The organism is Streptomyces sp. NPDC042371 (assembly GCF_056437465.1).
Genome location: NZ_JBWKAP010000001.1, coordinates 398,777 through 455,222, shown reverse-complemented (window position 1 = coordinate 455,222; position 56,446 = coordinate 398,777). Strand labels below are relative to the sequence as shown.

Here is a 56,446-nt window from a genome sequence, read left to right as displayed (position 1 = left end):
CAGGATGTCGGGCACGTTGTGCGGGACCTGTCCCGCCGCCCCGGTCCCCGCCGCCGCGGCCGCGGTCGCCGACATGATGACGATGACCCCGCTCGGCAGGACGGGCACGAAGACGTCGAACAGGACAGACAGGGCCACGACCGCGTAGATCCACGGACTGCCGGTCAAGGCCCCCACACTCTCAAGCACCGTAACTCCCCGTTACTCCCCGATCGGCAGCGCGTTGCCGCTGTGTCGCGCGGAGAACGGCAGGGGCGGCCTTGGTGACAGCTGTACAGCGTACGCGGCGCGAAGGGCGGGAGATCCACTGGGGGCTTAGATGTTCCCTACATCACGTTCACCCGGCTGCCTCCCCTGATGAGGCGTACGGCCCCGAAGTCCCGTACGAACGAGTCAGTACCCGAGCGGAGTGCGGGCGGAAACGCGCGCGGAAACACGAGCGGGACACGGGCGCGACACGGGCGGTACGAGGGACGGAGCGGGCGATGGTGGCAGGGATGCTGGCCGGTGCGGTGGCGGCGGCGATGCTGGCCACGGGCGGCGGAGTGGCCGAAGCGGCGGTGGGGAGCTCCTGGGCGCGGGCCGAGGCGTGGTTCGCGCCGCCGACGGCCTTCATTCCCTCGCCCGCGGTGACGTACGACGTGGGCCTGGTGCCCGCGGCGTCCTGGATCGAGGTCGAGCAGCGCAGCTTCGAGGGCGGCGACACGACCGTCACGCTGCGGGTCAGAGGCATGAAGCCCGGGCACGCGTACGGCGTGCACGTGCACCAGAAGCCGTGCGGCGCGAACCCGGAGGCGGCGGGCGGCCACTACCAGCACCGCGTCGACCCGGTTCAGCCATCCAAGGACCCGGCCTACGCCAACGCGGAGAACGAGGTGTGGCTGGACTTCACCGCAGGAGCGGACGGCTCCGGAGCGGCGAGCGCACGGCACGACTGGGCGTTCAGGCCGGGCGAGGCCGCTTCCGTGGTGCTGCACGACGAGCCGGGCGGCGCGGGCGACCGGGCCGCCTGCTTCACGGTGCCGTTCGCGGCCCTGCCGGAGGTGCAGCAGTCGGGCGGCGCGTGGGGCGTGTAGAGCCGCCGGGAGGGCCGAACAGGGCCCGGCACGGCGACGGCGCCCTCTTCCCCGTGCGTACGAGGAAGAGGGCGCCGTCGTCAGAACCGGAGCGTGCGCCGCAGGTCAGGCCGCGACCGGCGTGTGCTTCGCGTCCGCGCCCTCCTTGTCGCCGCTCTCGGCCCGCGCGGCGAAGAGCCGGTCGAGGCCGAACGCGCCGGACCCGGTGAAGACGAAGAGCAGCATCGCCCAGCAGAAGATCGCCGCGGCCTCGCCGCCGTTCTCCATGGGCCACAGGGCCTCGGGCTGGTGGACCTTGAAGTAGGCGTAGGCCATCGAGCCGGACGAGATGAACGCGGCGGCGCGGGTGCCGAGGCCCAGCAGGACCAGGGCGCCGCCGACGAGCTGGATGACGGCCGCGTACCAGCCGGGCCAGGTGCCGACGTCGATCGTGCCGCCGCCTGACGCGCCGCCGAGGACGCCGAAGAGCGAGGCGGCGCCGTGGCAGGCGAAGAGCAGGCCGATCACTATGCGGAACACGCCGAGGGCGTAGGGCTGGGCGCTGTTGAGACGTCCAGTCATGGTGGGGACTCCTTCGGTTTGGGGACGGTAACCGAGCGGAGGCCCAAGATTAGGGCAACCTAATTAGTGCTTGCAAGTTCAACATTCGGTCAATCGGAGGTTCCGCTTCGGCTCGGCCCTGGGTTCGGGCGGCGATCCGGCGGTCCCGGCGGCCGTGCGCAGGGCGGCCCGCGCCACCGCGTCGGCGTCCGACAGCGTGACCGAGTCGACGCCGGGCCGCGCACCGGCCGCGGTCACCCAGTGGACCCCTTCCGTGGGCACTCCGAACGTGAACCTGCGGGCGTGGGCCCGGCCTTGACGGTCGATCAGGTGATAGGGGCGCTCAGTCACGTCCAGGCCTCCGGTTTCATAGCCGTCGACCACATGGGCCCGGCACCGGCCCTCCGCCAGGAGCCGTCCGAGCAGCTCGTCGCCGGTGCGGCGCAGGTCCGGCTCCGGCAGCCGGGCCTCGATCAGCGAGGTGACGCGTACGACGGAGTCCGGCACGTCGGGGGAGTGCGCGAGGAAGGAGCCGTCCTCGGCCCGCACGCTCAGGCGGGGCCCGAGCACCTCAAGGACCCCGGCCTCGATCAGCGCCGCCATCTCCTCGATGCGGCGGCGCGGCGGGCCGATGGAGAGGAAGGCGTTGAGCGGCGTGTACCAGCGGTCGAGGTGGTCGCGGCGCGAGACACCGGAGAGGCCGCCGTGGTCGACGACGCCGCGGAGCTCGTTGCGCAGATCGCGGAGCACGTCGAGCGCGGCCTTCAGCGGGCCCGCGACATTGCCGAGCGCGGCCTGCGCGACGTCCTCGCGCAGCCGGTCGAGAAGCCAGGCGCGGTGTGCCTGCGGGGAGACGAAGGGGAGGGGCGGGTGTGGGCGGGAGAGCCGGTCCCAGGACCAGCGGTCGGCCTCCGCGACCCCGAACGCGTCCAGCACCAGCGCCTCTTGAGGGCTCTGGTGCCCGACGGCCAGAAACCGCCCCCGGAAGTCGCACGCCTCCGAGACGCCGCCCCCGCCCTCGCCCCCCAACAGTGCCGCGTAATAGACCGTCTCCACCTCCTTCGCGATCAACGGCCATATCTCGCCGAGGAAGTCGGGCGCGTCGCCGCTGTCCGCGCGCTTGCGGAAGCGGGCCACGACGTCGGCGGTGAGGACGGCGGGCTCGTGCCGTCCGTACGGGCCCTTCGCGTTGTCGCCGCGCGCCTGGTACGGCACGCCGCGCCGCGATCCCGCGTACAGCCGCGGCTCGCGGCCCGAGGGCTCGTACCGCAGCGCCCCGCCTGGCGTTCGCACGTACCGGCCGCCGCGCGCCTCGGTCAGGAGCGCCATGTGGTCGAAGAAGTTGAGGCCGAGGCCGCGCAGCAGCACCCGCTCGCCGGGGGCGATGACGGACAGGTCCAGGTCGGCGGGGTTGGCGGGCGGGAAGTGGCGCAGGCCGTGCCGTGCCGCGTGGTCCGTCAGGCGCCGCTGCTCAGGACCGGCGGCCGCGGGCAGGTGGCCCTGCGCGAGCACGACCGCCGAGAGGCCGGAGAGTTCGAGACCGTCGTCCAGTACGAGGGTCTGCAGCCCGTCGGCCGTCTCCTCCAGGCGCACCGCGCGCGCCGCGTGGACCTGGACGCGGACCGTGCCGGGGGCGCGGCGCACCGCCTCGGCGAAGACCCACTCCAGATAGCGGCCGTAACAGGCGCGGGTCGGATAGTCGTCGGGCCCGAGCCCCGGAACCCGCCCGTCGGCGGCCCATTCGTACAGGCTCGGACCCGGGCGTATCGGCCCCGAGCAGTCGACGCTCGCGTCGGTGAAGAGGGTCACCTGGGAGGCGACGGTGTTCATCAGGAGCTCGGCGGGCTGCGACGTGCGCCAGACGCGGCCCGCGCCCGGCGGGTCCGGGTCGACCACGTGGACCGTCAGCCGCGCCCCGGTCGCGAGGAGCCCGGCCGCCGACGCGCAGAGCCGTTCGAGCACGCTGGTGCCGCGGGGGCCCGCGCCGACCAGGGCGAGCGCGGCCGCGTCAGGTGCGGTCCCGCGCCGCGCGGGTGGGAGCGGTGCGGGTACAGGTGCAGACAAAAGCGTGACTCCTGGGGCATAGAGAACGCTGGAACCGGACGGTCCGCATCATCATGCCGTCGGCGCCCCCGATGCCGAACCCCGGACGCCGCGCAGTCCCTTATGAGAGCCGTGTCTCGTCCGCCTTCTCCAGGCGTACGCCCCCGCCGCGCACCGCCCGCGCCTGATCCAGCCGGAGCCGGGCCGAACGGCCGCGCAGCGTCAGGGTCATGAGCTGGTTGCCGAACCAGGGTCCGCCCGTCCTGCGCCAGTCGATGCCCGCCTGCGACACCCCGCCGTGCCGGGCGAACCGCCGCCCCAGGCCGCGCCCCACGCGGCTCCAGCCGAAGCGGAAGCCGAGCTTGAGCATCGAGGGGATGGAGTTGTGGACGGGCGAGCAGGTCAGCTGGAGGACCCGGGCGTCGGGCCCGTCGCCCGATGGCCAGCTCGGCTCGGCGACGTAGGCGTGGTGGACGTCGCCGGAGAGCACGCACACCGTCGCGGGGGCCTGCGGGCCCGAGCCCGCCTCCGTGATCAGCGCGGTGAGCGCTTCGAAGGAGGCGGGGAAGGCGGCCCAGTGCTCCAGGTCGGAGCGCCTGCGCAGGTTCTCCCCGAAGCGGGCCCAGCGCTCGCCGCGCGCACCGCCGCAGAGCGCGGCGTTCCACCCCTCGGCGTCATGGATGAGGTGGGGGAGCAGCCAGGGCAGGGAGGTGCCGATGAGGAGGTGGTCGTACGTGCCCGGGTCCGCCAGCGCCTGCTCGCGCACCCAGTCGGCCTCGTCGGCGTCGAGCATGGCGCGCTCGCCCTCCGCCAGGACGCGGGCCGCGCGGGTGTCCACCATCAGCAGCCGGACCCGCCCGAAGTCCCGCCGGTAGCTCCAGCGGGCGGCGCGCGCGTCCGCGTCGGCCGCGGCGGCGAAGGCGCGCAGCTCGTCCGTGCCGTCCGGGGCCGCGCACACGGCGGCGTAGAGGTCGTCGCGCGCCAGTTCCCCGGGCCGCAGATTGCCGAGGTGCTGATGGACCCAGTACGACATGAGGCCGCTCAGGATGCGCTCGCGCCACCAGGGCGTGGCCCGCATCTCGGCGAGCCAGGCCGCACTGGTGTTCCAATCATCGATCACGTCGTGATCGTCGAAGATCATGCAGCTGGGGACGGTCGACAGCAGCCAGCGGACCTCCGGGTCCAGCCAGGACTCGTAGTAGAGGTGGGTGTACTCCTCGTAGTCCGCGACCTGGACGCCCGGCGGGTCGGTGAGGTCCCTGCGGGCGGCGAGCCAGCGCTGGGTGGCCTTGGAGGTCTGGTCCGCGTACACCTGGTCGCCCAGGAGCAGCAGGACGTCCGGGCGCTCGGCGTCCGGGTCGGCGGCTATGCGGGCGGCGAGGGTGTCCAGCGCGTCGGGCCCCACGGGATCGTGCTCGCCGGACGGCGGGGCGGCCCAGCGGCAGGAGCCGAACGTGACCCGCAGCTCCTGGTCGTCGCCCGTCTCCGCGGGGGTGCGGATGGTGCTCGCGGGGTAGGGCGAATCGGGCAGCGGCCACACGGCGGCCCCCGGGCCGTCACCGAGCCGCACCTCGTACGCCGTCTCCGTGCCCGGTGTCAGTCCGGTGACGGGGATGAGCGCGTAGTGGTGGCCCGCGATCTGGAACGTCGGTGCCGTGCCGTGCGCGCCGTCCGCGCACCGCACCTCGGCGGTGCAGGGCCGGTCGGCCTCGACCCAGACGGTTGCCGTCGAACCGTCGACGTACCTCAGCAGTGGACCCAGGCGCAGCCGTGCCACAGGTGATCACCCTCCTCTGTCGCCCCGTACGGTACGGAACGCCAGAGGAGGGCGGGCCGGTTCCGCGACAACCCGTCCGGCCGTTCCGAGGTCAGCAGCCGTTGAGGATCGAGGAGAGCTTGCTCTTCTCCTCGGTGTTCACCGTCAGCTTGTAGTGGTGCTTCACGTCCACCCACATGCGGGCGTAGTAGCAGTGGTACGAGGCGGTGGGCGGCAGCCACTCGGCCGGGTCCTTGTCGCCCTTGGCCTGGTTCACGTTGTCGGTCACGGCGATCAGCTGCGGCCGGGTCAGGTCGTTGGCGAAGCCCTCGCGCTGCGTCGTGGTCCAGCTGTTCGCGCCGGACTTCCAGGCCTCGGAGAGCGGCACGACGTGGTCGATGTCGAGGTCGGACGCGACGGTCCAGGTGGCGCCGTCGTAGGCGGACTTCCAGGTGCCGGAGGTCGCGGCGCAGCTGGAGTCCTGCTCGACGTCGGTCCCGTCGCGCTTGAGGACGACCTCGCGGGTGTTGCAGGCGCCGGACTGCGTCTTCCAGTGCGGGAACTTGTCGCGGCTGTAGCCGTCGGATGAGCCCTCGGCCTTGACGGTGAGGTCGCCGAGGTAGGTGCGGGCGGTGGCGGCGCTGACCGGGGCCGGGGGAGCGGCCTGGGCGGTGGAACCGGTGACGAGGGTGGCGGCGGCGGCCAGGGCGACGGCCGCGGCGGCGAAGGCGGGCCGGGTGTACCGGGCGGGGCGGGGGCTGCGGGTGCTCGGGGTGTGTCGACGCGCGTAGACAGCGGACATGCGAACTCCTCTGGTGTGGGGGGCAGTTGACCGGTGGGGCGGTCATCGTTGCGGGCAGGGGTTACTGGCGGATGTGCGTCTGGTGACAGGGTCGCGTCAAATAGGTGCGGACTTCAAGAGTTCTGGCGCCGCGTCATATGCGTGTCGCGCGACGGGAGTTGCATTCGAGTGACCCAGCTCACTGCCAAACGGGGCGAAAGTCCCTGGCCAGGGGTGGTTGAAGGTCGCGTACGATGGATGGCGCAGAAGGGGAGTAGCTCTTCGCCGGACCGTCGACATACTGCTCAGCTCGTCTGAGCCGGCGCCCGGAGGCAGGCCCCATGGGGCAGGCCAGCGAGACCTTCGGCAAGCAGTGCAGACGTACGCATCCCGCGTACGTCAAGACGTCCACATCCGTGTACGTCCGTGTGTGCTGCCGTGCCGAGGTGTCGTACGCGAAACGGTGGAACACTCTCGGTGGGGCGGCCCCCGACCGATTGAGGAACCCTTGATCAGCTTCAGCGTGATGGCGCTCGTCTTCGGCGTCGTCTTCCTGGCCGAGCTGCCGGACAAGACGGCGCTGGCCGGTCTCGTCCTCGGTACGCGCTACCGCGCCTCCTACGTCTTCGCCGGTGTCGCGGCGGCCTTCACCGTCCATGTGGTGCTCGCCGTCGCGGCGGGCAGCGTCCTGACCCTGCTGCCGCAGCAGCTGGTCCACGCGCTGACGGGCGTCCTCTTCCTCGCGGGCGCCGCGATGCTGCTGCTCAAGGGCGGCGATGACGAGGGTGAGGTCAAGCAGCCCGAGAACCAGAGCTTCTGGAAGGTCTCCGGCGCGGGCTTCATGCTCATCCTGGTCGCCGAGTTCGGCGATCTGACGCAGATCATGACCGCCAACCTGGCGGCCCGCTACGACGACCCGCTCTCCGTGGGCCTCGGCGCGGTGCTCGCGCTGTGGGCGGTCGCGGGCCTCGGCATCGTCGGTGGCAAGGCGCTGATGAAGCGGGTGCCGCTGGCGCTCATCACGAAGATCGCGGCGCTGCTGATGCTGGGGCTCGGGGTGTGGAGCCTGTACGAGGCGATTGCCTGACGGTGATTGCGTGATGGTGCTGTCGTGGGGGCGGGGCGGTCTCTTTTGGGGCGCTTGGGGGGTGTGACCTGCGGCGTTGGCTTTTGTGGCCCCCGTTTTGTACCGTGCAGGAACAAAGTGGCTCCGCCCGTACTCCCTGACCGGCGGGCGGGGCTGCCTTGATCTTCCGCCGCCTCTGCGCTCTGGAGCACCCCGATGACGGCCACGACCGCCGACCCCGTCGCCCCCGTTCTGACCGCCCGGGCCGTGCTCCTCGACATGGACGGCACCCTCGTCAACTCCGACGCCGTCGTCGAACGCTGCTGGCAGCGCTGGTCCACGCGGCACGGGCTCGACTTCGACGAGGTCATCAAGGTCGTCCACGGACGGCAGGGGTACGCGTCCATGGCGGTGCTGCTGCCGGAGCGGTCCATGGCGGAGAACCACGCGGAGAACCGCGAGATGCTCGCCGCGGAGACCGCCGACATGGAGGGCGTCGTCCCGGTGCCCGGCGCGCCCGCGTTCCTTACGTCGCTGACCGACCTCGGCCTGCCGCACGCGCTCGTGACCTCCGCCGACGTGCCGCTGTCCACCGGACGCATGGCCGCGGCCGGGCTCGCCCTTCCCGAGGTGCGGGTGACCGCCGAGAGCGTCGGCGCGAGCAAGCCCGACCCCGAGGGGTTCCTCAAGGGCGCGGCGGCGCTCGGCTTCGAACCGGCGGACTGCGTGGTCTTCGAGGACTCCGGGGCGGGGATCCGTGCGGGGCAGGCGGCGGGCATGCGGGTCGTGGGCATAGGCCCCCGCGCCGCGGAGTTCGGCCCCACGGTGCACGTCGAGGACCTGACATCGGTGCGGGTCGCCGACGCGGGCGACGGCTCGATCCGGCTGACGTTCGGCTGACGTTCGGTTTTAGCCGGGCCTCAGGACCTCAGGGTTCCGTCGTCTCCGACTCCAGGCTGCGTCGAGTCTCGCGGCCGTATTCGCCCGGTGCGTCGTCCCTGAGGCCGCGGGCCCACTGGTAGCGGCTCACCGCGTCGGTGACCTCGGACGTGTACCTGCCGTCCCGCTCTCCCATGTACAGGTACAACTGCGCCAGCCTGTCCTGCAGTTCCGTGACCCGCGCCCCCTTGTCCCCCTGCCGCAACGTCACGTCGTCCGTCCTGCGCGGCGGTGACGCCGAAGCCGACGCTCCGACCGATCCCGTCGCGCGAGACGTCGGCGGCGGCGAGGACGAGAACGAGGGCGTGGCCGACGTCGAGCGGGTGGGCGACGGTGATGGGGACTGCCGGGCGCCCGGCAGGGCGGAGGGGGCCCGCGAGGGCGACGCCGACGGGTTCGCCGAGGGCGGCCCGGGCTTGGTCGGGTCCGCGTACGCCGACGTCAGGTCGTCCGACAGCGCCCGGTCCCGGGTCGGCCCGTCCGAGGCCGAGGAGAGCAGCCCCATCGCGAAGACGGTGGCGGCTGCGACGGCCGCGACGGCGCCCGCGCCGACGAGCAGCATGAGGGTGCGTTTGCGGGCGGGGGGCTTGTCGCGCGGCTCTTCGTGGTCTGTACCCGTATCCGCGGCTAAGGGACGTACAGCCGTGGCTGCGGGTGGAGGATCGTTCGGCCTCAAGGGCGCCCCGGCACCCGCACTCGCCCCCGCGCCGCTTACGCCCTCGGGCCCCTCGGGCGCCACCGTGGAATCCGGCTCTGCCTCCGGCTCCGGCAGCGAAACGTACGGCCGTATCCGCAGCGGATCGAAGTCTGCCGCGGCCGCCGCCGCGGCAGACCGCTCCCGTGCCCGGTCCCGCCCGTCCCGCCCGTCGCGTTCGCCGTCCCCGCCCTGACGTTCTCTTTCTTCTTCCTGTTCGGCCACCGGCCGTCCCTCCCCTCATCAGACCCGCCCGCCCCGAGAGCTCCAGCGATTATGCAGACCCCTGGTTCAACAGGCCATAACGGGAGACACGGACCAGGATGGAAAGGGAAGACGGACTCCCAGGAGGTGTCCATGTCGCAGGATGCCAGCGCCCACCCCGCGGTGGAGGGGCCCGGCCCGGTCCCGGCGCACGTCGGCAACGGGCATCCGCCAGGAGGCGTACTGATCTCCATCGGCGCGCTGCTCCTCGGCATGCTGCTCGCCGCGCTCGACCAGACCATCGTCTCCACCGCGCTGCCGACGATCGTCAGTGATCTCGGCGGCATGGACCACCTGTCCTGGGTCGTCACCGCGTACATGCTGGCCGCGACGGCCGCGACACCGCTGTGGGGCAAGCTCGGCGACCAGTACGGCCGCAAGAAGCTGTTCCAGACCGCGATCGTGATCTTCCTGGTCGGCTCGGCGCTGTGCGGCATGGCGCGGAACATGCCGCAGCTCATCGGGTTCCGTGCGCTGCAGGGCCTCGGCGGCGGCGGTCTCATGGTGCTGTCCATGGCGATCGTCGGAGACCTCGTGTCGCCGCGCGAACGCGGCAAGTACCAGGGCCTGTTCGGCGCGGTCTTCGGCGCGACGAGCGTCCTCGGGCCGCTGCTCGGCGGGCTCTTCACCGAGCATCTGAGCTGGCGCTGGGTCTTCTACGTCAACCTGCCCATCGGGGTGATCGCGCTCGTCGTCATCGCCACGACGCTGCACATCCCGGTGCGCGGAACCCGGCACACCATCGACTATCTCGGCACCTTCCTCATCGCCTCCGTCGCCACCTGCCTGGTCCTGGTCGCCTCGCTCGGCGGCACCACCTGGGCCTGGGGCTCGCCGCAGATCATCGGGCTCGCGGTGCTCGGCGTGGTGCTCGCCGTGGCCTTCGTCGCGGTGGAGCGCAAGGCCGCGGAACCGGTGCTGCCACTGAAGCTCTTCCGGATCCGCACCTTCACGCTCTCCGCGGTGATCAGCTTCATCGTGGGCTTCGCGATGTTCGGGGCGATGACGTACCTGCCGACGTTCTTGCAGGTCGTGCAGGGGGTCACGCCGACCATGTCGGGCGTGCACATGCTGCCCATGGTGGCGGGCATGCTCATCTCGACCACCGCGTCCGGCCAGATCGTCAGCCGCACGGGCCGCTGGAAGGTCTTCCCGATCGCGGGCACGGCCGTCACCACGCTGGGGCTACTCCTGCTCCACCAGCTGAACGAGAACAGCGGCACCGGCGAGATGAGCGCGTACTTCTTCGTCTTCGGTCTGGGCCTCGGCCTGGTCATGCAGGTCCTCGTCCTCATCGTGCAGAACGCCGTCAGCTACGAGGACTTGGGCGTCGCCACGTCCGGCGCGACGTTCTTCCGCTCCATCGGCGCCTCCTTCGGCGTCGCGATCTTCGGCACGATCTTCACCAACCGGCTCGGCGGCAAGCTGACCGACGCCCTCGCCGGGCAGCAGCTGCCGCCGGGGCTGAGCGTGGACACCCTGGAGGCTGACCCGCGCGGCATCGCGCGGCTCCCCGCCGACCTCCGCCCGGACGCCCTGCACGCGTACGCCTCGTCGATCACGGACGTCTTCCTGTACGCGGCGCCGGTCGCCCTTGCCGCCTTCGTCCTCGCCTGGTTCCTGCGCGAGGACAAGCTGCGCGCCTTGGTGACGGCGCCCGACCCGACGCAGACGCTGGCCAGCAACCCCGTGGAGCGTTCGTCGTACGACGAGTGCGCGCGGGCGCTCTCGGTGCTGGGGACGCGCGAGGGGCGGCGCGCGGTCTACGAGAAGATCACGGAGCGGGCGGGCCACGACCTGCTGCCCGCGTCGAGCTGGCTGCTCCTGCGCATCGCCCGGCACGGCTCCGTCGAGCCGGGCGTACTGGCGCAGCGCACCACGGTGCCGCTGACCGTGATCACGGCGGCCGCCCGCCAGGTCGAGGAGCGGCGCCTCGCGCAGCGGCAGGGCCTGGAGATGATCCTCACCGACCGGGGCCGCGAGGTCGCGGCCACCCTGGCCAGGGCCCGCGAGGAGTCCCTGTCGGAGCTGCTCGGCGACTGGTGGAGCCCCGACCGTCCCACGGACCTGGTCCAGCTGGTCGAGGAGCTCAGCGCCGAACTGTGCGGCTCGGAGTCGGAGCGGCCGCAGGGCGGTGGGACGGTGGTACGTGCGGCGTGAGCGGTGAGGCGTTGGACGTCAGGCGTGAGGCGTCAGGCGTGAGACGTCAGGCGTTGGGCCGGGTCCCCAGCTTCTTGGCGAACCAGTGCTCGGCGTACGGCCGGACGGTCAGCGGTTCGGTCTCCTCGTACCCGTGCCGGGCATACAGCGCGCGGGCCTCCACCAGGTCGGTGCGGGTGTCCAGGACGATGCGCTCGGCCCCGAGCGCGCGGGCCGCGTCCTCGGCGGCGGCGAGGAGGACGGGTGCGCCGCCCTTGCCGCGCATGTCCTCACGTACGAACACGCGCTTGAGCTCGGCGGTCGCGGCATCGAGCCGCCGCACCCCCGCCGTGCCGACGGGCTCGCCCCCGTACCGCGCGACGAGCAGCACCCCGTCCGGCGGCGCGAGATCGGCCCCCGTCTCGGCGGCGATCTCGCGCTCCAGCTCCTCGGGATCCGTGCCGCGCCCTTCGTTCAGCAGGTACCAGCGGTCGCTGACCTCCGTGTAGTACGCACGCCAGAGCGCGAGGACGACGGACGAGTCATGCGCCTCCGGACCGACGCTCCAGGAGGCGGTGCCGACAGGGACCACGGTGACAGGCTTACTCATACGGTCATTCTGAGCCGACGCGCACATCGCTCCGCAAAGGGTTTTGCGCGCCGATGCCGTTTCGTTTCTTCCGGGCTCAGGTTCCGAGCCGTGGGTGGTGTGATGGCTTTTGCCCGCTGCTTGGTGGCCCAGGTCTACTCGCTCTTCGGGGCCGCCTGCTGCACGACCTCGAAGGACCACACCGAGGAGCCGCTGGCCGCGGGCTTGGGGCGGTCGCCGCCGCCTTGGTGGGCCGACTTCATCGGGCCCTCCATCCAGGCCTGGAACGACTCCTCGTCACGCCAGCGCGTGTAGACCAGGTAGTCATCGGTGCCCTCGATGGGGCGGAGGAGCTCGAACCACTCGAAGCCGTCGGAGTTCTCCACGGCGCCGGCGCGGGCGGCGAAGCGCTTTTCGAGGGTTTCCCGCTGCTCGGCGGGGACGGTCAGGACGTTGATCTTCACTACGCTCATACGGCCATCCTGCCGTACGGGGGTGTCGGAGCGGCGTGAGCCCCGGGGCCGTGGGTCCGGATGTCACGGAGGTCCGGAGGGGGTCCCGGGGCTCGGTTCGGTGGTGCCGTTACAGGCGCAGCAGGCGTTCCGCCGTCTCGCGGTAGTCCTGCAGGGTGAGGCGGAGTTGTTCCGTGTCGCCGGAGGGCGGGGGCGGGGTGGCTTCCGGCGTGTGGGGATCGGCCGGGGCGGGGTCCGCGGTTTGGGGCTGCCACGTCGTGCGCAGGGTGCGGCGGCGTTCCGCGAGGGTGTGCGTCAGGTCGGCGATCGCCTCCTCCAGGATGCGGTCGGCGTTCTCCACGGCCGCGCGGGGGCCGTCTACGAAGCCGTTGACCGCGTTCTGCAGGCGCAGCGCCAGCTTGTCGCGTGCGTCGATCGGGAAGAGAGCGGTCCCGTCAGCCATGCTGAACTCCCTTGGGGGTGATGCCGGTCGAGCGCTTGTGGGTGTCGTGCCTGCCGGTGTGCGCAGCGTCGATGTGGGCGTCGGTCTGCTGCTCCGCCACCAGCGCCTCGAAGAGCGCCCTGGCCTCGACCAGGGCCGCGCGCATCTCCTCGGTGTCGGCGCCGGTCAGCGGGCCCGTGCCGGTCGTGCCGAGCGCCGTGCGGTGCACCTTGCGGTAGCCGTGGACGTGGTGGGCGTGGTGGACGGAGAGCGCGTCGACCTGGTCCTCGTAGTGACCGGCGTCGGGGAATCCGCGGGCACCGGCCAGCTCGGCGACGAGCCGGTCCGCCTCGGTCACGGCCTTGCGCGGGGAGTCGACGAAGTGCTCCTGGATCACGGTCCAGCGGGCCGTGAACTGCTCGCGTGCGGCGGGGTCCAGCGGCCGCGTACGCAGGGAACCGTGCCGCTTCACACGCTCGCCGAGGTCGCGTTCGGCGGCCTTGGTGTCGCCGTCGTGCCGGGCGACCGCGCGGTCGTACTCGGGTCCGAAGCGGCGCTTGAGGCCGCGCCTGCCGCCCGCACCCTGCTGCCTGCGGTTCAGCACGGCGACGGCGGCGACAGCGAGGACGGCGACTACCACGATCAGGAGAATGATCATGAGTGTGGACATGGGTGGGTGCCCTTTTCGGCTCGGGGATCGGCCTGGGGCGCGGGGCCCGGTGAGGCCCCGACACCCGTTCCCCGGAACGAGTTGCCCGGAATCGGACCGCCAAACAGCCCGTGCACGGAGCGGGACCGTCCGGAGTCGCTGCCGGGGCGGGCCTCAGCCCGGGTGGCGCTCCCGCCAGTCGCGGGCCACCTCGTCGACGTCGACGAGGGTCAGGCCGAGCGGCGGGCCTGGCGGCGGCGTGCGCAGTGCGGTGCTGATCTTCTCGTTGAGGTCCGTCACGAGCTTGCGCGCCATGCGTTCGGACGGCGCCTCCGCCGCCGCGGCCAGCGTGTCCTCGGCCTCCTTGCGCAGGGCGAGGGTGGGGGACATGCAGGAGAGGCCTTCGCGGGCCATCTTCTGCTTGACCCACCACATTTCGTCGTACGTGGGGTTCGGCCCCTCGGGCAGCGGCTTGCCCTTGCCGGGCAGGGACGCGAAGTCCCCGCGTTCTTCCGCCTCACGGATCTGCTTGTCGATCCAGGACTCGAAGTTGACTCCAGGTGGCTTGCGCTCAGTCATGGGGTCATTGTCCCAGGGTGCTCGTGCGACCGCCCCTGGGCACTTAGGATGCGGCAGCGCGCGCCACGTCAAGCAGGTTCGCGCCACCGTGAGTTGAAGTTGAAGGAGCGTGCTTACGTGCTGGAGCTGACCATGGCCTCGGTGTCCGGTGCGGACGCGGGTGCCACCGCAGGCATGCTCATGGCCGACGCGCCGAGCGAGCCGGGTGCGGTGCTGCGCGTGGGGCGGGACAGGAACGTGTGCCGCCTGGTGACGCCCGACGACTGGCTGTTCGTGTCCCGTACGCATCTGGAGTTCCGCTGCGGGCCCGACGGGGCCTGGTCCGTGAACTGGCTGCGCGGCTCGAACCCCGATCCGGCCTCCGAGGTGCGGCTGGTGTCCGGGGGCGCGGCGCGGACCCTCGTCTACGGAGGGGCGGCGCCGCTGCCCAGGGGCGGCTCCGGCGAGGTGGTCATCCAGGACAGGTACGGGCCGCGGAGTGTGAACGTCGGCTACTACCACGAGGGTTGAGTGTGGCCTGAGTGCCGCCGCGGTGGTTGTTGGTCGTCAGTCGAGTACGCGGGCCAGCGCGAAGCCGTCATACCCCTTGGTGCCCACCGTCTGCACCGCCGTGCCGGTCAACTTGGGGTGCTCCGCGATGAGTTCGAGAGCGGAGCGGGTGCCGCGCACGCTCGGGTCGGTGCTGGTGGCTTCGGCCACCGCGCCGCCCCGTACGACGTTGTCGAGGATGATCAGGCTGCCGGGGCGGGTGAGTTCGAGCGCCCACTCCAGGTAGCGGGCGTTGTTGGCCTTGTCGGCGTCGATGAAGACGAGGTCGAAGGGCTCGGGGTGCGCGGCGTGCTCGGCGCCGAGCGCGGTGAGTGAGTCCAGGGCGGGGCCGACGCGGACTTCGGCGACCTTGTCGAGTCCGGCGCGGGCGAGGTTGCCGCGGGCGACGGCGGCGTGCTCGGGCTTGAACTCGAGGGTGACGAGGCGGCCGTCGGCGGGCAGGGCGCGGGCCAGCCAGATGGTGCTGTAGCCGCCGAGGGTGCCGACCTCCAGGATGCGGCGGGCGCCCTGGACCTGGGCGAGGAGGTGGAGCAGCTTGCCCTGGTTCGGGGCGACGGCGATCTGCGGAAGTCCGGCCGCGTCGCTGTCACGGAGGGCCGCGGTCAGGGCCTCGTCCGCGGGGGCGAGGAGGCCGGTGAAGTAGTCGTCGACGGAGTCCCACTGCTGCTGGGTCATGTGATCGTGAGTTCCCTTCGGCTGATCTGTGGTGCGACTGTTCGACTATCTAGTTAGTTTCGCTAAAGAGTCTACGGTGGGGTGCGGGGGCTTGTCAGCCGGATTCTCGGCCGGGTCGCCGGGGGTTTCGCCGGGGGGCTCGGGTGTCGGTGTCGTTGTCAGTGGGGGCTCGCATACTGGGCGTTGAAGATCGGCGGAGCGGTTCGGGGCGACGGGGAGATGGAATGACGCACGGGGTGGCGCGCGGAGTGACGCACGGGGGCTTGGTGCAGGGGTTTGCCGAGCGGTGGCTGCCCGAGGTGGAGCGGTCGGTCGAGGGCGACGGCGGGGCGGGGGACTTCGTGTGCTCGCCCGTCGGCATGTGGCTCGCGCTGGCCTCCGTCGCGGCGGGCGCCCGCGGGGAAACCGCCGACGAGCTGGGGGAGTTGCTCGGCGTCGCCGGGCCCGCGGCGGCGCGTGCCGTGACGGACGGAGCGCGGGCCCTCGCGGACACGGATGCGCTCGGTGTCGCCACGCGCGTGTGGAGCCGGGTGCCGGTGTTCCGGGAGTACGAGGAGGCGCTGCCGGACATCGGGTTCGGCCCCATGGATGCGGCTGCCGCCGATGCGTGGGTGCGGGAGGCCACGGACGGCATGATCGAGCGCCTGCCGGTGGTGATCACTCCGGACACCCTGTTGCTCCTGGTCAACGCGCTGGTGCTGAGGGCGCGTTGGGAGGACCCCTTCGAGGGGGCGGGCACTTCGGATGCCGCCTTCACGGATGCCGGGGGTGTCGAGCATCAGGTGCCCACGATGCGGCGGCCGGTGGGGGCGGGGGACGCGTGGGTGGTCGACGGGGGCCGTGGCGATCGCGCCGAGGCTCGGGTTGTGGAGATGCGGGGTGCGGCTCGGGGTGGCGGGGCGGCGCCGGTGCGGGTCCGGTTCGTCCTGGGGGAGCCGGGGGCGGGGGCCGCCGCCGTGCTGCCGCTCGCCTGGGCGCCCCGCGCGCGCCGCTCGGCGATCGACGCGGAGCAGGTCACCATGGCCCTGCCCCGCCTTTCGCTGCGGACGCGGACCGACGCGACCGATCAGCTGGCCGCGCTCGGGGTGCGGTGGTCCCTGAGCGAGGCGGCCAACTTCTCCGGGATGTCACCGGAGAGGCTCGCGATATCGCAGGTGGTGCAGGAGGCGGTCGTCAGGATCGCGGAGCTGGGGGTCGAGGCGGCGGCGGTGACGGCGGTGCCCATGGCGCCGGGCAGCGCGTATCGACCACGCCGGACCGAGCGGATCGCCTTCAACCGCCCCTTCGGCCTGGTCGTCCTCGACGGTGCGGGGGAGGCTCCGCTGTTTGCGGCCTGGCAGGCGGGTTGTCCGGCCGGAATGTGATCCCCCGGCGTTCAGGGGTACGGGACTGAACGGTGCGCGTGAGCCGGACCGCCCAGGGGCGCGGGGAACTGCGCGCCCAGCCGACACCTACCGGCGGACGAACCGCGACCGGTCGTCCCTTGGGGGAAGTTACCTGGTCCCGCGCAGAGCCATCGCCTCCGCTTCCGTCTCCACCGCCGGAGGTGAACCCGGCAGGGGCCTGCGGGCCGATTCCGTCAGGTACCAGACGGCGATGCCGCCGATCACAGCCGCCGCCATCATGTAGTACGCGGGCATCATCTTGTCGCCCGTCGCGCCGATCAGCGCCGTCACGATCAGCGGTGTCGTGCCGCCGAAGACCGAGACGGAGATGTTGAAGCCGATGGAGAGGGAGCCGTAGCGGACCTTCGTCGGGAAGAGGGCCGGGAGGGTCGACGGCATCGAGGCCGTGAAGCAGACCAGGAGCATGCCGAGCGCGCCGAGGCCCAGGGCGATCGCCCACAGGGAGCCCTCGCGGATGAGGAGGAGCGCGGGGATCGAGAGCAGGAAGAAGCCCGCGCAGCCCGCGGCGATGACCGGGCGGCGGCCCACCCGGTCCGTGAGCGCCCCCATGAAGGGCTGGGCGCACATCATCAGCGCCATGACGGCCAGGATGACCAGCAGCCCGTGCGTCTCGTCGTACTTGAGCTCGCTGGTCAGATAGCTCGGCATGTACGACAGCAGCATGTAGTCCGTGACGTTGAAGACCAGGACCAGGCCCATGCAGAGGAGCAGCGCCTTCCACTGGCCCGTGACCATGTCGCGCAGACGCACCTTCGCGCGGGTCTGCTCGTCCTTGTGGGCCTTCTCCAGCTCGGCGGCGAACGCCGGGGTCTCCTCCAGCTTCATCCGCAGATAGAGGCCGATCAGGCCCATCGGCCCCGCGATGAGGAACGGGATGCGCCAGCCCCAGGAGAGCAGGTCGTCGGAGGAGAGCAGGGCCGTCATCAGAGTGACCAGGCCCGCACCGCCGATGTAGCCCGCCAGCGTGCCGAACTCCAGCCAGCTGCCGAGGAAGCCCCGCTTCTTGTCGGGGGCGTACTCGGCGATGAACGTGGAGGCCCCCGCGTACTCGCCGCCCGTCGAGAAGCCCTGCACCAGGCGGGCGAGCAGGAGCAGGATCGGTGCCCAGACGCCGATCGACGCGTACGACGGGATCAGGCCGATCGCGAACGTGCCCGCCGCCATCATGATCATGGTCAGCGCGAGGACCTTCTGGCGGCCTACGCGGTCGCCGAGCGGGCCGAAGACCATGCCGCCGAGCGGCCGGATCAGGAAGGCCGCGGCGAAGGCGCCGAAGGTGGAGAGCAGCTGGGCCGTCGGGTTGCCCGAGGGGAAGAAGACCTTGCCGAGCGTCACGGCGATGTAGCTGTAGACGCCGAAGTCGAACCACTCCATCGCGTTGCCGAGGGCGGCCGCCTTCACCGCGCGCTTCACCATCGCGGGGTCGGTGACGGTGACCTCCTGGGCCGCGGGCACTTCTCTCCGCGGCCTGGGCAGGGGGGCGTCCGACGGCTCGGGCTTCCGTAGTGCGACGGGGGTGGCGCTCGCCAAGGGTTCGCTCGCCTGCTTTCGGTCGACGACAAGGACGAGGCCGCACCCGTAAACCGGGGCGGCCCGAAAAGCGACCATAGGTGCAAGGGGCATCATTACGGTCGGTGTCCGGTCGGCCGCACAGCGCCGCAAAACGGCTGCTGTCCAGGTCAAACGGCATTTACCCAGGTGGCAGGGGTTATGCACCCATGTGATCTTTGTCGCGGCCGGGCCCGGGAACCGCCGCGTCACGGGGGCCGAAAGCGTCGCGCCATGGGGCCGGGAACCGCCGCCGCCGAGTGGGGGCCCTGTTGGGCGCGTCGGACAAAGGCGATAGAAAGCGATGTGGCTGCCAGGTGAAATGGTGGTTGCGTGCGTCTCCATTTCAGGGACGAGAACTTCACATCAGAGGCGAGGAACGACGCGGGCGGAGGGTCGACGGGGCGTGGCGAACGTTGAGCACAGGGGACCGGGCGATGTCTTGGGAGCGGGGCAGGCCGGTGAACCCGGGGCGCGGATGGGAGCGGCCCGTGTCGTCCTCTGGCTGCTCGCCGCCGTCCTCGCGATCCGGCAGATGGCCGTCGTCCTGCGAACCCCCGAGGGTGACCGGCTGACGGATCTGGAGACCTGGATCGGTCCCGAAGGCGTCCTGCACGTGAACGGCTCCTTCTACGACACGGACAAGTTCACCGGCACACCGTTCGCAGGCCTCGTCCTCAAGCCCCTCACCCGCGCGGGCGAGCAGGCGCTCGGCTGGATGTGGACGTTCGGCACGCTCGGGCTCGTCGTCGTGCTCGGCGTCGTCGCCGCCCGCGCCCTGCCGCAGCCCGTCGCCCGGCGCACCTCACTGCTCGCCGCCCCCGTGGCGGTCAGCCTGCTCATCCTGTCGCTGCCGGTGCGCAACACCCTCTACCTCGGCCAGACCAGCATCCTGCCCGTGCTGCTCGTCCTGCTCGGCCTCTTCGCCGTCCGCGGGCAGCGGACCTGCGGCGTCCTCATCGGCATCGGCGCGGCCCTGCAGCCGACCATGCTGCTCTTCGCCGCCCTGCTCTGGTTCACCGGCCGCAAGCGCGCCGCCGCGACCACCGGCGGCGCCTTCGCCGCCTGCACCGCGCTCGCCTGGGCCGCCATGCCGAGCGACTCGACGACGTACTGGATCCACCACCTGGCGGGCGCGGGCCTTGGCGCCGACCCGGACGCCAACGCCAACCAGTCGCTGCACGGCATGCTGCTCCGCGCCGGTCTCGAAGGCCCGCTGGAAATAGGGGTCTTCCTGGTCCTGAGCGCCGCCGTCGTCGCCCTCGGCCTGCGCCGCGCCGTGCGCTACGCGCAGGACGGGCAGCTGCTCCTGGCCGTCGCGATCACCGGCTGCGTCGCGGTCGCGGTGTCGCCGACCACCTGGCAGCACCAGCTCCTGTGGGTGCTCTTCGCGGTGGTCGGCCGGGCCGGAAAGCGCCGGTCCGACCGGTACATGTGGCCGGTGGCCGTCGTCCTCGTGTCGACGCTGCCCGCCAAGATGATGCTGCCGAACATGCCGGTCACCGAGCCGATCCGCGACAACATCGTGCTGATCGCGGCGCTCGCCGCGGCCACCGTCGTGCCGTTCCTGTCCCGGCAGCACCCGCAGTACCGCAGCCCCATCCCCACGGAGTACGCCGAGCCCGTCCCGGCCCGCTGGAGCCGGGTGCCGCTCGTCCCGTTCTGGCGGCGCGTCCTGGCCCGCCCGAACCTCCTGCTCGAACTGCTCCTGATCCGCGTCGGCTACTCCGCGTACCAGCAGGTCAGGCTCGCGGCGACCGGCGGCACGATCTCCGGGGGCCGGGCCGACGCCGAGCACCACGGCGAACAGGTGCACGCCATCGAGCAGTTCCTGCACATCGACATCGAGCACTGGTTCAACCACCTCACGGCGCGGACCGGCTGGATGCAGGACTTCTTCAACTTCTACTACACGTCGTTCCACTTCCTGGTGCCGCTCACCGTCCTCGGTGTCCTGTACGTCCGCAGGCCCGCCGACTACCGCTGGGCGCGCTCCGCGCTCGGCTTCGCGACGGTCCTCGCGCTCATCGGCTTCTGGGCCTACCCGCTCGCCCCGCCGCGCCTGATGCCGGAGCTCGGCTTCATCGACACCGTGCACGGCGTGCAGGACTTCACCCAGCCCGACTACGGCACGCTGACGCAGCTCACCAACCAGTACGCGGCGATGCCCTCGCTGCACTTCGGCTGGTCGCTGTGGTGCGGGCTGGTCATCGCGGTCATCGCGCCGCGGTGGTGGATGAAGGCCCTCGGCCTGCTGCACCCGTTCTTCACGGTCTCCGCGATCGTGGGTACCGGCAACCACTGGGTGCTCGACGCGGTGGGCGGCGCGGCCGTCGTGGGCGCGGGCTTCGGCCTCACCTATCTGCTGTCCGGGCCCCGGGTGCGGCAGTCCCTGAAGGTGGCCACGGGCGCGGAGCCGGTCAGCGGCATCAGCGGCATCAGCGGCACGTCGAAGGTCGACCTCGTGAAGGGCCGTACCCCGAGCTGATCTCGTAGGTGCCGGGCGCGGGCACCGACAGGCGCGTGAACTCGCCGTGCGGCTTCAGGCACGCTCCCTCCGCCCGGAGCCACGGCGAGTACACCAGGCGCAGGGTGACCGAGCCCCGCTTGGGCACCCGCACCACCATGTTCGACCCGTCGGAGCGCACGACGGCCGCGGGCTCGGAGACCAGCGGCACCGGGTTCTTCACCCGGAAGATCTTCCAGTGCGCGTCCTTCCACACCGGCTTCAGCCACTTCTCCCCGCTCGCCACCAGCGCCGCCTCGTCCTCGGCGAAGCCGTCCGGCTTGCCGGAGGGCAGCACGACGTACCCGACGGCCCAGCGGTCGAGCCACGCGCGGTAGGTGGCCGCCGAGAACGAGCCGTCGTAGAAGAGTCGGCCGCGCTCGATGTCGAGCTGGCGGTTCCAGCCGCGCGCCATGTTCACGTACGGGGCCAGCGCGGTGGCCTCGCGGTGGTTGCGGGTCGGGACGACCTCGACGCGGGTGCGGTTGGCCTCCAGGCGCTCCAGCTCCCGCACCACCCCATGGGTGTCGACCGCCCACTTCGGCACCTTCGTCGACACCGCGAGGTCGTCGAAGGTCTTCTGCGTCACCCACGCGGAGGACAGCACGAGCGCCACCGTCAGCGTGACCCTGCGGACCCGGGTCAGGCCCGGCACGAGCAGGGCGGCGAGCAGCACGGCGGGGCCGATCAGCTCCGCGAGCCGCTCGACGTTGGTGCCGATGGGGGAGGGGATGAGGTACGTCAGGACGGTCCCGACCGCGTAGACGGCCGCGCCCCACCGCAGCACCCGCCACTCGCGCGGGCCCGCCACGATGAGGGCCAGGCTGAACAGCACGGGCGGGAAGATCCGGTCGAAGGGCATCAGGTGCTCGCCGGTGAACGGGAAGAGCACCGTGGTCGCCGCGACGACGACGACCGGCGGCAGGATCAGCGCCGCCGACCGCGCCCAGTCGCGTGCGAAGAAATAGCCCGCGCCCGCCACGACGAGGAAGAGCCCAGCGACGGGCGAGCCCATGGTGGCGAGGGCCGCGCACACCACCGCGACCACCGTGTGCCGCTGCCGGACCAGGGCGAGACAGGCCGCGAGGGCGAAGGCGAGGCCGAGCGCGAAGGTCGTGCGCCCCGAGGCGACGTTGCACCAGACCGCGAGCGAGGCGAGCACCGCGGGCCACAGGGGTCTTCGGATGCCGGTGCGCGCGATCAGGGCGGCGACCAGCCAGGCCCCCGCCACCCCGGAGAGCACCGTGACGGTCCGCACGCCGAGCGCGGCCATCAGGTACGGCGAGATGAGGCTGTAGTTGGCGGTGTGCATCCCGCCGTACCAGAAGAGGTTGTACGCGGCCGTGCCGTGCTCGGAGGCGAACCGCGCCCACGCCTCCTGCGCCGCGAGGTCGCCGCCGCCCGTGGCGAGGAACGCCGCCCACACCGCGTACAGGGGAAGGGTGGGGAGGGTGGCCAGGAGGGGGACGCGATGGCGCCGCAAGAAGGGCCGGAGCGGTGCCCCCCGGCCGGTGGACGTGCTGTCGGACGGGGCGAGCGTTACGTCGGCAGAGGCCACGGCCACCGTTTCCGTTCGAGTCCGGGGAAGGCAAGGTTCACTTCCCCAGACGCCGGATGCAACGGAAACGTTGGTTCCGTAAATGTAATTGACCTGATAGGTCGCCTTATGACGCTCTATCGGCTCAGAGGCGGGCTTTCGGCTCAGAGGCGGGGTGTGTCGGCTCAGGGGCGGGCGCTGACCCGGAGCTCCTTGACCCCGTTGAGCCAGGCGGAGCGGAGTCTGCGCGGGTCGCCGGTCAGGTGCAGACCGGGCATGGCGTCGGCGATGGCGTTGAAGATGAGGTTGATCTCCAGGACGGCGAGGGACTTGCCGAGGCAGAAGTGCGGGCCTCCGCCGCCGAAGCCGAGGTGCGGGTTCGGGTCGCGGCTGACGTCGAACTTCTCGGGCGATTCGAACACGTCGGGGTCGTGGTTGGCCGAGGAGTAGAAGATGCCGACCCGGTCGCCCTTCTTGATCCGCGCGCCGCCCAGCTCCATGTCCTGGGTGGCCGTGCGCTGGAAGGAGACCACCGGGGTCGCCCAGCGCACGATCTCCTCCGCGGTGGTCGCCGGGCGCTCGCGCTTGTAGAGCTCCCACTGGTCCGGGTGGGTCAGCAGGGCGTGCATGCCGTGGGTGATGGCGTTGCGGGTGGTCTCGTTGCCGGCCACCGCGAGCAGGATCACGAAGAAGCCGAACTCGTCGGAGGAGAGGTTGCCCTCGTCCTCGGCCGCCACCAGCTGGCTGACGATGTCCTTGGCGGGGCACTCCTTGCGGGCCGCGGCGAGGTTCATCGCGTAGGAGACGATCTCCATCGCGGCCTCGGCGCCGACCTCCTCGGTGATGGCGTACTCCGGATCGTCGTACGCCGCCATCTTGTTGGACCAGTCGAAGATCTTGGAGCGGTCCGCCTGGGGCACGCCGATGAGCTCGGCGATGGCCTGCAGCGGCAGCTCGACGGCGACGTTCGTGACGAAGTCGAAGGAGCCGTCGGGGCCCGCGTTCGCCAGCGCCGTCTCGACGATGGACCCGGCGCGGTCCCGCAGTGCGTCCTCCAGCGAGCGGATGGCCCGGGGGGTGAAGCCGCGCTGCACGATCTGGCGGACCCGGGTGTGCTCGGGCGGGTCCATGTTGAGCATGATCATCTTCTGGACTTCGATCTGATCACGGGTGATCGTCTCGTTGAACCGGATGATCGCGGTGTTCAGATTGGACGAGTACAACTCGGGATGCGTGGAGACGTACTTGACGTCCTCGTGCCGCGTGACGGCCCAGTAGCCCGCGTCGTCGTAACCGGAGATCCGCGGCGGCTGGGCGATCCAGCGCACCGGTTCCGTCTGCCGCAGCTGTGCGAACTCCGGCAGGGGCACGCGGTCTTGGAGCAGGTCGGGGTCGGTGAAGTCGAACCCGTCGGGCAGTGCTGGACAGGGCATCGGCAACTCCAGGCGTGGGCTGAATTCTGACGGTCCATCAGGGCAGTTGGCTCGCAAGGTAGTAACGGGTTCTACAAGAGGCAAGGCCCAGGGCGGGACCGGTTGCGTGCGGGTCCTGCGCAAGATGCGTGCAAGCCCCTTGCGGCACCAGGGTCGCGGTCAGCAGACTGCTGGACGGAACTAGAACGCGTACTAGTTCTACTCGCGAGCCGCCGGGACGGCTCGCGGGACGTGGAGAGGGAGGACGAGCCCATGGCCGCGGAACCCGTCATCGTCGAAGCAGTGCGCACGCCCATCGGCAAGCGCGGAGGAGCGCTCGCCAATCTCCACCCCGCCTATCTGCTCGGTGAGACCTATCGCGAACTCCTCGGCCGCACCGGCATCCACGCCGACTGCGTCGAGCAGATCGTCGGCGGCACGGTGACGCACGCCGGGGAGCAGTCCATGAACCCGGCGCGCACGGCCTGGCTCACCATGGGGCTGCCGTACGAGACCGCGGCGACCACCGTCGACTGTCAGTGCGGCTCGTCCCAGCAGGCGAGCCACATGGTCGCCAACATGGTCGCGGCCGGTGTCATCGACGTCGGCATCAGCTGCGGTGTCGAGGCGATGTCACGGGTGCCGCTCGGCTCCGGCTCCAAGCACGGCCCCGGCAAGCCCTTCCCCGACGAGTGGAACGTCGATCTGCCCAACCAGTTCGAGGCCGCCGAGCGCATCGCCCGCAAGCGCGGCCTCACCCGCGAGAACGTGGACTCGCTCGGCCTCATCTCGCAGGAGCGGGCGGCCGTCGCCTGGGCCGAGGAACGCTTCAAACGCGAGACGTTCGCCGTACAGGTGCCCACCACGGAGGAGGAACAGGCCTCGGGGCAGGGCATGTGGCGGCTCGTCGACCGTGACGAGGGGCTGCGCGACACCACGATGGAGGGCCTCGGACGCCTCAAGCCGGTCATGCCGACCGCCGTGCACACCGCGGGCAACTCCTCGCAGATCTCGGACGGCGCGGCGGCCCTCATGTGGGCGTCCAAGCGGATGGCGCGGGCCCTCAAGCTGAAGCCGAGGGCGCGCATCGTCGCGCAGGCGCTCGTCGGCGCCGATCCGCACTTCCACCTGGACGGGCCGGTCGACGCGACGCGCGCGGTGCTCGGCAAGGCGGGGATGTCCCTGAAGGACATCGACATCGTGGAGATCAACGAGGCGTTCGCTTCGGTGGTCCTGAGCTGGGCGCAGGTCTTCGGGCAGGACCTGGAGAAGGTGAACGTGAACGGCGGCGCGATCGCCATCGGCCACCCGGTGGGGGCGACGGGGGCGCGGCTCATCGCCACGGCCCTGCACGAACTGGAGCGCAGGGACAAGGAGTTCGCCCTCATCACCATGTGCGCGGGCGGGGCGGTGGCGACCGGGACGATCATCCAGCGGCTGTAGCCGCAGGCCCCCTCGGCGGGTGGCGTCAGATACACCCCGTGACCGGGGGCTGCTCGGATGTCGCGGGGCGGTGACGCTTCGTAATGTCGGGTCCATGAACGCCGAGCCCATGAACGCCGAGTGCACGAACAACTCCACGCCTGGTCACGCCCGTTCCGTACGCCGAGGGGGCGCCGCAGTCGCCGCGCTGATGCTCGCCGGGCTTGCCGGACTCACCGCCGCGCCCGCCGTGCAGGCGGCGCCCGCGCAGCCCGCGGACCGGACGGACCAGACCGATCAGACCGACCGGACCGCCCGGGGTGCCCTCCTGAAGGTCACCCCGGTCGCCGACCTGAGCCGCGCCGAGGTCGCCGCCTTCCTGAAGAAGGGCAAGTTCGACGAGGCCACGGTGCGGTACGGCGTGCGGGCGTACCGCCTCACCTACCGCACCGTCGACACCCAGGGCCGCCCCACCACCGCCACCGGCCTCTTCGTGCTGCCCAGGACGCCGGACCACCGCCCCCTCGGCCTCGTCTCCGACGCCCACGGCACGATGGTCCACCGCTCCTACGCCCCCTCGGTCGCCGAGGACTTCGGGCGGCTGAGCCCCTACCTCCACGCCGCCGCGGGCAAGGCCGTCGCGGCGGCGGACTACCTCGGGCTCGGCAAGGGCCCCGGACGCCACCCGTACATGGACACGCGCTCGGCGGTGACCGCGTCCGAGGACATGCTCCGCGCCTCGCGCACCGCGGCCCGCCGCGAGGGGCGCACGCTCTCCGGCGACCTGTACCTCACCGGCTTCTCGCAGGGCGGCCAGGTGACGATGGCGCTGGCCGAGAAGCTGGACCGGAAGCGCGGCGGGCCGTTCACGGTGCGTGCCGTCGCACCCGTCAGCGGACCCTACGACCTGTCGGGCGAGGAGCTCCCCGCCCTCTTCGACGGCCGGGTCAACGACACGAGCGGCGTCTTCTACCTCTCGTACTTCCTGGTCGCCCAGAACCGTCTGCACCCGATCTACAAGGACCCCTCCGAGGCGTTCCGCGCCCCCTACGCGGACCGGGTGGAGAAGCTCTTCGACGGCGAGCACACCGAGGAGGAGGTCCTGCCCGCGCTGCCCGGATCGGTGAAGGAGCTGCTCACGCCCGCCTTCTACGAGCGCGTCCAGCACCCGGACGGCGGCCTGGAGGAGGCGCTGGCGGCGAACGACGGCTCCTGCGACTGGAAGCCTGCCGCGCCGGTCCGGCTCTACGCGGCGCGGGGCGACACCGACGTGCCGATCCAGAACGCCCGCAGCTGCGCGGCGGCCCTCGCCGCGCACGGGGTGCGGGCGCCGGTCGTGGACCAGGGCGCGGTGCCGCACATGGAGTCGGTGGCGAAGGCGGCGCCGAAGATCGCGCGGTGGTTCGCGGCGGTGCGGTAGAGGGCAGGGGCCGGGTACGCGAAAGAGGCGGCAACCCTCACGGGGTTGCCGCCTCTTTCAGTGGCGGGTCGCGGCGGCTCAGTACCAGCCGTTGGCCTGCCAGTGGTTCCACGCGCCGACCGGGCTGCCGTAGCGGTCGTTCATGTACTTCAGACCCCACTCGATCTGGGTCTCGGGGTTGGTCTTCCAGTCCGCGCCCGCCGAAGCCATCTTCGAGGCGGGCAGGGCCTGGACCAGGCCGTAGGCGCCGGACGAGGAGTTCGTGGCGCTGGGGTTCCAGCCGCTCTCGTGCGAGACGATCTTGTCGAACGCGGCGAACTGCGCCGGGTCCGCGATCTTCTTCTGGGCGATCGCCTTGGCGGACGCGGGGGCGGCGGCCGGGGCGGCGGCCTTCGCGGTGGTCGGGGTGGCTGCCTGGGCCGGGGCCGCGGCGAAGACCATGCCGGAAGCGGCGACGGCGACGAGGCCGCCGGTGATGGCCTTCTTCGGGGAAGCGATGCGGCGGATGAGCGAGGCGGACACAGAGGACCTTCCGGTGGGGGACGGGACGATCGCGGTGCACGCCGTGCGCCACAGGAGTGTGGGGGACATGCGGCGGCGCCGAGGCCCGGGTGGGCTGTCGGCGCCTTGCGACTCCTCCAGAGAAGCAGGGCTGTTACCTCGCCGCAATGACCCCATTTACTAGTGGAAGTCGCACCCGAGTCGAATGTCCTTCATGTGACGTGGCTCTCAATGCCCAGGTCAGCGCGGTGATTGACGCGTGTACATCAAGGGGGAGGGGCTACGAGCCCGCTTCGTAGAGGACCAAGGTCCTGTGCGCCGCCTCACTCGGGACGGGCCCGGATGTAACGGAGTGCGTCGGATTCCCTACGGTTTCGGCGCCTCGAATGTGACCGGCGCCTCGAACGCGGCCCGGCGCGTGGCCCGGCGCAGCGCCTTCAGCACGGCGGGACCGAGCGCGAGGCTCAGCAGCACGGTGACGACCGCCCGCGGCAGGTCCCAGCCGAGCGAGGTGGCCAGGCAGTACGCGACGAACCGCCCGAGGTTCTCCACCAGCGGGTCACCCGGCACGAAGGAGACACCGGTGGCGAGACCGCCCAGGTAGGGCCAGCCCTGGAGGTTCATCACCGTGCCGTACAGGACGGAGGACACCGCCCCGTAGCCCGCGAGGAGCCACAGCTCGCGCCGCCCGCGCAGGCTCTCGGGGCCGGGGAGCAGCCCCGCGCCCATGCAGACCCAGCCCATCGACAGCATCTGGAACGGCATCCACGGACCCACACCGCCGGTCAGCAGCGCCGAAGCGAACATCGACACCGCCCCGAGCACGAACCCGAACCCAGGACCGAGCACCCGCCCGCTCAGCACCATCAGGAAGAACATCGGCTCGATGCCCGCCGTCCCCGCGCCCAGCGGCCGCAGCGCGGCGCCCGCCGCGGCCAGCACGCCCAGCATCGCGATGGCCTTCGCGTCGAGACCGACGTCCGCGATGGTCGCCACCACCACGGCGAGCAGCAGCGGAAGCAGCGCCGCGAACAGCCAGGGCGCGTCCTGCGCGTGCTCACCGATCCCCGAGTCGCCCGCCGCGAGCAGCGGCCACCCGAAGGCGGCCACGCCGACGGCGCTGACCAGGGCGAGAGCGGCGATCGAGCGGACGCCCAGGCGGATGGGACGGGCCCGGCCCCGCGCCTTCGGGACGGCCGTCACGAGGACTCCCCCCGCTCCGCGTCCAGGGCCCGCCGCACCTGCGCGACCGTCAGCCACTCCTGCGGCGCCAGGATCTTCGTGACCTGCGGCGCGAAGGACGGCGACGACACCACGATCTGCTCGGTCGGGCCGTCCGCGACGACCTCGCCGTCCGCGAGGATCACCACCCGGTGGGCGAGCTCGGCGGCCAGCTCCACGTCGTGCGTGGCCAGCACGATCGCGTGCCCCTCGGCGGCGAGCCCGCGCAGGACCGTGACCAGGCGGTTCTTGGCCGCGTAGTCGAGGCCGCGCGTCGGCTCGTCCAGGAGCAGCAGCGGCGGGCGCGTGGTCAGGACGATCGACAGGGCGAGCGTCAGACGCTGGCCCTCGGAGAGGTCCCGGGGGTGGGTGTCGTCCGCGATGCCCGGCAGCAGCTCGTCCACCAGGGCCCGGCAGGTGCCGGGCGCGGCGTCCGCGTCGTGGTCGGCTGCCGTGCACTCGGCGGCCACGGTGTCCGCGTAGAGCAGGTCGCGCGGTTCCTGCGGGACCAGGCCGACGTGCCGGATCAGCTGTCGCGGGGCCGTGCGGTGGGGGACCGCGCCGCCGACGCGGACGGTGCCCGAGGTGGGTTCGAGGAGGCCGACCAGGGTGGACAGGAGCGTGGACTTCCCCGCGCCGTTGCGGCCCATCAGGGCGACGGTCTCGCCGGGCACGACGGTCAGGTCGACGCGGCGCAGCGCCTCGACGCGGCCGCGGCGCACCGCGAGGCGTTCGACGGAGGCGGCCGCCGCGTCCTGTGCCGTCGCCGTACGTTCCTTGCGCAGCCGGGGCCACCGGCGACCGAGGGCCTCTCCCGGGCCGCCCGGTTCGGCCGCCGTCTCCCGGCGCGGCTCCGCGCCCGCGAGCCGCTCCCGCAGCGCGCCCGCCCTGCGCCGCGCGTCCCGCACGGTCAGCGGCAGCGGTGACCAGCCCGCGATGCGGCCGAGCGCGACCACCGGAGGGAAGACGGGGGAGCGGGCCATCAGCGCGGCCGGGTCGCCGAGCACCGGAGGCTCGCCCGGCGCGCCGAGCAGTAGCACCTGGTCCGCGTACTGCACGACCCGCTCAAGGCGGTGCTCGGCCATCAGGACCGTGGTGCCGAGGTCGTGGACGAGCCGCTGCAGCACGGCGAGGACCTCTTCGGCGGCGGCCGGGTCGAGGGCCGACGTCGGCTCGTCGAGGACGAGGACCCGCGGGTGCGGGGTGAGGACCGAGCCGATGGCGACGCGCTGCTGCTGGCCGCCCGACAGGGTCGCGATGGGTCGGTCGCGGAGACCGGCGAGGCCGAGCAGGTCCAGGGTCTCCTCGACGCGTCGGCGCATCACGTCGGGGGCGAGGCCCAGTGACTCCATGCCGTACGCGAGCTCGTCCTCGACGGTGTCGGTCACGAAGTGCGAGAGCGGGTCCTGGCCCACGGTGCCGACGACGTCGGCGAGTTCGCGGGGCTTGTGCGTGCGGGTGTCGCGGCCCGCCACGGTCACGCGGCCGCGCAGGGTGCCACCCGTGAAGTGCGGCACGAGACCGCTCACGGTGCCGAGCAGGGTCGACTTGCCGACCCCGGAAGGGCCGACGAGCAGCACCAACTCGCCCTCGGGGACGTCGAGATCGACCCCCTGGACGGTCGGCAGGGGTGCCCCGTCGTAGGTCACCGAGACGTCCTCGAAGCGGATCATGAGGTCTCCTCGGAAGCGGCGGGGGAGGTGGGGGAGGTGGGGGAGGTGGGAGAGACAGGGGAGGCGGGGGAGTCGGCGGGGACCGGTGCCACGAACGCGGGCAGCAGGCCGAGCAGGACCGCGGCCGCGGGCCACAGCGGCAGCGTCGGCGCGGTCAGCGGCACGACTCCGGGGTGCAGCGCGGCGGGGTCGTGCGACGCGGCCCAGATCATCAGGCCCGCCACCGCCACCCCGGACCCGGCGACCAGCCAGGCCCGCACGCCCCACGGATCGGGCCGGTAGCGGGTGCGCACCGAGCGGCGGCCGCCGAGCCGCAGCCCCGCGAGCGCGGCGAGCAGACCGAAGGCCAGGGCGGGCAGACCGTACGACGCGCCCTGCGCGGTCAGCAGTCCGTACGTCCCCACACAGACGCCCATGAGACCGCCGAGCGTCAGCGCGGTCGTCGCCCTGCGGACCCCGGCGGGAACGGGGGCGGTGCGCCCGAAGCCCCGCGCGTCCATGGCGGCGGCCAGCGCGACCGACCGCTCCAGCGCACCCTCCAGGACGGGCAGCCCGACCTGCAGCAGCCCGCGTACGCCCTTGTCCGGCCGCCCGCGCAGCCGCCGCGCCGCCCGCAGCCGCTGCACGTCGGTGATCAGGTTCGGCGCGAACGTCATCGCCACGACGACGGCGACCCCGACCTCGTACAGCGCGCCCGGCAGCGACTTCAGCAGCCGGGACGGACTGGCCAGCGCGTTCGCGGCGCCGACGCAGATCAGCAGACCGGCCAGCCTGATCCCGTCGTACAGCGCGAAGGTCAGGCCCTCCGCCGTCACCCGGCCGCCGATCCGCACGCCCTTCGCCCAGTCCGGCAGCGGCACCTCGGGCAGCGTGACGACGATGTGCGTGCCGGGGATCGGGGAGCCGAGCACGACCGCGAAGACCAGCCGGATCGCGATGACCACCAGCCCCAGCTTCACGAACGCGCCGTACGACTTCGCCCACGGCGCCGACGTCCGCCGCGCCGCCACCACATAGCCCGCGACCCCGATCAGCATCCCGATCAGCAGCGGATTGGTCGTGCGGGACGCCGCGGTGCCGAGGCCGATGGCCCACACCCACCAGGCGCCCGGATGCAGGGCGTTGCTCCGGTGCGCCGCGGGGGCGAGGCGGCGCCGCAGGAGGGCGGGCGCGCCGTTGCCGTGGTCCGTCATGGTGCTGTCCGTGTCGTCGCGTCGTCGTGTCGTCGTGTCTGTTCGGGGCCCCGCGTCAGCCGCGGCGGCGCCGGGCCTGCCAGATACCGGCACCGCCGAGCAGCGCGACGGCGGCGATTCCGGCGATCAGGCCCACGGAGGGCCCGCCGTCGCCGTCGTCGGCGTTCGCCTGCGCCTCGGTGGTCACGGTCTCCTTGCCGCTCGGGTCCCCGTCGCCGGAGACCTGCTCGCCGCAGCCCGACTTCGGGTAGTCCTCGATGGCGCACAGCAGCGCCTTGTTGTCGTAGCGCAGCGGCTTGGCGACGGCGGCGAGGGCCTCCGCGCTGGTGGCGTCCTCGGCGACCTGCGCGCAGGCGGTGCGCGGCTTCGGCGGCCGCTCGCCGCCGGGGGCGTCGCCCGCCGTGCCGAAGTCGACGACGAGGCCGACGCGCTTGCGGCCGTCCTTCGCCGGGGTGTCCTTGCAGAGGTCCGCGAAGTCGGCGGGGCCGCGGGGCTTCGCGGAGTCCTTCGAGTCGTCGGAGACCGAGAAGCGGAAGCCCTGCACGTCGCCGTCGTCGGGGGTCGCGGTGCCCGGCCCCTGGGTGGCGTACGTCCACTGCTCGCCGTCCCGCTCCCAGAACGACCAGTAGCGGTAACCGGCGGCCTGGGCGGGCGCGGCGGCGAGGACACTCAGCAGCGCGGCGAGGAACGCCACGGCTGCCGGGCGGCCGCGCCGCACACGGCCCCGCGTCACGGCTGCTTCTTCTTGCGGTTGCCGCTGTACAGGAAGCCGATGCCGATGCCCGCGACCATGCCGACGCCGATGATCCACCAGACGCTGACGCCGCCGTCGTCGTCCTTCTCGTCCGCGTCCGAAGCGGACGGGGACTTCGAGGCGGTCTCCGGGGCCGGGCCCGTGGCGTTCAGCTGCTTGACGAGGTCGGCGCCGCCGAAGTCGCGCGGGTCCATGCCTGCCGCGTGCGCGGCGAAGATCAGCTGGGAGTAGGCGGCGGGGCCCGACTGCTTCGCCCAGTCCGCGGAGTTCTTCGCGAGCCAGTCGGCGGACGCCTTGGCCCGCTCGCTCTGTCCGGCGGCGGCGAGGGCGAGCACGGAGTCGGCCGTGTTGCCGAAGTCCGGCTGGTCCGTGGAGCCCGGCATCGACGACATCAGGTGGTCGTCGGTCTTGCCGAGGGTGTCGAGCAGATAGCCCACGCCGTTGCCCGCGGCCTGCGCGGCGGTGTCCGGCTTCGCGCACTTGGGCGCGGCGGTCTCGGACTTCTTGGGCGCGGAGACGACGAGGCCCTTGCCGAGGCTGCCGAGGACACCGGCCGCGGTGGCGTCGGCGTTCGGCGAGAGCTTGCCGGACTTGGCGTCGGCGAGACCGAACGCGCCGCCGTCCTTGTCGCAGTCCATGGCGAGCTTCGGCAGCGCGTCGTAGGCGGACTTGCCGTCCTGGGACTTCATCGCCGCCGGGTTCTGGCCCGCCGCGACGAGCGCGCCGACCACGATGCCGGTGGAGTTCGCGTCGCTGGGCAGCCCCGGGTTGTAGCCCCAGCCGCCGTCCTTGTTCTGTACGGACTTCAGCCAGTCGACGCTCTTCTTGACCGTCTTGTCCTGCTTGCCGAGCGCGGCGAGGGCCTGCACGGCGGCGGCGGTGGAGTTGCTGTCGACCGCCGTCTTGGAGTTGCAGGGCTCGGTGGCGTCCGCGCGGTACGCCGCGAAGCCGCCGCTCGCGCACTGCTGGCCGGTGAGCCAGTCCACCGCCTTCGTGGCGGGCACGACGCCCTCGGTGTCCTGGGCGAGCAGGGCGTACGACTGGCGGAAGACGCCGTCGAACTTGGGGTCGGTCTTGCCGTAGAGGCCCGAGGGGAGCGCGGCCGAGGGCGACGGCTTCGCGTCGTCCGCGAAGGCGGCCGGTGCCGCGGCCGAGCCGAACACGGCGACGGCGGCGGCCAGGACCGCTGCGCTGCGACGAACGTTCATGATGGGGCGGGTTGCCTCTCCCTGCGGGGAGCGGGGCGGCACGGACCGTGCGAGCACGGCTACCGGGCGGCTCCGGCTCCGTATACCTCGACGGTGCCGCTCATCGGGGGTCCCGATGAAGCGAGCCGGTCACGTTCCGCGCCGGGCATTCCGGCTCGCCACGCTCAGTGGCACACGGCTGCGGGTCAGCGCCGGATTCGCACCGGCTTCCCCCTTGGCGGACGTGAGGACGACGCGCTCACTCTACCGGCCGGTCCGCGCGCCTTCCGGGTCACACCGCCACGAAGGTGACCGGGTCGCTGCCCGGCACGGCCTCCGCGCGCCCCAGCTTGACCAGGCGCCGCACATGGGCCTCGGCCTCCGAGACGGCGATGGTGCGCGAGCCGTAGGGGATCTCGGCCCAGGGGCGGTTCCACTCCATGCGCTCGGCGATCTGCCAGGGGGTGAGGGGCTCGGCGAGCAGGGTGAGGAGTCCGGTCAGGCGCTCCTCGTGGTGGGTCAGGAGCTCGTGGACGCGGGCGGGCGCGTCGGTGAACGTGCGCTGGTGGGCGGGCAGGACCTCCGCGGGGTCGAGGCGGCCGACGCGCTCCAGGGAGTCCAGGTAGTCCCCGAGGGGGTCGGTGACGGTCTCCGACTCGGGGTCCTCGTACAGGCCGATGTGCGGGGTGATGCCGGGCAGCAGGTGGTCGCCGGAGAAGAGGCGGCCGTTGCCGCGCAGGCCCGCCGGATGGTCCTCCTCCAGGTGGAGGCAGACGTGGCCGGGCGTGTGGCCGGGGGTCCAGATCGCGCGCAGGCGGCGGCCGGGCAGGGCGAGGAGCTCGCCGGGGGTGATGGAGCGGTCGGGGAGGGCGGGGGCGAGGCCGGGAAGCTTGCGGGGGCGGCCCTCGTCGCGGGCCAGGATCAGCGGGGCGAGGTGGTCGGCGGGCGCGCCCGCGGCGGTGAGCTTGTCCACCAGGTACGCGTACCAGCGGTCCGGCGGGTTCGAGCGGGTGCGGCGGACCACGGACGCGTCCGCGTCGTGCATGGCGAGCCACGCCCCTGAGGCGTCCCTGACCTTGCCGGAGAGGCCGTGGTGGTCGGGGTGGTGGTGCGTGATGACGACGCCGTGCACGTCGGCGACCGCGACGCCGCAGGTGGCGAGCCCGGCGGTGAGGGTGTCCCAGGACGCCGGGTCGTCCCAGCCGGTGTCGACGAGGACCGGTCCCGCGTCGGTGTCCAGGAGGTGGACGAGGGTGAAGCCGAGGGGGTTGTCGGGGATCGGGACCTTGATGCTCCAGACGCCGCCGCCGTGCTCGATCACCGGCGGGTCCGTCACCTGAGGGGTCATGAGGGCCTCGTCTCTCGTCGCCGGTCCCCTCGCCGGGGGCCACCACTATAACTAGAACTAGTTCCAATAGTCGCCCAAGTCGACTGTCTGGAGGCTGCGTTACCCCTTCCGTCCGTGGACTCCACGAACTAGAACTGGTATCAGTTCTGAGACCGTGTCAGAAAACCGGGTCGGGAAACCGCGTCGGGAAGCGCTCCGCAGGAGGCAGTCAGCCATGACCGAGCTCGTGGAACACGGACAGCTGTTCATCGGCGGGGAGTTGGTCGACCCGCTCGGAAAGGACGTCATCGACGTCGTCTCCCCGCACACCGGAGAGGTCTTCGCCCGGGTGCCGCACGCGGCGCCCGCCGACGTGGACCGCGCCGTCGCCGCCGCCCGCAAGGCCTTCGAGCGCGGTCCCTGGCCGCGGATGACCCTGGACGAGCGCATCGAGATCATCGCGAAGATCAAGGACGGCTTCGCGGCGCGCCACGAGGAGATCGCCCGCGTCATCAGCTCCGAGAACGGCACCCCCTACACGTCAAGCGTGATGGTGCAGGCCCTCGCCGCGATGATGGTGTGGGACGCGGCGATCACCGTGGCCCGCGACTTCCGGTACGAGGAGGAGCGCGACGGCGTCCTCGGCAAGCTGCTCGTCCGGCGCGAACCGGTGGGCGTCGTCGCGGCCGTCGTGCCCTGGAACGTCCCGCAGTTCACCGCCGCCGCCAAGCTGGCGCCCGCCCTGCTCGCCGGCTGCCCGGTGATCCTCAAGACCTCCCCGGAGGCCCCTCTCGACGCGTACATCCTCGCCGAGCTCGCGGCCGAGGCTGGCCTGCCCGAAGGGGTGCTCTCCATCGTCTGCGCGGACCGCGAGGTGAGCGAGTACCTCGTCGGGCACCCCGACGTCGACAAGGTGTCCTTCACCGGGTCCGTCGCCGCGGGCAAGCGCGTCATGGAGGTCGCCGCCCGCAACCTCACCCGCGTGACGCTGGAGCTGGGCGGCAAGTCGGCCGCCGTCGTCCTGCCGGACGCCGACGCGGCGACCGCCGTCGCGGGCATCACCCCGTTCGCCTGGATGATCAACGGCCAGGCGTGTGTGGCCCAGACCCGCATCCTCGTGCCGCGCACCCGCTACGACGAGTTCGCCGATGCCTTCTCCGCCGCCGCCAGCGCCCTCAAGGTCGGCGACCCCCTCGACCCCGCCACCGAACTCGGCCCGCTCGTCGCCCGGCGGCAGCAGCAGCGCTCCCTCGACTACATCCGCATCGGCCAGGAGGAGGGCGCCAAGATCCTTGCGGGCGGCGGCCGTCCGGCGGGCCTCGACCAGGGCTGGTACGTGGAGCCGACGCTGTTCGGCGGCGTCGACAACTCGATGCGCATCGCCCGCGAGGAGATCTTCGGCCCCGTCATCTGCCTGCTGCCCTACGGTGACGAGGACGAGGCGGTACGGATCGCCAACGACTCCGACTACGGCCTCAGCGGCAGCGTCTGGACGGCCGACGTCGAGCGCGGCATCGACATCGCGCGCCGGGTGCGCACGGGCACGTACTCCGTGAACACCTTCAGCCTCGACATGCTCGGCCCCTTCGGCGGCTACAAGAACTCCGGCCTGGGGCGCGAGTTCGGCCCCGAGGGATACGGCGAGTACTTCGAGCACAAGATGATCCATCTCCCCAGCGGCTACCAGGGGAGCGGTGCCTGATGGGCGACCGCTGGCACGTCGAGGTCGACCGGTCGGTCTGCATCGGCTCCGGGATGTGCGTGCTCACCGCGCCCGGCGGGTTCGAGCTGGACACCGCCCGCCAGTCGCACCCCACCGAGCCCGAGACCGACGCCAACGAAAAGGTCCTCGAGGCGGCGGAGGGCTGCCCGGTCGAGGCGATCACGATCACGCTGGCCGGGGGCGGAGAGGTCGTGTTTCCGCCGGAGGACTAGCAGCGGAAACAGTGCCCCGAAGCACGGCAGGACCGCGCCCGCGCCCCGTTTACCCCGATGACGGCGCGGGCGTGGCCATTTGTCCCGTCCGTGGATATTCTGTGCTCTCGAACATGAGCGAACGTGACTTTACCCATGCGTTCCGCACGGCGTTCTGATGACACTCGTGACTGTTCCACCCCTTAGCGCCCTGGAAATCTCTCTGCCACGCCGAGCGGAGAGGGGACGCCATGGACAAGCGGTACGAGGTCTACTGTCTGGCCGACAGGCACTTCTACGAGACCCCGGACCGGCTGTCGTCCAAGGGCGCCTCGGGCGCCGTCGAGTTCCCGGTGGCGGGCCGACCCGTCCCCGCCGGGTGGCGCTCCGGACGCATCGGCGACTGGCTGTCCCTCGTCCCGCTGGGCGACGACGGGACCCCCGTACCCGCACCGCAGCAGGGCTGGAAGATCCACGTCTCCGCGACCCTGCAGAACGCGGACCGCGTCGCGTCGACCGTCTGGGACCACTGCGTCCCCCGCCGCATCCCCTTCAAGTTCGTACCGGCCAAACACCTGCTGCACCTGCGCAACAGCAAGTACGCGGGCCGCGACCACAGCGGCAAGGCCGTCACCGTCTACCCGGCGGACGAGGCGCAACTGCAGGAAGTCCTCACCGACTTGGGGGACCTCCTCGAGGGCATCGAGGGTCCCTACATCCTCACCGACCTGCGCTGGCGGCAGGGCCCGCTGTACGTCAGGTACGGCGCCTTCACCCGGCGCATGTGCGACAACGGCAAGGGCACCTTGGTGCCCGCCATCGAGGACGCCGAGGGGCAGCTCGTGCCCGACCCCCGCGACCCCGCCTTCAAGGTCCCCGAGTGGGTGACGCTGCCGCCCTTCCTCGAACCGGCGCTCGCGGCCCGCAACAAGACCACCGTCTCCGACCTGCCGTACCGCATCGAGAAGGCCCTGCACTTCTCCAACGGCGGCGGTGTCTACGCGGGTACCGACACCCGCGACGGCCGCAAGGTCGTCCTCAAGGAAGGCCGCCCGCACGCGGGCCTCGCCTCCGACGGCGCCGACGCCGTGGCCCGGCTCGAACGCGAGAAGGCCGCCCTGGAGAAGCTCTCCGGACTCGGCGTGGCCCCCGAGGTGCGCGACTGGTTCCTCCTCGACGGCCACCGCTTCCTCGTCATGGACTTCCTCGAAGGGTCCACCCTCAACTCGTTCTTCGCCCACCGGCACCCGCTGTGCACCAGCGAACCCGACGCCGCGGCCATCTCCGAGTACACGGCCTGGGCGCTGCGCATGCACCGCGCCGTCGAGGACGCCGTCACCGCCGTGCACGAGCGGGGCGTCGTCTTCAACGACCTGCACCTCTTCAACATCATGGTCGCGCCCGACGAACAGTCCGTCTCCCTCCTCGACTTCGAGGCAGCGGGCGCCGTCGGCGACACGGGCCGCCAGATCGTCGCGCACCCCGGATTCCTCGCGCCGCCCGACCGCACCGGCGTCGACATCGACCGGTACGCCCTCGCCTGCCTGCGGCTCGCCCTGTTCCTGCCGATCACGTCGCTGCTCTCCATCGACCGGGGCAAGGCCGCGCACTTCGCCCAGGTGATCGCCGCGGAATTCCCCGACGTGCCCGAGGAGTTCCTGGCCGAAGCGGTGGCGGAGATCGAGCACGGCCCGCGCGGCAGGACCGGCGCCACCCGGCGGACGGCCGGGGCGACCGCGCCCCTGGTCGACCCCGCCGACTGGCCCTACAGCCGCGACTCGATGGTCAAGGCCATCCTCGCCTCGGCCACCCCCGAACGCGACGACCGGCTCTTCCCCGGCGACATCGCCCAGTTCTCCGACGGCGGCGGACTCGGCATCGCGCACGGCGCGGCCGGTGTGCTGCTCGCGCTCGCCGAGAGCGGCGCCGAACGCTACGAAGAGGGCGAACGCTGGCTCCTCGCACACACCGCACCGACCCCGCTCGGCACCCCGCTCGGGCTGCACGACGGAATCGCGGGCATCGCCCACGTACTCGACCGGCTCGGCCACCGCACCCGCGCCCTCGACCTCGTCGGCCTCGTCCTGGCCGAGAACTGGGAGCGGCTCCCCTCCGACCTGTACGGCGGCCTCGCCGGACTGGGCCTCGCCCTCGACGGCCTCGCACGGAGCACGGGCGAGAGCGACCTCGCACGCCACGCGGAGCGGGCCGCCGAACTCCTCGGCGAACGCCTCACCGCCGAGTACGCCGAGGGCACGGAAGGCGCCCCGAAGATCGGCCGCCGCAGGGCAGGACTGCTGCGCGGCGCCACCGGACCCGCACTGCTCTTCCTGCGCCTGTACGAACGGACCGGCGACCCCGCACTCCTCGACCTGGCGGCCCGCGCCCTGCGCACGGACCTCGCCCAGTGCGTGACCCACAAGGACGGCAGCCTCGCCGTGAACGAGGGCTGGCGCACCATGCCCTACCTCGGCGAGGGCAGCGTCGGCATCGGCATGGTCCTCGACGACTACCTCGCGCACCGCGACGACGCCGACTTCGAGGCGGCACGCCCCGGCATCCTGGCCGCCGCGCGCTCACGCTTCTGCGTACAGCCGGGCCTGTTCCAGGGCCGGGCGGGCCTGCTGGCCCACATGAACCGCAGCACCGCACCGGGCATCACCCCCGAGGACGTCGCGGAGCAGGTCGAGGAACTCGGCTGGTTCGCGATGTCGTACGCGGGCCAGCTGGCCTTCCCCGGACACCAGATGCTGCGCCTGTCCATGGATCTCCACACCGGGACGGCGGGCTGCCTCCTCGCACTCGCCGGAGCGCTCGGCGACGACGGAGCGCACGTCCCCTTCCTGCCGCCCCTGCGGCCCCAGAGCCGGTCCCGCCTCACGGCGGGGTCGTGACACAACCCCATAAAGGGCAGTCAACTCCCCCAAGAGAGAGGGAAGTTTCATGGCACTCCTCGACCTGCAGAGCATGGAATCCGACGAGATGACGGGTGGCGGCGGCCACGGTGGCGGCGGCAGCCAGGTCAGCCTGCTGCTCTGCTGGAGCGACGCCAGCGTCCTCCTCTGTCTCTGACTGACGCCTGACCGCAGCACCTGAGCGGCACGGCAACGCAGGCCCGGGCGGCACCCCGAAAGGGGCCCGCCCGGGCCCACCACCGAGGTGACGGAGATCCGGACCGCATGGCGACGACGACCACCCGTCCGCAGCACCCGCGGCAATCCGCGGCAGGTACCCGCCTGCTGGGCACCGCGACCCGGTACAGCGCCGCACGCTGCACGGTCCTCGCCCTCTGCGCCGTCGCCGGATCGGGCGCCACCCTGCTCCTGCCGCTCGCGATCGGCCGCGCCCTGGACGCCGTCCTCACCGGCCACCTGACCGGCGGCGGCACCGACGCCACCCGCTGGATCCTCGCCTGCGCCGCGCTGATCGGCGCCAGCGCACTCCTGGACGCCGTCGACGGCGTCCTCACCGGCACCACCAACGCCCGCACCACCGCCTGGCTGCGCGGCCGCGTCGTACGCCACGTCCTCGCCGTCGGCCCCCGCACCACCGCGCGCTTCGCCCCCGGCGACCTGGTCGCGCGCCTCATCGACAACGCGGCCCACGCGGGCGTCGCCCCCACCACCTTCGCCGCCCTCCTCGCCGCCCTGGTCACACCCCTCGGCGCGATCGTCGCCCTCGCCCTCATCGACGGCTGGCTCGCCGTGGCCTTCGTCGCGGGCGCACCCGTCCTCTTCCTGCTGCTGCGGGCGTTCGTCCGCGTCTCCTCCGACTGCGTGGCCCGCTACCAGCACGTCCAGGGGGACATCGCGGGCCGCCTGAGCGAGGCGGTCGGCGGCGCGCGGACCATCGCGGCGGCGCACACCGAGAACAAGGAGGCGGCGCGGGTCCTGCGGACGCTGCCCGAACTCGCCCGCCAGGGACACCGGATGTGGCGGGTCCAGGGCCGCTCCCAGGCACAGGCCGTCGCCGTCGCGCCGCTGCTGCAGCTCGCGGTCGCCGCGGTGGCGGGCCACCTGGTGCTCCAGGAGCGCATCAGCATCGGCGACCTGCTGGCCGCGTCCCGGTACGCGGTGCTCGCCACCGGTGTCGGCATGCTCGTCGGACAGCTCGGCGGCCTGGTGCGGGCGCGGGCCGCGGCCCGGCGCCTGGGCGAGGTACTCGCGGAGCCCGAAACCGTGCACGGCACGGCCGGACTCCCGCCCACCGGCGGCCTGTTGGAGCTGCGCGGGGTCAGGGTGAGCCGCGGCGGACGCACCGTCCTCGACGGCGTCGACCTGACCGTGCCCGCGGGCGGCACGGTCGCCGTGGTCGGCCGGTCGGGCGCGGGCAAGTCCCTGCTCGCCTCCCTGGCCGGACGGCTGACCGACCCCGACGAAGGAGTCGTACGCCTCGACGGCGTCCCACTGGGCTCGCTCGGCCGCGAGGAGCTGCGCCGCGAGGTCGGCTACGCCTTCGAGCGGCCCGCGCTGCTCGGCGACACCCTGGAGGGCACGATCGGCTTCGGCGCCCCGCGCCCGGCACCGGAACGCGTCCGCGAGGCGGCCCGCGCCGCCCGCGCCGACACCTTCATCACCCGCCTCCCCGACGGCTACGCCACCCGCTGCGCCGAAGCGCCCCTGTCCGGAGGCGAGGCCCAACGCCTCGGCCTGGCACGGGCGTTCGCGCGCGGCGGCCGACTCCTGATCCTCGACGACGCGATGTCGAGCCTGGACACCGTGACGGAGCACCACATCGCCGAGGCCCTGCTCCGCCACACCCCGCACCGCAGCCGCCTGATCATCGCCCACCGCGCGGCGACGGCGGCCCGCGCGGACGCGGTGGCCTGGCTGCACGAAGGCCGGATCCGGGCGGTGGGCACGCATGCGGAGCTGTGGGAGCGGCCGGAGTACCGGGAGGTGTTCGGCGCGTGAAGCGTTCCGGGGTGCAGCTTTCCGGTGTGAAGCGTTCCGGCGTGCGGCCTTCGGCCAGGCCGGGCCCGTACCGCAGGGGCGTGCGCTTCCTGCGGCGCAGGTGGCCGGTGGTACTGCGGCTCGTGCTCTGGTCCGTGCTGGAGACCGGGCAGACGTTCCTCACCGGGTACGCCCTCGCGCACGCCCTGGACGACGGGTTCCTCGACGGGAACGAGGCGGTCGGCCTCGGCTGGCTCGGCGCGGCCGCACTCGGTGTGGTGATCGCCGCCTACGGCACGGGGAAGGTGTACCGCGCCGTCGCCGACCTGGTGGAACCGATGCGGGACTCCCTGGTGCGGCAGGTCGTCGGGCGCGGCCTGCGCGATGCGGACGGCGCCGCCGTGTCCCGGCTGACCCAGCAGGTGGAGATCGCGAGGGACACCTTCGCGGGCCTGGTGCTGGTGTCCCGCTCCTTCGTCTTCACGGCGGCGGGCGCGCTGATCGGCCTGTTCTCGCTGGCCCCCCTGCTGCTTCTGGTGGTCGCGCCGCCGCTGCTCGCCGGGATCGCCCTGTTCGTGGCGACGCTGCGGCCGCTGGCCCGCAGGCAGGAGGAGTTCCTGGTCGCGGACGAGGAGCTGGCCGGTCAACTGGGCGTCGTGTGCCCGGGGTTGCGGGACGTGGCGGCGGCGGGCGCGGAACAGGGCGTGGCCGAGGACCTGGACCGGGGCGTCGCCACGGAGTACGCGGCGGCCGGTGCGCTCGCCCGCTGGGGCATCCTGCGCACGGTGGCGCTGGCGACCGGCGGCCAGCTCCCGCTGGTCCTGCTCCTTGCCACGGGCCCCTGGCTCCTGGACAACGGAGTGACGCCGGGTGCCCTGGTCGGCGCCCTGGCCTATGTCACCCAGGCCCTGCTCCCCGCCCTCCACAACCTGGTCCACGGCCTGGGCGCGAGCGGCTCCCGCCTGGTCATCGTCCTGCGGCGCCTGACGTGGGACCCGCCGGAGACGGCCGAGATCCCCGAGGGCGAGGCGCCCCGGGCCGGTACACCCCAGGGCGAGATGCCCGCCCCCGCCCTCCGCCTCTCCTCCCTCACCTTCGCCTACGGCCCCCACGCCGAGCCCGTCCTCAACGACCTGGATCTCACCCTCGCCAGGGGCGAGCACCTCGCCGTCGTCGGACCCAGCGGCATCGGCAAGTCCACCATGGCCGGAATCGTGGCTGGGCTGCTCGTACCGGACGCGGGAGACGTGCGCGTCGACGGGCTTCCCGTGCGGGGAGAGGGGGCCGTGGGGCGGCGCGTACTCATTCCTCAGGAGGCGTACGTCTTCACCGGGACCCTCCGCGACAACCTGGGCTATCTGCGGGAGGACCCCGTTCCGGAGCGGGAGATGCTCGCCGCCGCCGAGGTGGTCGGTCTGGCCCCGCTGATCGAGCGGCTCGGCGGACCGGACGCCGAGCTGGCGCCGGACGAACTGTCCGCGGGGGAACGGCAGTTGATCGCGCTGACCCGCGCCTACCTCTCGTACGCCCCGCTCGCGATCCTCGACGAGGCGACCTGCCACCTCGACCCGGTGGCGGAGTCCCGCGCCGAGCGGGCCTTCGCGGCCCGCCCGGGCGGCACTCTGGTGGTGATCGCCCACCGCATCAGTTCGGCCCGCCGGGCCGACCGCGTCCTGGTGATGGACGGGGCGCACGCCCTCTGCGGTCACCACGACGAGCTGCTGGAACGTTCCCCCCTCTATCGGGACCTCAATGGCGCGGGCGAGTGGGGTTCACACCCACCCCTCGCCCTGCGAGATCCGTATCGCGTCGATCCTGTTCCGCGCCCCGGTCTTGCGGGTGATCGCGGCCATGTAGTTGCGCACCGTTCCGTTGGACAGATGGAGGCTGTTCGCGATCTCGGCGACCGACGCACCCCCGGCGGCGAGTGAGAGCACGCTCAACTCGCGTCGGGTGAGCGGCATCTGCGCCGCCTTGAGGAAGCCGAACCCCAGCGAGTCGTCGACGAACCGACGGCCCGCCGCCACCTGCCTTATCCCCGCGAGCAGCCGTTCCGGCGCGCTCGCCTTGTTCACATAACCGAGGGCGTCCGCTTCCGCCGCCCGCCGCAGCTGGCCCGGCCGGTTGGCGGTGGCGAGCACCAGCACCCGGCAGCCCCTCCCCAGCGCCGACGGCCCGGTCAGTTCGCCGAGCGGTGCCTGTGCGTAGGCCGCCTCGTCATCGAGGTCCACCACACACAGGTCCGGTCGTACGTTCCGTTGCCGCCGACGCGCGTGTGACCACGGCGCGTGGAACACCTCCAGATCCGGCTCGCGGGCGAGTTGCTCCGCCAAAGCCATTCTCAACAGACAGGCGTCGTGCACGAGAAGAACCCGGATCACGCTCTGCCCCTCCAGCTCCCCGCCCCGGTTGCGCCGTTCAAGCACGCAGACCATTCATAGCGGCGAGTACCCCGGTCGTGACGCAGAGAACTGGCCAACGGGGAGGGCAGGGGCGCATTTGCCATACGCCTGTGCGCCCCCTGTGCGTCGGACAGGTGACGGACGACTTATGGGCAGGGCGGCGCCGACAGGCTATGCGCGCGGCTCGGCCGTGAGGTCGATGAGTCGGCACACCGTCTCGATGTCGATCTTCACCTGGGCGATGGAGGCCCGGCCCGAAAGCCAGGTGATCAGCGCCGAGTGCCAGGTGTGCTCGATGACCCGCACCGCGGACAGCTGCTGCGCGGTCGGCGTCTCCGTCAGCCCCATCGCGTCCAGGATGATCGCCGTCGTCAGCCGCGACACCGTGTCGACCTCGGGGCTCACCGAGCGGTCCGCGAAGGTCAGCGCCCGCACCATCGCGTCCGCCAGATGCGGCTCGCGCTGCAGCGCACGGAAGGCCCTCATCAGCGTCTCGGCGACCCGCTCGGCGGGCGTCTCACCGGCGGGCGGGCGCTTGCGGATCGTCGTGTGCATGTGCTGGAGCTGGTCCTGCATGGTGGCGACCAGCAGATGGACCTTGGAGGGGAAGTAGCGGTACAGCGTGCCCAGGGCGACGCCCGCGGCCTCGGCGACCTCCCGCATCTGCACGGCGTCGAAACCGCCCCGGCTGGCCAGTTGGGCGCTGGCGTGCAGGATGCGGCGGCGGCGCGCCTCCTGGCGCTCGGTGAGGGGCGGCGCCGCAGGGTTCGCCGTCCTGACTTCCGCTGTCATGTCGATGCCCCTCCGAATACGCCTCGCGAGATCGCACAGCATGGCAGGGAGCCCGTCGTGGCGCGAATCACCTGATCCGGGCCTTACACCTCGCCTACCTGCCGGTAGATTCAAAGCTCGTTCAGCGATCATTCAGCGATCAAGTCTGAAACTTGTTCTAGATTACCGTCCCGGCGTAACCTCGCGGAGAACTGCAGGGAGAAGGGGGCCGAGAGTGACCGCTGAGGCCATGGAAGCGGGCCCCCGAAAGGGCTCTGGCGGCGACGGCGAGCGCCCGCTGCGCATCGCTCTCCTCACGTACAAAGGGAACCCGTTCTGCGGGGGACAGGGCGTCTACGTACGCCACCTCTCCCGCGAGCTCGCCCGGCTCGGCCACAGCGTCGAAGTGATCGGCGCGCAGCCCTACCCCGTCCTCGACGAGGGCGCGGGCCTCGAAGGACTCAAGCTCACCGAGCTGCCGAGCCTGGACCTCTACCGCTCGCCCGACCCCTTCCGCACCCCCAAGCGCGACGAGTACCGCGACTGGGTCGACGCCCTCGAAGTGGCGACGATGTGGACCGGCGGCTTCCCCGAGCCCGTCACGTTCAGCCTGCGCGCCCGGCGGCACCTGCGCGCCCGGCGGGGCGACTTCGACGTCGTGCACGACAACCAGACCCTGGGGTACGGCCTCCTCGGCGACCTCGGCGCGCCCCTCGTCACCACGATCCACCACCCCATCACCGTCGACCGGCAGCTGGAGCTGGACGCCGCGCCCGGCTGGAAGCGCCGCGCCTCCGTCCGCCGCTGGTACGCGTTCACCCGCATGCAGAAGCGCGTCGCGCGCCGCCTCCCCTCGGTCCTCACCGTCTCCGGCACGTCCCGGCAGGAGATCGTCGACCACCTCGGCGTCCGCGCGGACCGCATCGACGTCGTCCACATCGGCGCCGACACCGGCCTCTTCTCGCCGGACCCGGCCGTCCCCGAAGTGCCCGGCAGGATCGTCACCACCTCCAGCGCCGACGTCCCGCTCAAGGGGCTGGTCCACCTCGTCGAGGCGCTCGCCAAGGTCCGCGCCGACCACCCCGGCGCCCACCTCGTCGTCGTCGGCAAGCGCGCCGAGGACGGCCCCGTCGCCCAGGCCATCGAGCGCCACGGCCTCGAAGGCGCCGTCGAGTTCGTCAAGGGCATCACCGACGCCGAGCTCGTCGACCTCGTCCGCTCGGCGCAGGTCGCCTGCGTCCCTTCGCTGTACGAGGGGTTCTCGCTCCCCGCGGCGGAGGCGATGGCCACCGGCACCCCGCTCCTCGCCACCACCGGCGGCGCGATCCCGGAGGTCGCGGGCCCCGACGGGGAGACCTGCCTCGCCGTCCCGCCGGGCGACGCCGGAGCGCTGGCGCACGGCCTGAACCGGCTGCTCGGCGACGGCGACCTGCGGGCCAGGCTCGGCACCGCGGGGCGCGCACGCGTCCTCGCCAAGTTCACCTGGGCCCAGGCCGCCAAGGGCACGGCCGACCGCTACCGCGAGGCCATGGACCGCTCCGCGGCCACGCATCCCGGCCGCGCCGCGGCCACCACGACGTACTCGACGCACTCCGGGAGCCATCGCTGATGCTGACCGTCGACTTCACCCGCTTCCCGCTCGCCGCGGGCGACCGCGTCCTCGACCTGGGCTGCGGCGCGGGCCGGCACGCCTTCGAGTGCTACCGGCGCGGCGCGCAGGTGGTGGCCCTCGACCAGAACGCCGAGGAGATCCGCGAGGTCGCCAAGTGGTTCGCCGCGATGAAGGAGGCCGATGAGGCGCCCGCGGGCGCGACGGCCACCGCGATGGAGGGCGACGCGCTCAACCTCCCCTTCCCCGACGAGTCGTTCGACGTCGTGATCATCTCCGAGGTCATGGAGCACATCCCCGACGACAAGGGCGTCCTCGCCGAAATGGTGCGCGTCCTGAAGCCGGGCGGCCGCATAGCGGTCACCGTCCCGCGCTACGGCCCGGAGAAGGTCTGCTGGGCCCTCTCGGACGCCTACCACGAGGTCGAGGGCGGCCACATCCGCATCTACAAGGCGGACGAACTCCTCGACCGGATGCGGGAGTCGGGCCTCAAGCCCTACGGCACGCACCACGCGCACGCACTGCACGCGCCGTACTGGTGGCTGAAGTGCGCGTTCGGCGTCGACAACGACAAGGCGCTGCCCGTGCGGGCGTACCACAAGCTCCTGGTCTGGGACATCATGAAGAAGCCGCTGGCCACCCGGGTCGCCGAGCAGCTGCTCAACCCCGTCGTCGGCAAGAGCTTCGTGGCGTACGCGACCAAGCCGCACCTCCCCAAGGCCTCCGCCGACGCCGCGGCGGCCGCCAAGTGACGAGCCCGGAGCGGACCGAACACCTCGTCCTGCCCGGCGTCCTGACGGCCGATCAGGCCGTGGCGACGGTGCGCGGCATCCTCGCCGTGCAGCGCGAGGACGGCGCCATCCCGTGGTTCCGCGGCCACCACCTGGACCCGTGGGACCACACCGAGGCCGCCATGGCGCTGGACGCGGCGGGCGAGCACGCGGCCGCCGAGCGCGCCTACGACTGGCTCGTGCGCCACCAGAACCCGGACGGCTCCTGGTACGCGGCCTACGCCGACGGGGATCCGCACGACGTCACCGACCGCGGCCGCGAGACCAACTTCTGCGCCTACCTCGCGGTCGGCGTCTGGCACCACTACCTCTCGACCGGCGACGAGGCGTTCCTGGACCGCATGTGGCCCGCCGTGGTCGCCGCCGTCGAGTTCGTGCTCGGGCTCCAGCAGCCGGGCGGGCAGATCGGCTGGAAGCGGGAGCCGGACGGCACCCCGGTCACCGACGCGCTCCTGACCGGCTCCTCCTCCATCCACCAGGCGCTGCGCTGCGCCCTCGCCATCGCCGAGCAGCGCGAAGAGCCGCAGCCCGACTGGGAGTTGGCCGCGGGTGCGCTCGCACACGCGATCCGCCACCACCCCGAGCGTTTCCTCGACAAGAACCGCTACTCGATGGACTGGTACTACCCGGTCCTGGGCGGCGCGCTGACCGGCGTGGCGGCCAAGTCCCGCATAGAGGAGGGCTGGGACCGCTTCGTCGTGCCCGGCCTCGGGGTGCGCTGCGTGGTGCCCAACCCGTGGGTCACCGGCGGCGAGAGCGCCGAACTCGCCCTCGCCCTCTGGGTGTTGGGGGAGTCCGACCGCGCCCTGGACATCCTGCAGTCCCTCCAGCACCTGCGCGACCCGGAGTCGGGCCTGTACTGGACGGGCTACGTCTTCGACGACGAGGCGATCTGGCCCGCGGAGCTCACCACCTGGACGGCGGGCTCACTCCTGCTCGCCGTGGCGGCCCTGGGCGGCGACGAGGCGACCTGCGCGGTCTTCTCGGGCGAAGGGCTGCCGCGGGGCCTGGACCCCGACTGCTGTGAACCGCCTGAGTAGCTTCAGCAGCTTCAGTAGCGGCGCAGGCGGCCCGCGAGGGCGTGGCCGATGAACAGGTAGACGACGGCCGCGAGGCCGTAGCCCGCGACGACCCGGGCCCAGTCCTCGTCGAACGTGAAGAGGTCGTGGGACCAGCCCGCCAGCCACCGGGCCGCGTCGTGGATGAACTGGACGAGGTCGTTGGCGCGGTTCGCGTCCAGCAGGTACATCAGGATCCACAGGCCGAGGATGGCGGCCATGACGTCGGCGACGACGACGATCACCCGTGCCGCAGTGCTTCCGTGGGAGTTCCGCGTGGGAGACATGGTTACCGGGTACCGGGGAGAGCCCCGTTGAAACCCGTACGGGGGAGCCCCGGTGGCGTGGTGCGGCGGCCGGGGTGAGGCTGCGGAGAGGTCCGCGCTCTCCCACGGGCCGCTCAGCTCCCGTCTGGAGGCCCCCGTCGTGCCCAGCCCCGTACCCGTCCGCCGTGCCGCGGTCTCCCTCACGCTCTGCGGCACCCTGCTGGCCGGTGCGACGGCCTGCGGCAGCAGCGGTGAGAGCACCGCTTCCGCGGCGGCGCCGTCCGCCAGCAGCAGCGCCGAGAAGCAGAAGTTCGCCAAGACCCGCTTCGTCGCCAACGCGGGCCTGGCCGCGGGGGCGACGTACCAGTGGATCGTGAAGCCCTACCGCGCGGGCAAGTTCAAGAAGGGCGCGGGCGGCCGGAAGTTCGCCCTGATCAAGGCGGGCCTCGCGGGCGCGTTCACGTACAACAGGCTCAAGGCCGCGACGAAGAACGCGAAGGGCGACCCGACCCTCTCCAAGGCCGTGGCCCCGCTGACCTCCGGCATCGACGCCCTGAAGGACCTGCCGTCCAAGCTCCGCAAGGGCGAGGGGACGGACTCGGTGGTGAACTCCTTCGACGACATCATCAAGGACATCAAGGGCGCGGGCAGCAGCGCGGGCGCTGAGGTGAAGGACAAGGTGCCGTCTGCGGGAGACCTGACCAAGAACTAGGGCCCTTCTCCCTAGGAGTTGAGCTCGGCCAGGACCCGCAGCGTGTGCGGGTCCGGGGCGAGCACCAGCAGGTCCGTCACCGGACCCTTGCGCCACAGCTCAAGGCGTTCCGCGATCCGCGCCCGCGGCCCGACGAGGGAGATCTCGTCGGCGAAGGCGTCGGGCACCGCGAGGACCGCCTCCTCCCTGCGCCCCGCGAGGAACAGCTCCTGGATGTGCCGGGCCTCGGCCTCGTATCCCATGCGCGCCATCAGGTCGGCGTGGAAGTTGCGGGCGGAGTGCCCCATCCCGCCGATGTAGAAGCCGAGCATGGCCTTCACGGGGAGCAGGCCCTCGGCCACGTCGTCGCAGACCTTGGCCCGGGCCATCGGGGCGATCAGGAAGCCCTCGGGGACGTCGGCGAGCGACGCCTCGTACACGTCCGTCCGCAGCGGCGACCAGTACAGCGGCAGCCAGCCGTCCGCGATCCGTGTCGTCTGCGCGATGTTCTTCGGACCCTCGGCGCCGAGCAGGAGCGGCAGGTCGGCGCGGAGGGGGTGGGTGATCGGCTTGAGGGCCTTGCCGAGTCCGGTGCCGTCCTCGCCGTCGTACGGGTGGGAGTGGAAGCGTCCCGCCAGCTCCACGGGTCCCTCGCGCCGCAGGACCTGGCGGATCACCTCGACGTACTCGCGCGTCGCGGTCAGCGGCGACCTCGGGAAGGGCCTGCCGTACCAGCCCTCGACCACCTGCGGCCCGGACAGCCCGAGGCCGAGCATCATCCGCCCGCCGGAGAGGTGGTCCAGGGTGAGCGCGTGCATGGCGGTGGTGACGGGGGAGCGCGCCGCCATCTGTGCGACGGCCGTACCGAGCTTGATCCGCGAGGTCTGCGCGGCGATCCAGGTCAGCGGCGTGAAGGCGTCCGAGCCCCAGGCCTCGGCGGTCCACACGGAGTCGTAGCCGAGCCGCTCGGCCTCCTGGGCCAGGGCGACGTGTCCGGGGTCGGGGCCGCGCCCCCAGTAACCGAGTGCGAGCCCGAGCCGCATAGGCCTGCCTCCCTGGTGAAGTGAACTGACGGTGTGTCAGGTTGGGTCGTAGGGGAGGGACTGTACGACAACGGCCCCCCGCCCGGAAGGGGCGAGGGGCCGCGGTACCGCGAGTGCGTGGGGTCAGCCGCGCTGGATCCCCGTGGTGTCCTGCAGCACGCCGCGACGGCCGTCCTGCGTCTGGGCGACCAGGCCGGGACCGCGCTGCTCGACGGCCAGGTACCAGGTACCCGGAGCCAGCTCGGCGATCGGCGTCGGCGAGCCGTCCTCCGCGTACAGCGGACGCGGCACCGGCACGGCGAACCAGAACGGCGAGAAGTCACCGGCGGGCTGCGCCTGCGCGGGCGGCGGGGTCTGCCCGGCCTGCGGCTGCGGCTGCCCACCGAAGGACTGGCCCTGCGGCTGGCCCGGCTGGCCGCCGTACGGCGCACCCGGCTGCGGCTGACCCGCACCGGCGCCCGGGTAGCCGTAGCCACCCTGCGGCTGACCGCCGTAGGGCTGCGGGGCCATCGGCTTGGGGGCGCCCATGAGGGGGGCCTTCAGCGCAGGAACGATCAGCCCGGCGACCGCACCACCGGCGAGCACCAGCGCGGCGATCAGACCGAGGATGAGGCCGACACCGGCGCTGGGGGTGGACTCGGAGGGGGCGCCGTCGAAGAAGAAGCCGTAGGACTGGTCGGCGTCGAAGATCGCACCGAGCGAGCTCCATGCGGAGGCGACGGCGAAGGCCACGCCGAGCTGGCCGAGGTCCAGGCCCGCGACCTTGCTCGGCTGCGGCAGGGCGCGGCCGACGACGATGAGAGCCGCTCCGATGATGCCGAGCAGGTACACGCTCAGCAGCAGGTTGCCGTTCTCCCACGCGTTGGGGAGCTTGTCGCCGTCGACACGAGCGATGTCAAGGGTGTCGAGGAACGAGGCGATGAAGAGCAACACCGCTGCTCCGATCACCACGCCGTCGCCTCGAGTGAGGGAGCGGAAATTCACTTCAGGGTCCTTCGTCAGTCGTCTCGTCAGTGGAGGCGTCGCTGTCGCCGTAGTCGCGGTCGTGTCGCGGTGCGCGAAGCGCGGGGGTGGCCCCTCATCGTAGGGAGGACAATATCGTCAGTACGCGCGGGGTGTCTGCTCGGGATAAAGACGTCCACGCTTCATCGCGAAGACGTTCACCTCTACTTCCGCAGGAACCCCGTGATTCCCTCGGAAATGCCCTGCGCGGCCTTCTGGCGCCACGTGCCGCTCGTCAGCAGGGCCTCGTCCTTCGCGTCCCGCATGTTCCCGCACTCGATGAACACCTTGGGGACGGTGGAGAGGTTGAGGCCCCCGAGGTCCCTGCGGGTGTCGAGGCCGGTGCCGCCGCCGATGTAGTTCGAGGGGGCGCTGCCCGTCGCGCTCACGAACTTCCCGGCGATGCGCTCGCCCAACTCCTCGGAGGGGCCGACGATCGCCGAGGTGTCGGCCGAGCCCGACCTCACCTTTCCCGGCATGATCACGTGGTAGCCGCGGTTGCCCGCGCCGGAGCCGTCGGCGTGGATGGAGACCACCGCGTCGGCGTGCGCCTTGTTGCCGATCTGGGCCCGCTCGTCGACGCACGGCCCCCAGGGGCGGTCGTCGTCCTGGGTGAACTTGACCGTGGCGCCCTGATTCTGGAGGAGCGTCCGCAGCCGTCGGGAGACGTCCAGGGTGAATTTCGCCTCGGTGTAGCCGTGATTGGTGGACGTCCCCGTGGTGTCGCACTCCTTGTGGTTCGTCCCGATGTCGACCTGGCGGTTGATCTCCGAGGCGTGGCGGAAGTTTCCGGGGTTGTGGCCGGGGTCGATCACGACGACCTTGCCTTTGAGGGGGCCGCTCGCGGCGGGGCCGCCACCGGGCGGCTTCGTGGCCGAATCGTTGTGGTCGGCGTCCCCGCCCTTGCCGTCCTTGTCGCCCTTGTCCTTTTCCTTGCCCTGATCGGAGGCCTTGCTTCCGGATGGGGAGGGCGTGGTGGAGCCGGGCGACGCGTCCTGTCCGGCGGACGCGCTCGCCGATGCGGGCAGCGATCTCGCCGGTTCGTTCCCGTCGGGCCCGCTCGTGGCCTGGTAGACGAGCCAGCCCGCGAGACAGGTCGGCACCAGCGCGGCGACGGCCACTGTCACGGGGCGGCCGATGCGGCGCCTGGGCGGCTGGGAGGGATCGAATTCCGGACCTACGTACGACACGGGGGCGAGCCTATCCGCGAGGTCGGGCCCCTCGCTCCTGTTGAGGTCAGATACCCGTCGCTCCCGCTGAGGTCAGATTCCCGCCCCCGTGCGCCGCAGCACGCGCAGCGAGTCCGCCACCGCGACCTCCGTGAACGCGCCGGACTCCAGAGCCCTGAGGTAGACGCGGTACGGCGCCTGCCCGGTCATGATGTCGACCGGGTCGGGGAACACGTCGTGGATGACGAGCAGCCCGCCCTCGGCGACGTGGGGCGCCCAGCCCTCGTAGTCGGCCGTGGCGTGCTCGTCCGTGTGGCCGCCGTCGATGAAGACCAGGCCGAGCGCGCCGCCCCACGCCTTCGCCACCTGCGGCGAGCGGCCGACGACCGCGATCACGTGGTCCTCCAGGCCCGCCCTGTGCAGCGTGCGGCGGAAGGTGGGCAGCGTGTCCATGCGGCCGACCTCGGGGTCGACCGTCTCCGGGTCGTGGTACTCCCAGCCGGGCTGCTGCTCCTCGCTGCCGCGGTGGTGGTCGACGGTGATCGCGGCCACCCCGGCCTGCCGGGCCGCGTCGGCGAGCAGGATCGTGGAGCGGCCGCAGTACGTGCCGACCTCAAGGAGCGGCAGGCCGAGCGCGGCGGCCTCCGTCGCGGCCGCGTACAGCGCGAGCCCCTCGCCGCGCGGCATGAAGCCCTTGGCGGCCTCGAAGGCGGCGAGAATCTCCGGCTTGGGCTCGGCGAAGGCGGCCATGGGTTCCTCCAGGTCGTACGCGTGTGGGCAGGTGTTTGCGCGTATGTATGGGGTCGTACGCATGTATGGCCGCCCATGATGCACGGCACCCCCGTCACCGGAGTGACGGGGGTGGGTGGTCCGTGCCTGCCTCAGGCCGGTACGTCGCTGCTGCCGGGCAGCAGGAGGTCCAGCTCGACGGGGCGGTCCTGGCCGGGGTGGGCCGCCGCCGACGCCAGCGGGCCGTGGCCGGTGGCCCGCACCGCGAGGACGTACGAACCGTCGCCGGGCACGGCCAGCTCGTACCGCCCGCCGTCGTCCGTGAGCGCCGCGCCCGCCTGGCGGCCGCTGCGGTCGATCAGCGTCACCTTCGCGCGGGGGACGGGCGTCCCGTCCGCGCCCCGCACCAGCCCGTGGAAGCCCGCGAGCACCTGGACCGCGCGCTCCAGGTTCGCGTCCTCCTCGCTGCTGGCGCGCAGCTGCAGGGCGGCCGGGCGGCGCGCCGAGGGCAGCATGAGCGCGAAGAGCAGACCGATGGCGACCGCGCCCCCGGCGATCAGGAACGAGACGCGGAAGCCGTGCATGGTCGGCACGGCGACGCCGCCGACGTGGTTCGCGGTGTTGGCCAGGACCATGCCGATCACGGCGCTCGACACCGAGGTGCCGATCGAGCGCATCAGGGTGTTGAGGCCGTTGGCCGCGCCCGTCTCGGACGGGTCGACCGAGCCGATGATGAGTGCGGGCAGCGAGGAGTAGGCGAGGCCGATGCCCGCGCCGAGGAGCACCGCGATGACGATGGTCTGCCAGGCGGCGCTCATCAGGCCGAGCCCGGCGCCGTAGCCGATCGCGATGATCAGCATGCCGAGGATGAGGGTGACCTTCGGGCCGTACTTCGCCGACAGACGGGCGTAGACGGGGGCGGTGAACATCATCGTCAGGCCGAGCGGCATCACGCACAGGCCCGCCACGACCATCGACTGGCCGAGGCCGTAGCCGGTCGCCGTCGGCAGCTGGAGGAGCTGGGGCAGGACCAGCGAGACGGCGTAGAAGGCGACGCCGACCATGATCGAGGCGAGGTTGGTGAAGAGCACCGAGCGGCGTGCGGTGGTGCGCAGGTCGACCAGCGGGGCCTTGACGCGCAGCTCCATCACGCCCCACAGGACGAGGACGGCGGCCGAGGCACCGAAGAGGCCGAGCGTGAGGGGGGCGCTCCAGCCCCAGTCGCTGCCCTTGGTGATGGGCAGCAGGAAGAGGACGAGTCCCACGGAGAGGCCGAGCGCGCCGAGCACGTCGAAGGTGCCCTCGGCGCGGACCGGGCTCTCGGGGACGAAGGCGAGGGTCAGCAGGATCGAGGTCACGCCGAGACCCGCGGCGCCGAAGAACAGGGCGTGCCAGTCGGCGTGCTGCGCGGTCAGTGCGGCGACGGGCAGGGCGAGGCCGCCGCCGACGCCGATGGAGGAGCTCATCAGGGCCATCGCGGAGCCGAGCTTCTCGCGGGGCAGCTCGTCGCGCATCAGGCCGATGCCGAGCGGGATGGCGCCCATGGCGAAGCCCTGTAGCGCGCGGCCCACGATCATCACGACGAGATCATCGGTGAAACCGCAGATCAGGGAGCCAACGACCATCACGGCGAGGCTGCTGAGCAGCATCTTCCGCTTGCCGTAGAGGTCGCCGAGGCGGCCCATGATCGGAGTGGAGACGGCGCCGGCGAGGAGGGTCGACGTCATGACCCAGGTGGCGTTCGACGGCGAGGTGTTCAGCAGCTCCGGCAGGTCCTTGATGACCGGCACGAGCAGGGTCTGCATCACCGCGACGACGATGCCGGAGAAGGCGAGCACGGGGACGACCCCGCGTATGCCGCGCGGTTTGTTCGTCGACATCGACATCGACATTGCTTGGGGCCTCCGGGGCGGAAGGTCGGGCTCGGCAGGAGCGGGAACGTATGTGTAAGCCGAACCTGTTTCCCTGGGCGACTATTCCGACGGATGTCGTACGAGGGGAATTCTTGACCCTTTGTTAACCGAGTCGTCAACCGGGCCGTCGAGTGAGCCGTCGGCGGATTGTCCATCCGATGCTCACCTGACCTTCCGTCAGATTGGAACGTGTTCTACTCTGTCGCCGTCCCGGCAGCTGCTACCGGCGAGGATGCGCATGGGGATCGGAATCACGCGGGAACAGCGGGAGTTGGCGTCGGCGGTGCGCGGCTGGATCGCGCGGGCCGTGCCGCCCGAGGAGACGCGCAAGCTCCTGGACGGGCCGCCACCCGGCGGCGGGCGTCCCGCCCACTGGGACGGACTCGCCGGGCAGGGGCTGCTCGGCCTTCATCTGCCCGAGGAGTACGGCGGCGGGGGCGGCGACCTCCTCGATCTCGCCGTGGTCCTGGAGGAGGCGGCGCGGGCCGCGCTCCCCGGGCCGTTCGCGGCGAGCTCCCTCGCCTCGCTGGTGCTGCGCCGCGCGGGCGCGCACGCCCTCGCCGCCGAGCTGGCCCGCGGCGCCCGGATCGGCGCCGTCGCCCTGGAGGCGGGCACGCTCACCGCCGTCTCCGTCCCCGACGGATACGTCCTCGACGGGGTGTCGCCGCCCGTCCTCTCCGGCGGCGAGGCGGACCTGCTGATCCTGACCGCCGCGTCGGCCGCGGGGCCGGTGTGGCTGGCCGTCGATGCCGGTGCGCTGACCGTACGTACACACGACAGCGCCGACCCGACCCGGCCCACCGCCGAAGTGACGGCGCGGGCCGCCCACGTCCCCGTCGGCCGGGTGCTCGCCGTGGACTCCTCCGCCGTCCGTGACCTGGCCGCCGCAGTGCTGGCCGCCGACGCGTGCGGCACCGCCGCGTGGGCGCTGCACACCGCGGCCGAACACGCCAAGGTGCGCGAGCAGTTCGGGCGGCCCATCGGACAGTTCCAGGGCGTCAAGCACCTCTGCGCCGACATGCTGGTCCGCGTCGAGCAGGCGCGCGCCCTGGCGTGGGACGCGGCCCGCGCCGCGGAGGGAGTCCATGGCGTGCCCGACGACGTGCGCGGCCTGGTCACCGCGCTCGCCGCGGGCACCGCCCTGGACGCCGCGTACTCCTGCGCCAAGGACTGCGTGCAGATCCTCGGCGGCATCGGCTTCACCTGGGAACACGACGTCCACCTGTATCTGCGCAGGGCGGTCGTGGCGCGCCAACTGCTCGGCGCGGGCGACGCGCACCGGATGCGTGCCGTCCGGCTCGCGGAGGGCGGCGCGCGCCGCGAGCTGCGCATGGAGCTCCCGGACGAGGCGGAGACGTACCGCGTCCGGGCCCGCGCGGCGCTCGCCCCCGCCCGCGGACTCGACCCGGCCGCGGCCCGCAAGGCCCTCGCCCCCACCGGCTACGCCGCCCCGCACCTCCCCGAACCGCACGGCCTGGGCGCCGGACCCGTCCAACAGCTGGCCGTCCAGGAGGAGATGAAGGCGGCGGGCATCAAGCTCGGCGACCTCGGGATCGCGACCTGGGTGGTCCCCTCCCTCATCGCGTACGGCACCGAGGAGCAGCAGGAGCGCTTCCTGCCCCCCACCCTGCGCGGCGAGCTGCTCTGGTGCCAGCTCTTCAGTGAGCCGGAGGCGGGCTCCGACCTCGCGTCGCTGCGCACGCGCGCCGAGCGCGCCGAGGGGGGATGGCGCGTCAACGGCCAGAAGGTGTGGACGAGCGCGGCCCAGTGGTCCGACCACGGGATCCTCCTCGCCCGCACGAACCCCGCGGCGCCCAAGCACAAGGGCCTGACGTACTTCCTCGTGGACATGAAGG

At 72.3% G+C, this 56,446-nt stretch carries 49 protein-coding genes, 1 pseudogene and 1 riboswitch (2 of these 51 cut by a window edge); of the genes and pseudogenes, 20 read left to right on the top strand and 30 right to left on the bottom strand.

Features of this window, described 5'->3' with window-relative positions; all coding sequences use genetic code 11:
* Positions 1-189, bottom strand: partial view of a DedA family protein gene (locus AC068B_RS02030; protein ID WP_356261826.1) — the start only. The gene continues 429 nt to the left of window position 1, outside the view; the window shows 189 of its 618 coding nt (coding positions 1-189); the start codon lies at positions 187-189; the stop codon falls past the left edge of the window.
* Between the two features lie 296 nt (positions 190-485).
* Between AC068B_RS02030 and AC068B_RS02025 the strand changes: the two genes are divergently transcribed.
* A complete protein-coding gene (locus tag AC068B_RS02025; protein ID WP_478668378.1) occupies positions 486-1,076 on the top strand; it encodes a superoxide dismutase family protein in 591 nt (196 codons plus the stop codon).
* Positions 1,077-1,181: 105 nt separating this feature from the next.
* On the opposite strand, the gene AC068B_RS02020 is transcribed toward AC068B_RS02025, so the two are convergent.
* From AC068B_RS02020 to AC068B_RS02005, 4 genes are all read right to left on the bottom strand, one after another.
* Positions 1,182-1,637: a DoxX family protein gene (locus AC068B_RS02020; protein ID WP_468559577.1), complete on the bottom strand. Its 456-nt coding sequence runs from the start codon at positions 1,635-1,637 to the stop codon at positions 1,182-1,184.
* Between the two features lie 78 nt (positions 1,638-1,715).
* Positions 1,716-3,680 carry an FAD/NAD(P)-binding protein gene (locus tag AC068B_RS02015; protein WP_478668377.1) on the bottom strand — a complete coding sequence of 655 codons (1,965 nt, stop codon included), beginning with the start codon at positions 3,678-3,680 and terminating at the stop codon, positions 1,716-1,718.
* Between the two features lie 100 nt (positions 3,681-3,780).
* Entirely contained in the window at positions 3,781-5,436 is a 1,656-nt protein-coding gene (locus AC068B_RS02010; RefSeq protein WP_478668375.1) for an alkaline phosphatase D family protein, read from the bottom strand.
* A gap of 91 nt (positions 5,437-5,527) precedes the next feature.
* Positions 5,528-6,217, bottom strand: a complete 690-nt coding sequence (locus AC068B_RS02005; protein ID WP_478668374.1) for an HNH endonuclease family protein — start codon at positions 6,215-6,217, stop codon at positions 5,528-5,530.
* Positions 6,218-6,704: 487 nt separating this feature from the next.
* On the opposite strand from AC068B_RS02005, the gene AC068B_RS02000 reads away from it, so the two are divergent.
* Positions 6,705-7,283 carry a TMEM165/GDT1 family protein gene (locus tag AC068B_RS02000; RefSeq protein ID WP_478668373.1) on the top strand — a complete coding sequence of 193 codons (579 nt, stop codon included), beginning with the start codon at positions 6,705-6,707 and terminating at the stop codon, positions 7,281-7,283.
* A gap of 195 nt (positions 7,284-7,478) precedes the next feature.
* A complete protein-coding gene (locus AC068B_RS01995) occupies positions 7,479-8,162 on the top strand; it encodes an HAD family hydrolase (protein ID WP_478668371.1) in 684 nt (227 codons plus the stop codon).
* A gap of 28 nt (positions 8,163-8,190) precedes the next feature.
* Here AC068B_RS01995 and AC068B_RS01990 read toward each other — a convergent pair whose 3' ends face one another.
* Entirely contained in the window at positions 8,191-8,763 is a 573-nt protein-coding gene (locus AC068B_RS01990; RefSeq protein WP_478668370.1) for a peptidoglycan-binding domain-containing protein, read from the bottom strand.
* A gap of 489 nt (positions 8,764-9,252) precedes the next feature.
* Between AC068B_RS01990 and AC068B_RS01985 the strand changes: the two genes are divergently transcribed.
* Positions 9,253-11,319, top strand: coding sequence for a DHA2 family efflux MFS transporter permease subunit (locus tag AC068B_RS01985; RefSeq protein ID WP_478668369.1), 2,067 nt, complete (start codon positions 9,253-9,255; stop codon positions 11,317-11,319).
* Between the two features lie 46 nt (positions 11,320-11,365).
* Here AC068B_RS01985 and AC068B_RS01980 read toward each other — a convergent pair whose 3' ends face one another.
* The 5 genes from AC068B_RS01980 to AC068B_RS01960 all read right to left on the bottom strand — a co-directional run bounded on the left by AC068B_RS01980 (position 11,366) and on the right by AC068B_RS01960 (position 14,009).
* Positions 11,366-11,908: a GNAT family N-acetyltransferase gene (locus AC068B_RS01980; RefSeq protein WP_478668367.1), complete on the bottom strand. Its 543-nt coding sequence runs from the start codon at positions 11,906-11,908 to the stop codon at positions 11,366-11,368.
* Positions 11,909-12,042: 134 nt separating this feature from the next.
* Entirely contained in the window at positions 12,043-12,360 is a 318-nt protein-coding gene (locus AC068B_RS01975; protein WP_478668366.1) for an antibiotic biosynthesis monooxygenase family protein, read from the bottom strand.
* A 109-nt stretch (positions 12,361-12,469) separates the two neighbouring features.
* Entirely contained in the window at positions 12,470-12,802 is a 333-nt protein-coding gene (locus tag AC068B_RS01970; protein WP_478668364.1) for a hypothetical protein, read from the bottom strand.
* Positions 12,795-13,451, bottom strand: coding sequence for a hypothetical protein (locus tag AC068B_RS01965; protein WP_478668363.1), 657 nt, complete (start codon positions 13,449-13,451; stop codon positions 12,795-12,797). Before AC068B_RS01965 ends, AC068B_RS01970 begins: the two co-directional genes overlap by 8 nt.
* Before the next feature lie 153 nt (positions 13,452-13,604).
* Entirely contained in the window at positions 13,605-14,009 is a 405-nt protein-coding gene (locus tag AC068B_RS01960; protein ID WP_478668362.1) for a DnaJ family domain-containing protein, read from the bottom strand.
* Between the two features lie 117 nt (positions 14,010-14,126).
* On the opposite strand from AC068B_RS01960, the gene AC068B_RS01955 reads away from it, so the two are divergent.
* Positions 14,127-14,519 (top strand): FHA domain-containing protein, encoded by a 393-nt coding sequence (locus AC068B_RS01955; RefSeq protein ID WP_478668360.1) that lies wholly within the window; start codon positions 14,127-14,129, stop codon positions 14,517-14,519.
* A gap of 36 nt (positions 14,520-14,555) precedes the next feature.
* Here the strand turns inward: AC068B_RS01955 and AC068B_RS01950 are convergent, their stop codons facing one another.
* Positions 14,556-15,233, bottom strand: a complete 678-nt coding sequence (locus AC068B_RS01950; protein WP_478668359.1) for an O-methyltransferase — start codon at positions 15,231-15,233, stop codon at positions 14,556-14,558.
* Between the two features lie 224 nt (positions 15,234-15,457).
* On the opposite strand from AC068B_RS01950, the gene AC068B_RS01945 reads away from it, so the two are divergent.
* Positions 15,458-16,597 carry a serpin family protein gene (locus AC068B_RS01945; protein WP_478668358.1) on the top strand — a complete coding sequence of 380 codons (1,140 nt, stop codon included), beginning with the start codon at positions 15,458-15,460 and terminating at the stop codon, positions 16,595-16,597.
* A 129-nt stretch (positions 16,598-16,726) separates the two neighbouring features.
* Here the strand turns inward: AC068B_RS01945 and proP are convergent, their stop codons facing one another.
* Complete coding sequence (gene proP / locus AC068B_RS01940) at positions 16,727-18,055, bottom strand: glycine betaine/L-proline transporter ProP (RefSeq protein WP_478669213.1); 1,329 nt, start codon at positions 18,053-18,055, stop codon at positions 16,727-16,729.
* 538 nt (positions 18,056-18,593) lie between these two features.
* On the opposite strand from proP, the gene AC068B_RS01935 reads away from it, so the two are divergent.
* Positions 18,594-20,675, top strand: coding sequence for a bifunctional glycosyltransferase 87/phosphatase PAP2 family protein (locus AC068B_RS01935; RefSeq protein ID WP_478668356.1), 2,082 nt, complete (start codon positions 18,594-18,596; stop codon positions 20,673-20,675).
* Here the strand turns inward: AC068B_RS01935 and AC068B_RS01930 are convergent.
* Both AC068B_RS01930 and AC068B_RS01925 read right to left on the bottom strand, forming a co-directional pair.
* Entirely contained in the window at positions 20,626-22,251 is a 1,626-nt protein-coding gene (locus AC068B_RS01930) for a hypothetical protein (RefSeq protein ID WP_478668355.1), read from the bottom strand. The two genes, AC068B_RS01935 and AC068B_RS01930, sit on opposite strands and share 50 nt — an antisense overlap.
* Before the next feature lie 164 nt (positions 22,252-22,415).
* Positions 22,416-23,663, bottom strand: a complete 1,248-nt coding sequence (locus AC068B_RS01925; RefSeq protein ID WP_478668353.1) for a cytochrome P450 — start codon at positions 23,661-23,663, stop codon at positions 22,416-22,418.
* Positions 23,664-23,915: 252 nt separating this feature from the next.
* Between AC068B_RS01925 and AC068B_RS01920 the strand changes: the two genes are divergently transcribed.
* Both AC068B_RS01920 and AC068B_RS01915 read left to right on the top strand, forming a co-directional pair.
* Complete coding sequence (locus tag AC068B_RS01920; protein WP_356261783.1) at positions 23,916-25,085, top strand: steroid 3-ketoacyl-CoA thiolase; 1,170 nt, start codon at positions 23,916-23,918, stop codon at positions 25,083-25,085.
* A gap of 109 nt (positions 25,086-25,194) precedes the next feature.
* A complete protein-coding gene (locus AC068B_RS01915; RefSeq protein ID WP_478669211.1) occupies positions 25,195-26,484 on the top strand; it encodes an alpha/beta hydrolase in 1,290 nt (429 codons plus the stop codon).
* 78 nt (positions 26,485-26,562) lie between these two features.
* Here the strand turns inward: AC068B_RS01915 and AC068B_RS01910 are convergent, their stop codons facing one another.
* The 7 genes from AC068B_RS01910 to AC068B_RS01880 form a co-directional block, all read right to left on the bottom strand.
* Positions 26,563-27,006 (bottom strand): lytic transglycosylase domain-containing protein, encoded by a 444-nt coding sequence (locus AC068B_RS01910; protein WP_478669210.1) that lies wholly within the window; start codon positions 27,004-27,006, stop codon positions 26,563-26,565.
* Positions 27,007-27,351: 345 nt separating this feature from the next.
* Complete coding sequence (locus AC068B_RS01905) at positions 27,352-28,188, bottom strand: ECF transporter S component (protein ID WP_478668352.1); 837 nt, start codon at positions 28,186-28,188, stop codon at positions 27,352-27,354.
* Positions 28,185-29,879, bottom strand: a complete 1,695-nt coding sequence (locus AC068B_RS01900; protein ID WP_478668350.1) for an ABC transporter ATP-binding protein — start codon at positions 29,877-29,879, stop codon at positions 28,185-28,187. Before AC068B_RS01900 ends, AC068B_RS01905 begins: the two co-directional genes overlap by 4 nt.
* Complete coding sequence (locus AC068B_RS01895; protein ID WP_478668349.1) at positions 29,876-31,072, bottom strand: energy-coupling factor transporter transmembrane component T; 1,197 nt, start codon at positions 31,070-31,072, stop codon at positions 29,876-29,878. The genes AC068B_RS01900 and AC068B_RS01895 overlap by 4 nt, the downstream gene beginning before the upstream one ends.
* A gap of 55 nt (positions 31,073-31,127) precedes the next feature.
* Complete coding sequence (locus AC068B_RS01890; RefSeq protein WP_478668347.1) at positions 31,128-31,805, bottom strand: SCO2322 family protein; 678 nt, start codon at positions 31,803-31,805, stop codon at positions 31,128-31,130.
* On the bottom strand, positions 31,802-33,034 hold the full coding sequence (locus tag AC068B_RS01885) for a prenyltransferase/squalene oxidase repeat-containing protein (RefSeq protein WP_478668346.1): 1,233 nt from the start codon (positions 33,032-33,034) through the stop codon (positions 31,802-31,804). Before AC068B_RS01885 ends, AC068B_RS01890 begins: the two co-directional genes overlap by 4 nt.
* Before the next feature lie 123 nt (positions 33,035-33,157).
* Positions 33,158-33,281: riboswitch (cobalamin riboswitch) on the bottom strand.
* Between the two features lie 24 nt (positions 33,282-33,305).
* Positions 33,306-34,361 carry an MBL fold metallo-hydrolase gene (locus tag AC068B_RS01880; RefSeq protein WP_478668344.1) on the bottom strand — a complete coding sequence of 352 codons (1,056 nt, stop codon included), beginning with the start codon at positions 34,359-34,361 and terminating at the stop codon, positions 33,306-33,308.
* Between the two features lie 214 nt (positions 34,362-34,575).
* Here AC068B_RS01880 and AC068B_RS01875 point away from each other — a divergent pair, with 214 nt between their 5' ends.
* From AC068B_RS01875 to AC068B_RS01850, 6 genes are all read left to right on the top strand, one after another.
* On the top strand, positions 34,576-36,042 hold the full coding sequence (locus tag AC068B_RS01875) for an aldehyde dehydrogenase (protein WP_478668343.1): 1,467 nt from the start codon (positions 34,576-34,578) through the stop codon (positions 36,040-36,042).
* Entirely contained in the window at positions 36,042-36,275 is a 234-nt protein-coding gene (locus tag AC068B_RS01870; protein ID WP_356261754.1) for a ferredoxin, read from the top strand. The genes AC068B_RS01875 and AC068B_RS01870 overlap by 1 nt, the downstream gene beginning before the upstream one ends.
* A gap of 230 nt (positions 36,276-36,505) precedes the next feature.
* Positions 36,506-39,148, top strand: a complete 2,643-nt coding sequence (lanKC, locus tag AC068B_RS01865; protein ID WP_478668341.1) for a class III lanthionine synthetase LanKC — start codon at positions 36,506-36,508, stop codon at positions 39,146-39,148.
* Positions 39,149-39,197: 49 nt separating this feature from the next.
* On the top strand, positions 39,198-39,326 hold the full coding sequence (locus AC068B_RS01860) for a SapB/AmfS family lanthipeptide (protein ID WP_356261748.1): 129 nt from the start codon (positions 39,198-39,200) through the stop codon (positions 39,324-39,326).
* A gap of 107 nt (positions 39,327-39,433) precedes the next feature.
* Entirely contained in the window at positions 39,434-41,167 is a 1,734-nt protein-coding gene (locus AC068B_RS01855; protein WP_478668339.1) for an ABC transporter ATP-binding protein, read from the top strand.
* Positions 41,168-41,247: 80 nt separating this feature from the next.
* Entirely contained in the window at positions 41,248-43,077 is a 1,830-nt protein-coding gene (locus AC068B_RS01850) for an ATP-binding cassette domain-containing protein (RefSeq protein WP_478669208.1), read from the top strand.
* On the opposite strand, the pseudogene AC068B_RS01845 reads toward AC068B_RS01850, so the two are convergent.
* Together AC068B_RS01845 and AC068B_RS01840 are read right to left on the bottom strand one after the other, a co-directional pair.
* Positions 43,003-43,485 (bottom strand): annotated as a pseudogene (locus AC068B_RS01845) (LuxR C-terminal-related transcriptional regulator); the annotation flags it as partial. The gene AC068B_RS01850 and the pseudogene AC068B_RS01845 overlap by 75 nt on opposite strands.
* Positions 43,486-43,719: 234 nt before the next feature.
* Entirely contained in the window at positions 43,720-44,340 is a 621-nt protein-coding gene (locus tag AC068B_RS01840; protein WP_478668338.1) for a TetR family transcriptional regulator, read from the bottom strand.
* Positions 44,341-44,554: 214 nt separating this feature from the next.
* Here AC068B_RS01840 and AC068B_RS01835 point away from each other — a divergent pair, with 214 nt between their 5' ends.
* From AC068B_RS01835 to AC068B_RS01825, 3 genes are read left to right on the top strand one after another with little or no spacing between them, the layout of a single operon-like run.
* Positions 44,555-45,928: a glycosyltransferase family 4 protein gene (locus AC068B_RS01835; RefSeq protein WP_478668336.1), complete on the top strand. Its 1,374-nt coding sequence runs from the start codon at positions 44,555-44,557 to the stop codon at positions 45,926-45,928.
* Positions 45,928-46,680 carry a class I SAM-dependent methyltransferase gene (locus AC068B_RS01830; protein WP_478668335.1) on the top strand — a complete coding sequence of 251 codons (753 nt, stop codon included), beginning with the start codon at positions 45,928-45,930 and terminating at the stop codon, positions 46,678-46,680. The genes AC068B_RS01835 and AC068B_RS01830 overlap by 1 nt, the downstream gene beginning before the upstream one ends.
* Complete coding sequence (locus tag AC068B_RS01825; RefSeq protein WP_478668334.1) at positions 46,677-47,759, top strand: prenyltransferase/squalene oxidase repeat-containing protein; 1,083 nt, start codon at positions 46,677-46,679, stop codon at positions 47,757-47,759. The genes AC068B_RS01830 and AC068B_RS01825 overlap by 4 nt, the downstream gene beginning before the upstream one ends.
* An 11-nt stretch (positions 47,760-47,770) precedes the next feature.
* On the opposite strand, the gene AC068B_RS01820 is transcribed toward AC068B_RS01825, so the two are convergent.
* A complete protein-coding gene (locus tag AC068B_RS01820) occupies positions 47,771-48,064 on the bottom strand; it encodes a hypothetical protein (protein WP_356261730.1) in 294 nt (97 codons plus the stop codon).
* A 139-nt stretch (positions 48,065-48,203) separates the two neighbouring features.
* Here AC068B_RS01820 and AC068B_RS01815 point away from each other — a divergent pair, with 139 nt between their 5' ends.
* Positions 48,204-48,755, top strand: a complete 552-nt coding sequence (locus AC068B_RS01815; protein ID WP_478668332.1) for a hypothetical protein — start codon at positions 48,204-48,206, stop codon at positions 48,753-48,755.
* A gap of 11 nt (positions 48,756-48,766) precedes the next feature.
* Here AC068B_RS01815 and AC068B_RS01810 read toward each other — a convergent pair whose 3' ends face one another.
* From AC068B_RS01810 to AC068B_RS01790, 5 genes are all read right to left on the bottom strand, one after another.
* A complete protein-coding gene (locus AC068B_RS01810; protein WP_478668331.1) occupies positions 48,767-49,777 on the bottom strand; it encodes an LLM class F420-dependent oxidoreductase in 1,011 nt (336 codons plus the stop codon).
* 123 nt (positions 49,778-49,900) lie between these two features.
* Positions 49,901-50,761, bottom strand: a complete 861-nt coding sequence (locus AC068B_RS01805; protein WP_468559653.1) for a hypothetical protein — start codon at positions 50,759-50,761, stop codon at positions 49,901-49,903.
* A 182-nt stretch (positions 50,762-50,943) separates the two neighbouring features.
* Positions 50,944-51,969, bottom strand: a complete 1,026-nt coding sequence (locus AC068B_RS01800; protein ID WP_478668329.1) for an N-acetylmuramoyl-L-alanine amidase — start codon at positions 51,967-51,969, stop codon at positions 50,944-50,946.
* Between the two features lie 72 nt (positions 51,970-52,041).
* Complete coding sequence (locus tag AC068B_RS01795; RefSeq protein WP_478668328.1) at positions 52,042-52,698, bottom strand: class I SAM-dependent methyltransferase; 657 nt, start codon at positions 52,696-52,698, stop codon at positions 52,042-52,044.
* 131 nt (positions 52,699-52,829) lie between these two features.
* Positions 52,830-54,563 (bottom strand): MFS transporter, encoded by a 1,734-nt coding sequence (locus tag AC068B_RS01790; protein WP_478668327.1) that lies wholly within the window; start codon positions 54,561-54,563, stop codon positions 52,830-52,832.
* Between the two features lie 265 nt (positions 54,564-54,828).
* Between AC068B_RS01790 and AC068B_RS01785 the strand changes: the two genes are divergently transcribed.
* Positions 54,829-56,446, top strand: the 5' portion of a protein-coding gene (locus AC068B_RS01785) for an acyl-CoA dehydrogenase (protein WP_478668325.1). Its footprint extends 554 nt past the window's final position; 1,618 of the gene's 2,172 nt are visible here — the first part of the coding sequence; its start codon is at positions 54,829-54,831; its stop codon lies off the right edge, out of view.

Excerpts from the sequence above, each read along its gene's own strand:
- AC068B_RS02025 (WP_478668378.1), top strand. The coding sequence starts at position 486 with ATGGTGGCAGGGATGCTGGCCGGTGCGGTGGCGGCGGCGATGCTGGCC.
- AC068B_RS02020 (WP_468559577.1), bottom strand. The coding sequence starts at position 1,637 with ATGACTGGACGTCTCAACAGCGCCCAGCCCTACGCCCTCGGCGTGTTC.
- AC068B_RS02005 (WP_478668374.1), bottom strand. The coding sequence starts at position 6,217 with ATGTCCGCTGTCTACGCGCGTCGACACACCCCGAGCACCCGCAGCCCC.
- AC068B_RS01995 (WP_478668371.1), top strand. The coding sequence starts at position 7,479 with ATGACGGCCACGACCGCCGACCCCGTCGCCCCCGTTCTGACCGCCCGG.
- AC068B_RS01990 (WP_478668370.1), bottom strand. The coding sequence starts at position 8,763 with ATGCTGCTCGTCGGCGCGGGCGCCGTCGCGGCCGTCGCAGCCGCCACC.
- AC068B_RS01985 (WP_478668369.1), top strand. The coding sequence starts at position 9,253 with ATGTCGCAGGATGCCAGCGCCCACCCCGCGGTGGAGGGGCCCGGCCCG.
- AC068B_RS01980 (WP_478668367.1), bottom strand. The coding sequence starts at position 11,908 with ATGAGTAAGCCTGTCACCGTGGTCCCTGTCGGCACCGCCTCCTGGAGC.
- AC068B_RS01975 (WP_478668366.1), bottom strand. The coding sequence starts at position 12,360 with ATGAGCGTAGTGAAGATCAACGTCCTGACCGTCCCCGCCGAGCAGCGG.
- AC068B_RS01970 (WP_478668364.1), bottom strand. The coding sequence starts at position 12,802 with ATGGCTGACGGGACCGCTCTCTTCCCGATCGACGCACGCGACAAGCTG.
- AC068B_RS01965 (WP_478668363.1), bottom strand. The coding sequence starts at position 13,451 with ATGTCCACACTCATGATCATTCTCCTGATCGTGGTAGTCGCCGTCCTC.
- AC068B_RS01960 (WP_478668362.1), bottom strand. The coding sequence starts at position 14,009 with ATGACTGAGCGCAAGCCACCTGGAGTCAACTTCGAGTCCTGGATCGAC.
- AC068B_RS01950 (WP_478668359.1), bottom strand. The coding sequence starts at position 15,233 with ATGACCCAGCAGCAGTGGGACTCCGTCGACGACTACTTCACCGGCCTC.
- AC068B_RS01945 (WP_478668358.1), top strand. The coding sequence starts at position 15,458 with ATGACGCACGGGGTGGCGCGCGGAGTGACGCACGGGGGCTTGGTGCAG.
- proP (WP_478669213.1), bottom strand. The coding sequence starts at position 18,055 with ATGGTGAAGCGCGCGGTGAAGGCGGCCGCCCTCGGCAACGCGATGGAG.
- AC068B_RS01925 (WP_478668353.1), bottom strand. The coding sequence starts at position 23,663 with ATGCCCTGTCCAGCACTGCCCGACGGGTTCGACTTCACCGACCCCGAC.
- AC068B_RS01920 (WP_356261783.1), top strand. The coding sequence starts at position 23,916 with ATGGCCGCGGAACCCGTCATCGTCGAAGCAGTGCGCACGCCCATCGGC.
- AC068B_RS01915 (WP_478669211.1), top strand. The coding sequence starts at position 25,195 with ATGAACGCCGAGTGCACGAACAACTCCACGCCTGGTCACGCCCGTTCC.
- AC068B_RS01900 (WP_478668350.1), bottom strand. The coding sequence starts at position 29,879 with ATGATCCGCTTCGAGGACGTCTCGGTGACCTACGACGGGGCACCCCTG.
- AC068B_RS01895 (WP_478668349.1), bottom strand. The coding sequence starts at position 31,072 with ATGACGGACCACGGCAACGGCGCGCCCGCCCTCCTGCGGCGCCGCCTC.
- AC068B_RS01885 (WP_478668346.1), bottom strand. The coding sequence starts at position 33,034 with ATGAACGTTCGTCGCAGCGCAGCGGTCCTGGCCGCCGCCGTCGCCGTG.
- AC068B_RS01880 (WP_478668344.1), bottom strand. The coding sequence starts at position 34,361 with ATGACCCCTCAGGTGACGGACCCGCCGGTGATCGAGCACGGCGGCGGC.
- AC068B_RS01875 (WP_478668343.1), top strand. The coding sequence starts at position 34,576 with ATGACCGAGCTCGTGGAACACGGACAGCTGTTCATCGGCGGGGAGTTG.
- AC068B_RS01870 (WP_356261754.1), top strand. The coding sequence starts at position 36,042 with ATGGGCGACCGCTGGCACGTCGAGGTCGACCGGTCGGTCTGCATCGGC.
- lanKC (WP_478668341.1), top strand. The coding sequence starts at position 36,506 with ATGGACAAGCGGTACGAGGTCTACTGTCTGGCCGACAGGCACTTCTAC.
- AC068B_RS01860 (WP_356261748.1), top strand. The coding sequence starts at position 39,198 with ATGGCACTCCTCGACCTGCAGAGCATGGAATCCGACGAGATGACGGGT.
- AC068B_RS01855 (WP_478668339.1), top strand. The coding sequence starts at position 39,434 with ATGGCGACGACGACCACCCGTCCGCAGCACCCGCGGCAATCCGCGGCA.
- AC068B_RS01840 (WP_478668338.1), bottom strand. The coding sequence starts at position 44,340 with ATGACAGCGGAAGTCAGGACGGCGAACCCTGCGGCGCCGCCCCTCACC.
- AC068B_RS01830 (WP_478668335.1), top strand. The coding sequence starts at position 45,928 with ATGCTGACCGTCGACTTCACCCGCTTCCCGCTCGCCGCGGGCGACCGC.
- AC068B_RS01820 (WP_356261730.1), bottom strand. The coding sequence starts at position 48,064 with ATGTCTCCCACGCGGAACTCCCACGGAAGCACTGCGGCACGGGTGATC.
- AC068B_RS01810 (WP_478668331.1), bottom strand. The coding sequence starts at position 49,777 with ATGCGGCTCGGGCTCGCACTCGGTTACTGGGGGCGCGGCCCCGACCCC.
- AC068B_RS01795 (WP_478668328.1), bottom strand. The coding sequence starts at position 52,698 with ATGGCCGCCTTCGCCGAGCCCAAGCCGGAGATTCTCGCCGCCTTCGAG.
- AC068B_RS01790 (WP_478668327.1), bottom strand. The coding sequence starts at position 54,563 with ATGTCGATGTCGACGAACAAACCGCGCGGCATACGCGGGGTCGTCCCC.